Source organism: Marinobacter shunpengi (assembly GCF_045449695.1).
GTDB lineage: Bacteria > Pseudomonadota > Gammaproteobacteria > Pseudomonadales > Oleiphilaceae > Marinobacter.
The window spans coordinates 1-57671 of record NZ_JBJJKZ010000006.1 but is presented as its reverse complement, the minus strand read 5'-3'; the positions used below and the strand labels follow the sequence as shown (position 1 = coordinate 57671).

44 protein-coding genes and 1 tRNA gene (1 of these 45 running past the window's edge) are annotated in these 57671 nt (G+C 62.5%); 21 read left to right on the top strand and 24 right to left on the bottom strand.

Annotated elements, in window-relative coordinates:
- The 6 genes from ACJO2E_RS05105 to pgi form a co-directional block, all read left to right on the top strand.
- A protein-coding gene (locus ACJO2E_RS05105) for a sigma-54-dependent transcriptional regulator (protein WP_406962517.1) crosses the window boundary here: on the top strand, positions 1–1054 show its 3' portion. Its footprint begins 347 nt before the window's first position; 1054 of the gene's 1401 nt are visible here — the last part of the coding sequence; the start codon falls outside the window, past its left edge; its stop codon occupies positions 1052–1054.
- A gap of 884 nt (positions 1055–1938) precedes the next feature.
- Positions 1939–3246 carry a polynucleotide adenylyltransferase PcnB gene (pcnB, locus tag ACJO2E_RS05100; RefSeq protein ID WP_406962515.1) on the top strand — a complete coding sequence of 436 codons (1308 nt, stop codon included), beginning with the start codon at positions 1939–1941 and terminating at the stop codon, positions 3244–3246.
- Positions 3243–3773 carry a 2-amino-4-hydroxy-6-hydroxymethyldihydropteridine diphosphokinase gene (folK, locus tag ACJO2E_RS05095; RefSeq protein ID WP_406962465.1) on the top strand — a complete coding sequence of 177 codons (531 nt, stop codon included), beginning with the start codon at positions 3243–3245 and terminating at the stop codon, positions 3771–3773. The genes pcnB and folK (ACJO2E_RS05095) overlap by 4 nt, the downstream gene beginning before the upstream one ends.
- A gap of 98 nt (positions 3774–3871) precedes the next feature.
- Complete coding sequence (gene panB / locus ACJO2E_RS05090) at positions 3872–4663, top strand: 3-methyl-2-oxobutanoate hydroxymethyltransferase (RefSeq protein WP_406962463.1); 792 nt, start codon at positions 3872–3874, stop codon at positions 4661–4663.
- A complete protein-coding gene (gene panC, locus ACJO2E_RS05085) occupies positions 4663–5511 on the top strand; it encodes a pantoate--beta-alanine ligase (protein WP_406962461.1) in 849 nt (282 codons plus the stop codon). Before panB ends, panC begins: the two co-directional genes overlap by 1 nt.
- Positions 5512–5535: 24 nt before the next feature.
- Complete coding sequence (pgi, locus tag ACJO2E_RS05080) at positions 5536–7185, top strand: glucose-6-phosphate isomerase (protein WP_406962459.1); 1650 nt, start codon at positions 5536–5538, stop codon at positions 7183–7185.
- Between the two features lie 14 nt (positions 7186–7199).
- Here pgi and folK (ACJO2E_RS05075) read toward each other — a convergent pair whose 3' ends face one another.
- Entirely contained in the window at positions 7200–7697 is a 498-nt protein-coding gene (folK, locus tag ACJO2E_RS05075) for a 2-amino-4-hydroxy-6-hydroxymethyldihydropteridine diphosphokinase (protein WP_406962457.1), read from the bottom strand.
- Positions 7697–8053: a dihydroneopterin aldolase gene (folB, locus tag ACJO2E_RS05070; protein ID WP_406962455.1), complete on the bottom strand. Its 357-nt coding sequence runs from the start codon at positions 8051–8053 to the stop codon at positions 7697–7699. The genes folK (ACJO2E_RS05075) and folB overlap by 1 nt, the downstream gene beginning before the upstream one ends.
- Before the next feature lie 85 nt (positions 8054–8138).
- Between folB and plsY the strand changes: the two genes are divergently transcribed.
- Positions 8139–8732, top strand: a complete 594-nt coding sequence (gene plsY, locus ACJO2E_RS05065; protein WP_406962453.1) for a glycerol-3-phosphate 1-O-acyltransferase PlsY — start codon at positions 8139–8141, stop codon at positions 8730–8732.
- Between the two features lie 16 nt (positions 8733–8748).
- Here the strand turns inward: plsY and tsaD are convergent, their stop codons facing one another.
- Complete coding sequence (tsaD, locus tag ACJO2E_RS05060; RefSeq protein WP_406962451.1) at positions 8749–9801, bottom strand: tRNA (adenosine(37)-N6)-threonylcarbamoyltransferase complex transferase subunit TsaD; 1053 nt, start codon at positions 9799–9801, stop codon at positions 8749–8751.
- 260 nt (positions 9802–10061) lie between these two features.
- Here tsaD and rpsU point away from each other — a divergent pair, with 260 nt between their 5' ends.
- The 6 genes from rpsU (at position 10062) to ACJO2E_RS05030 (ending at position 16715) form a co-directional block, all read left to right on the top strand.
- Positions 10062–10277 (top strand): 30S ribosomal protein S21, encoded by a 216-nt coding sequence (gene rpsU, locus ACJO2E_RS05055; RefSeq protein WP_007153483.1) that lies wholly within the window; start codon positions 10062–10064, stop codon positions 10275–10277.
- Between the two features lie 195 nt (positions 10278–10472).
- A complete protein-coding gene (dnaG, locus tag ACJO2E_RS05050; RefSeq protein WP_406962449.1) occupies positions 10473–12230 on the top strand; it encodes a DNA primase in 1758 nt (585 codons plus the stop codon).
- Positions 12231–12414: 184 nt separating this feature from the next.
- Entirely contained in the window at positions 12415–14259 is a 1845-nt protein-coding gene (rpoD, locus tag ACJO2E_RS05045; protein ID WP_406962447.1) for an RNA polymerase sigma factor RpoD, read from the top strand.
- 265 nt (positions 14260–14524) lie between these two features.
- Positions 14525–14601 (top strand) — tRNA-Ile (locus tag ACJO2E_RS05040).
- A 245-nt stretch (positions 14602–14846) separates the two neighbouring features.
- The gene (locus ACJO2E_RS05035; protein ID WP_406962445.1) at positions 14847–15764 is read left to right on the top strand and encodes a siderophore-interacting protein; all 918 of its coding nucleotides are present in this window, start codon (positions 14847–14849) and stop codon (positions 15762–15764) included.
- A 144-nt stretch (positions 15765–15908) separates the two neighbouring features.
- A complete protein-coding gene (locus ACJO2E_RS05030) occupies positions 15909–16715 on the top strand; it encodes an outer membrane protein (protein ID WP_406962443.1) in 807 nt (268 codons plus the stop codon).
- Between the two features lie 211 nt (positions 16716–16926).
- Here ACJO2E_RS05030 and ACJO2E_RS05025 read toward each other — a convergent pair whose 3' ends face one another.
- The gene (locus ACJO2E_RS05025; protein WP_406962441.1) at positions 16927–17649 is read right to left on the bottom strand and encodes a glutamine amidotransferase; all 723 of its coding nucleotides are present in this window, start codon (positions 17647–17649) and stop codon (positions 16927–16929) included.
- Between the two features lie 260 nt (positions 17650–17909).
- Here ACJO2E_RS05025 and ACJO2E_RS05020 point away from each other — a divergent pair, with 260 nt between their 5' ends.
- Entirely contained in the window at positions 17910–18974 is a 1065-nt protein-coding gene (locus ACJO2E_RS05020) for a lipase secretion chaperone (protein ID WP_406962439.1), read from the top strand.
- Here ACJO2E_RS05020 and ACJO2E_RS05015 read toward each other — a convergent pair whose 3' ends face one another.
- From ACJO2E_RS05015 to ACJO2E_RS05000, 4 genes are all read right to left on the bottom strand, one after another.
- Entirely contained in the window at positions 18975–19757 is a 783-nt protein-coding gene (locus tag ACJO2E_RS05015; protein WP_406962437.1) for a formylglycine-generating enzyme family protein, read from the bottom strand.
- Between the two features lie 126 nt (positions 19758–19883).
- On the bottom strand, positions 19884–20552 hold the full coding sequence (locus ACJO2E_RS05010) for an SGNH/GDSL hydrolase family protein (RefSeq protein WP_406962435.1): 669 nt from the start codon (positions 20550–20552) through the stop codon (positions 19884–19886).
- 212 nt (positions 20553–20764) lie between these two features.
- Positions 20765–22357, bottom strand: coding sequence for an apolipoprotein N-acyltransferase (gene lnt, locus ACJO2E_RS05005; protein ID WP_406962433.1), 1593 nt, complete (start codon positions 22355–22357; stop codon positions 20765–20767).
- Positions 22354–23049 (bottom strand): hypothetical protein, encoded by a 696-nt coding sequence (locus ACJO2E_RS05000; RefSeq protein WP_406962431.1) that lies wholly within the window; start codon positions 23047–23049, stop codon positions 22354–22356. Before ACJO2E_RS05000 ends, lnt begins: the two co-directional genes overlap by 4 nt.
- A gap of 218 nt (positions 23050–23267) precedes the next feature.
- On the opposite strand from ACJO2E_RS05000, the gene ACJO2E_RS04995 reads away from it, so the two are divergent.
- Positions 23268–23726, top strand: a complete 459-nt coding sequence (locus tag ACJO2E_RS04995; protein ID WP_406962429.1) for a DUF2489 domain-containing protein — start codon at positions 23268–23270, stop codon at positions 23724–23726.
- A gap of 406 nt (positions 23727–24132) precedes the next feature.
- Here the strand turns inward: ACJO2E_RS04995 and ACJO2E_RS04990 are convergent, their stop codons facing one another.
- The 3 genes from ACJO2E_RS04990 to ACJO2E_RS04980 form a co-directional block, all read right to left on the bottom strand.
- Positions 24133–25500, bottom strand: coding sequence for an HDOD domain-containing protein (locus ACJO2E_RS04990; RefSeq protein WP_406962428.1), 1368 nt, complete (start codon positions 25498–25500; stop codon positions 24133–24135).
- Positions 25501–25613: 113 nt separating this feature from the next.
- Positions 25614–27689: an ATP-dependent DNA helicase RecG gene (gene recG, locus ACJO2E_RS04985; protein ID WP_406962513.1), complete on the bottom strand. Its 2076-nt coding sequence runs from the start codon at positions 27687–27689 to the stop codon at positions 25614–25616.
- Between the two features lie 9 nt (positions 27690–27698).
- Positions 27699–28661, bottom strand: coding sequence for a hydrogen peroxide-inducible genes activator (locus ACJO2E_RS04980; protein WP_406962426.1), 963 nt, complete (start codon positions 28659–28661; stop codon positions 27699–27701).
- Positions 28662–28713: 52 nt separating this feature from the next.
- On the opposite strand from ACJO2E_RS04980, the gene ACJO2E_RS04975 reads away from it, so the two are divergent.
- Complete coding sequence (locus ACJO2E_RS04975) at positions 28714–29589, top strand: NAD-dependent epimerase/dehydratase family protein (protein ID WP_406962424.1); 876 nt, start codon at positions 28714–28716, stop codon at positions 29587–29589.
- Positions 29590–29614: 25 nt separating this feature from the next.
- Here the strand turns inward: ACJO2E_RS04975 and ridA are convergent, their stop codons facing one another.
- The 9 genes from ridA to ACJO2E_RS04930 all read right to left on the bottom strand — a co-directional run bounded on the left by ridA (position 29615) and on the right by ACJO2E_RS04930 (position 49112).
- A complete protein-coding gene (ridA, locus tag ACJO2E_RS04970) occupies positions 29615–30001 on the bottom strand; it encodes a deaminase RidA (RefSeq protein ID WP_406962422.1) in 387 nt (128 codons plus the stop codon).
- 95 nt (positions 30002–30096) lie between these two features.
- Positions 30097–32265, bottom strand: coding sequence for a RelA/SpoT family protein (locus ACJO2E_RS04965; protein ID WP_406962420.1), 2169 nt, complete (start codon positions 32263–32265; stop codon positions 30097–30099).
- Between the two features lie 183 nt (positions 32266–32448).
- Positions 32449–32661 carry a DNA-directed RNA polymerase subunit omega gene (gene rpoZ / locus ACJO2E_RS04960; protein ID WP_328188780.1) on the bottom strand — a complete coding sequence of 71 codons (213 nt, stop codon included), beginning with the start codon at positions 32659–32661 and terminating at the stop codon, positions 32449–32451.
- Positions 32662–32768: 107 nt separating this feature from the next.
- Complete coding sequence (gene gmk / locus ACJO2E_RS04955; RefSeq protein WP_406962417.1) at positions 32769–33410, bottom strand: guanylate kinase; 642 nt, start codon at positions 33408–33410, stop codon at positions 32769–32771.
- A gap of 233 nt (positions 33411–33643) precedes the next feature.
- Positions 33644–35014 (bottom strand): TolC family protein, encoded by a 1371-nt coding sequence (locus ACJO2E_RS04950; RefSeq protein ID WP_406962415.1) that lies wholly within the window; start codon positions 35012–35014, stop codon positions 33644–33646.
- Entirely contained in the window at positions 35011–35442 is a 432-nt protein-coding gene (locus ACJO2E_RS04945; protein ID WP_406962413.1) for a hypothetical protein, read from the bottom strand. Before ACJO2E_RS04945 ends, ACJO2E_RS04950 begins: the two co-directional genes overlap by 4 nt.
- 71 nt (positions 35443–35513) lie before the next feature.
- The gene (locus ACJO2E_RS04940) at positions 35514–36689 is read right to left on the bottom strand and encodes a beta-barrel domain-containing protein (protein WP_406962411.1); all 1176 of its coding nucleotides are present in this window, start codon (positions 36687–36689) and stop codon (positions 35514–35516) included.
- On the bottom strand, positions 36686–38830 hold the full coding sequence (locus ACJO2E_RS04935; RefSeq protein ID WP_406962409.1) for a type I secretion system permease/ATPase: 2145 nt from the start codon (positions 38828–38830) through the stop codon (positions 36686–36688). Before ACJO2E_RS04935 ends, ACJO2E_RS04940 begins: the two co-directional genes overlap by 4 nt.
- On the bottom strand, positions 38823–49112 hold the full coding sequence (locus ACJO2E_RS04930; RefSeq protein WP_406962407.1) for a VCBS domain-containing protein: 10290 nt from the start codon (positions 49110–49112) through the stop codon (positions 38823–38825). The genes ACJO2E_RS04935 and ACJO2E_RS04930 overlap by 8 nt, the downstream gene beginning before the upstream one ends.
- 373 nt (positions 49113–49485) lie before the next feature.
- Here ACJO2E_RS04930 and ACJO2E_RS04925 point away from each other — a divergent pair, with 373 nt between their 5' ends.
- Positions 49486–51204: a tetratricopeptide repeat protein gene (locus ACJO2E_RS04925; RefSeq protein WP_406962405.1), complete on the top strand. Its 1719-nt coding sequence runs from the start codon at positions 49486–49488 to the stop codon at positions 51202–51204.
- A 10-nt stretch (positions 51205–51214) separates the two neighbouring features.
- Here ACJO2E_RS04925 and ACJO2E_RS04920 read toward each other — a convergent pair whose 3' ends face one another.
- Positions 51215–52081 (bottom strand): YicC/YloC family endoribonuclease, encoded by an 867-nt coding sequence (locus tag ACJO2E_RS04920; protein WP_406962403.1) that lies wholly within the window; start codon positions 52079–52081, stop codon positions 51215–51217.
- A 208-nt stretch (positions 52082–52289) separates the two neighbouring features.
- Here ACJO2E_RS04920 and rph point away from each other — a divergent pair, with 208 nt between their 5' ends.
- Positions 52290–53006 (top strand): ribonuclease PH, encoded by a 717-nt coding sequence (gene rph / locus ACJO2E_RS04915; RefSeq protein WP_406962401.1) that lies wholly within the window; start codon positions 52290–52292, stop codon positions 53004–53006.
- 76 nt (positions 53007–53082) lie between these two features.
- On the opposite strand, the gene ACJO2E_RS04910 is transcribed toward rph, so the two are convergent.
- Positions 53083–53892: an exodeoxyribonuclease III gene (locus ACJO2E_RS04910; protein ID WP_406962399.1), complete on the bottom strand. Its 810-nt coding sequence runs from the start codon at positions 53890–53892 to the stop codon at positions 53083–53085.
- Between the two features lie 82 nt (positions 53893–53974).
- Between ACJO2E_RS04910 and pyrE the strand changes: the two genes are divergently transcribed.
- Positions 53975–54613 (top strand): orotate phosphoribosyltransferase, encoded by a 639-nt coding sequence (gene pyrE, locus ACJO2E_RS04905; RefSeq protein ID WP_406962397.1) that lies wholly within the window; start codon positions 53975–53977, stop codon positions 54611–54613.
- 127 nt (positions 54614–54740) lie between these two features.
- Positions 54741–55391 carry a DUF4124 domain-containing protein gene (locus ACJO2E_RS04900; RefSeq protein WP_406962395.1) on the top strand — a complete coding sequence of 217 codons (651 nt, stop codon included), beginning with the start codon at positions 54741–54743 and terminating at the stop codon, positions 55389–55391.
- Between the two features lie 73 nt (positions 55392–55464).
- Here the strand turns inward: ACJO2E_RS04900 and ACJO2E_RS04895 are convergent, their stop codons facing one another.
- Complete coding sequence (locus ACJO2E_RS04895) at positions 55465–56010, bottom strand: hypothetical protein (RefSeq protein WP_406962393.1); 546 nt, start codon at positions 56008–56010, stop codon at positions 55465–55467.
- Between the two features lie 370 nt (positions 56011–56380).
- On the opposite strand from ACJO2E_RS04895, the gene ACJO2E_RS04890 reads away from it, so the two are divergent.
- Positions 56381–57079, top strand: a complete 699-nt coding sequence (locus ACJO2E_RS04890; RefSeq protein ID WP_406962392.1) for a fibronectin type III domain-containing protein — start codon at positions 56381–56383, stop codon at positions 57077–57079.
- 46 nt (positions 57080–57125) lie between these two features.
- Here the strand turns inward: ACJO2E_RS04890 and ACJO2E_RS04885 are convergent, their stop codons facing one another.
- Complete coding sequence (locus tag ACJO2E_RS04885) at positions 57126–57473, bottom strand: DUF2782 domain-containing protein (protein WP_406962390.1); 348 nt, start codon at positions 57471–57473, stop codon at positions 57126–57128.
- Positions 57474–57671 lie beyond the last annotated feature (198 nt).

Below are 57671 nucleotides of genomic sequence, written 5' to 3'. Positions count from 1 at the left end.
CGTCGGACAGCCGGACAGCGACACCGCCGATGCAGGCGCATCCGGCGGTAACAGCGGTGACCCGGCGGAGATCATGTACGGTGAGTGCTCCGCCATGGAGCGGGTATTCACACTGATCCGCAAGGTCGCTCCCACGGAAACCACGGTACTGATCCAGGGCGAGTCCGGCACCGGCAAGGAACTGGCCGCCCGCGCCCTGCACCTGTTGTCGCCGCGGGCCAACCATCCGCTGATCTCGGTGAACTGCGCCGCCATTCCCGAGAGCCTGATCGAATCGGAACTGTTCGGTCACGAAAAGGGTGCCTTCACCGGTGCCGTGTCCGGCCGCACCGGCCTGATCGAAGCCGCCGACGGCGGCAGCCTGTTCCTCGACGAGATTGGTGAACTGCCCCCGGAAGCCCAGGCCCGGCTGCTACGGGTGCTGCAGGAGGGGGAAATCCGCAAGGTGGGCTCCACCCAGAGCCGCCAGGTTGACGTGCGGATGATCGCCGCCACTCACCGTAACCTGAAGGCCATGACCCGCACCGGTGAGTTCCGGGAGGATCTCTATTACCGCCTGAACGTCATGCAGATCCGCATTCCCCCACTACGGGAACGCCAGGGGGATGTGCTGGGGCTGTCCAGGCGATTCCTGGCACGGCAGGCGGACAGGATGAACAAGCCCGGCCTCAGCCTGAGCCCGGAAGCCATGAAGGCCATGGAACGGCACCGATGGCCGGGTAACGTGCGGGAACTCGAGAATGCCATAGAGCGGGCTTCCATCCTCGCGGACGGCGATGTCATCACCCCGGACCAGCTCGACCTGGATATCGAAACCGGCGATGACTACGCCATCCCCAGCAGCCTGGTGGAGGGTAACAATGAGCAGACACCGCCTCCTTCTCGGGAATCCGATGGCGGCAGCGACCTGTCCCTGGAGGACTATTTCCAGCATTTCGTACTGGAGAACCAGGACCGCATGAGCGAGACCGAGCTGGCCCAGAAGCTGGGCATCAGCCGCAAGTCGCTGTGGGAACGCCGCCAGCGCCTGGGTATTCCCCGCAAGAAAAGCTGACCGCCCCCTCCCTAACTCCGCCCCTCCCTCGTTCCCAGGGCCCTACATGGCCACGCAGGTGTTACCTCTCAATTTCCCGAGTGTTACCTCGCCGGTAACACCCCGGGTGTTACCCGGTGTTACCGCACGAAACACGACATAATGGATAACCGAGACATGAGTAACACTAAGCGGTATTTTTTTATTCCTAAAACCCATTAAAAAATCACAACCTACTGTTTTTAAAGGATTTGCAAAAACTGGCACAAGCACTGCTTTAACTAGAGCGCACAACAACAAAAACAATGTGACAGGGCAGCGCCAACAACAAGAACAAAAAGCTGCAGAAAAAGCGCCCGGTAACAAAAACAAGCACAGGGCGTGAGTGAACTGAGTGTTTTGGGTGCTGAGCTTTTTAGTGGTGCCTTGGCTTTATGAGAACCGCAGTAGTAGAGAAGAAACGTCTTCCAGACGTCGCTGCCGCTGCCCAAGGTGATCATATAGTCACTACCGCTCTCTGTATTCAAAGCGTTCCGTTTACAGGATTCGGGCCTCACCTGAGGTCAAAGCAGGCAACTGGCCTGCCAATAAAAAAAACCGCAAACAACAAAAACAATGCAGATCGTCTACTCTTCCAAGGCGGGTTCGCGCAAGCGTTCCCGCCTTTTGATTATCTGGCCGGCGTACTCCCTCTGTCCGAAACCGAGACCAACATGGGCAAATCCTGCGCAAACCGTTAAACTCTCCCTCCTGCGAGGATGGTGCCCGCGACATTCCGGCGCCAGCCCAGGCAACGTCAAACCATGGCACGCCCCGGCTCCGGGCTGCCGATACGCCGTTCATGGATTTCAATGCTGAGAAACATACAGAAAAAAGTTCGCGCCCTGCTTGCTCCCAAAGCCCCGATGGAGCCGGCTTACGAGCGCCGCGAAATTCCCCGGGACCAGCACAACGTCTCGCGCTCAATGATCAGCGAGCCGGCCAAGAAGGTGCTCAACCGGCTCAACAAGGCCGGCTATGAGGCCTACCTCGTAGGCGGTGGCGTTCGCGACATCCTGCTGGGGGAACAGCCCAAGGATTTCGACATCGCCACCGATGCCACCCCCGAGGAAGTACACGAGCTGTTTCGCAACTCCCGCCTGATTGGCCGACGCTTCCGCATCGTTCATGTGCTGTTCGGGCGTGAAGTTATCGAAGTCACCACCTTCCGTGGCAATGCCAACACGGACGACGCCGACGATGACGACGATCGCCGGACCAACGAGCATGGTCTGCTGCTGCGCGACAACGTCTATGGCAACCAGGAGGAGGATGCCCTGCGGCGGGACTTTACCGTCAACGCCCTCTACTACTGCATCCGCGATTTCACCGTCATCGACTACGCCGGCGGCATGGACGACCTGAACAACCGCCAGCTCCGGCTGATCGGCGACCCGGAGACCCGCTACCGTGAGGACCCGGTGCGTATGCTGCGGGCGGTACGATTCGCCGCCAAGCTGGGCTTCACCATCGAACCGGTTACCGAAGCCCCCATCCGCGAACTGGCACCGCTGCTGACCCACATCCCCCCGGCCCGGCTGTTTGAGGAGGTCCTCAAGCTGTTCTCCGCCGGTTACGGCGAGGCCACCTGGTACCTGCTGCAACAGTATGGCCTGCTGGCACCGCTGTTCCCGGAAACCGTCCGGGCCATTGATGAGGGCCAGCCGGACACCCTGATACTCAAGGCCCTGCAGAACACCGACGACCGGCTCCGAAGGGGCAAGTCGGTCACTCCCTACTTCATGTATGCCGCCATGCTGTGGCCGGCATTACAGTCGGAATGGCAGCGCCGCCAGGACAATGGCGAGCCGGTACAGCCGGCCCTGCACCAGTCCATCAGCAAGGTGATTGGCCGGCAGGTGCAGGCTACCTCCATTCCCAAGCGGTTCTCCGGTCCCATGAAGGAAATCTGGGAACTGCAGATGCGCCTGCCCAGGCGCCAGGGCAAGCGTGCCTATGCCCTGATGGAGCACCCCCGGTTCCGGGCCGCCTATGACTTCCTTCTGGTCCGCGAGGCCGCTGGTGAGATCGAACCCGGCCTGGGCCAGTGGTGGACCGACTTCCAGGAGGCGGATGACCGCGAGCGGGAGCGGATGCTCAGCCAGTTGGGGCAACAGGGGCCTCGCAAGCGGCGCCGGCGCCGCAAGCCCGCCCCCCAGAGGCAGGACGGATGAGCAACGGGGTCAGGGCCTGGGTCGGTCTGGGTAGCAACCTGGAAGACCCGCTACAGCAACTGGCCCGGGCCGTGACAGGCCTGGCAACCCTGCCCCGGTCCACCCTGCTCGACCAGTCCCCCTTCTATCGCAGCCGACCCATGGGCCCACAGGACCAGCCGGATTTCGTCAACGGCGTGGCGCTCCTGGAAACCAGCCTGTCCCCCCACGACCTGCTGGACCACCTGCAACGGCTGGAGCAGGACCACGGCCGGGTACGGCTGCGCCACTGGGGCCCCCGGACCCTGGACCTGGACCTGCTGCTCTATGGCGAAGAGATAATCGCCACCGACCGCCTGACAGTGCCCCACCCCGGCGTCACTGAACGGGACTTTGTGCTGCGCCCGATGCTGGACATTGACCGCGATGTCGCCCTGCCCGACGGGCGCCGCTGCCAGCAACTGCTTGACGAATGCACCGATAACCATCTGCAGCGACTGGAGCCGGTGGCCGGCGCGCCTCTTGCCTCGCCCCCGCCCCGCCATTAACCTTAGGGAGCCTCTGAAAAACTCTGGACCACAGCAACTTGCCGTAAGGTCCCGGAACAGAACGCTCAACCCGCCACTTTCCAGCAAAGGCGTCTTTTATGGCTGTTACCATCAATACCCTGCGTGACTACAAGGACAAGGGCGAGGCTTTTGCGGTCCTCACCGCCTACGATGCGGCGTTCGCCCAGGTCGTCAGTGAAGCCGGCGTGGACGTTATCCTGATCGGCGATTCCCTGGGCATGGTGCTGCAGGGCAATGACAGCACCCTGCCGGTTGCCCTTGAGGAAATCTGCTACCACACCCGCTGCGTGGCCGCTGGTAACCGTGGCTCCCTGATCATGGCCGACATGCCGTTCATGACCTACGGCACCATCCCGGATGCCCTGGACAATGCTGCCGAGCTGATGCGGGCCGGCGCCCACATGGTGAAGCTCGAGGGCACCGACTGGATGAAGGACACCATCACCGCCCTCAGCGAGCGCGGTGTGCCGGTATGCGCCCACCTGGGACTGACCCCGCAGTTCGTCAACAAGTTCGGTGGCTACAAGGTGCAAGGCCGTGACGACAAGCAGGCGGAGCTGATGATCGAACACGCCAGCGATCTGGTGGCCGCCGGCGCCGACATCATCCTGCTGGAATGCGTGCCGGCGCCCCTGGCCGCCCGCATCACCCAGGCGGTGACCGCGCCCGTGATCGGTATTGGTGCAGGCAAGGACACCGACGCCCAGGTACTGGTCCTCCACGATATGCTGGGTATTCCCGAAGGCCGCAAGGCCAAGTTCGTCAAGAACTTCCTGGCCGAAGGTGGCAGCATTCCCGGCGCCATCGAGGCCTACGTCAAGGCCGTCCGCGAACGCACCTTCCCCGGCGAGGAGCATACGTTCAAGTAATGCGTACCGTACATACCATCAAGGAACTGCGTGCCGTTATCCGCAGCTACCGGGCCCAGGACAAGCGGGTGGGGCTGGTGCCCACCATGGGCAACCTCCACGAGGGGCACCTGGCCCTGGTGCGCCGGGCCCTGGAAGCGTCGGATGTGGTGGTCACCAGCATCTTCGTTAACCCGATGCAGTTCGGCGCCGGCGAGGACCTGGATGCCTACCCCCGCACCCTGGCGGAAGACCAGCGCCGGCTGGAGGCCGAGGGCAACACCCTGCTGTTTGCCCCCACGGTGGAGGAAGTCTACCCGGACGGCCTGGCCCGACAGACCCAGGTGGCGGTACCAGAGGTGAGCGAGGGCCACTGCGGTGCAAGCCGCCCCGGCCACTTCGATGGCGTGGCCACCGTGGTCTCCATGCTGTTCAACATGGTACAGCCGGACGTGGCCGTGTTCGGCGAGAAGGATTTCCAGCAGCTCGCGGTGATCCGCAAGATGGTCAGGGACCTGTTCATCCCGGTGGATGTCATTGGCCTGCCCACCATCCGGGAGAGCGATGGCCTGGCCATGAGTTCCCGCAATGGCTATCTGTCCACCTCGGAACGGAAGGTGGCACCGGCCTTGCATCGGGTCCTCTCGGAGACTGGCAGGGCCCTGGCCGGTGGCAACGACGACTTTGCCGGTCTGGAAGCGGCCGCCCGCGACACCCTGGCCGACGAAGGCTTCCGCCCGGACTACTTCAACATCGTCAACAGCCTGACCCTGAAACCGGCAGTACCCGGAGACCGTCAGCTTACCGTGCTGGCGGCAGCGTTCCTGGGAACCACGCGATTGATAGACAACCTGTCAGTTGAACGCTGACTCCCTGTAGCGAAAGGAAGCGACATGGCAAAGGAAAGTTCACCCCTGGTCCGCAAACCGGAGTGGCTGGCGCTGCGTGAGCACCAGGCCGAACTCGCGACAACCCATATGCGGACACTGTTCCGGGAGGACCCGGAGCGATTCCGGCGCTTTTCCATCGAGGCCGCCGGCCTCAGGCTGGACTACGCCAAGAACCGCATCCGTGGCGACACCCTGCCCCTGCTGACGGCCCTGGCCCGGGCCTGCGGTCTGCCGGAGGCCACCGAGGCCATGTTCTCCGGTGCCGCCATCAACAACACCGAAAACCGTCCCGCCCTGCACACCGCCCTGCGGGCTGACGCCGACAGCGACATCCGTGTCAACGGCGAGAATATCGTGCCCGAGGTGCAGGCCACCCTCGACCGCATGGAAACCTTCGTGGAGCAGGTTCACCAGGGCCAGTTGACGGGGTTCAGGGGCGATGCCCTGACGGACGTGGTGTCCATCGGTATCGGCGGCTCCTACCTGGGTCCCTGCATGGTGACCGAGGCCCTCCGGCCCCTGACCCGGAACGGCGTGCACTGCCATTACGTGGCCAATATCGATGGCACCGATATCAGTGAAGTGCTGCGGCAGGTCAATCCGGAGACCACCCTGGTCCTGGTGCAGTCCAAGTCCTTCGGCACCCAGGAGACCCTGGCCAACAGCCAGCTTGCCCGCCAGTGGCTGCTGGATGCCGGCGCCAGCGAGGCCGACCTGGGACACCACTTCGTGGCGGTGACCGCCAATGGCGCGGCGGCCAGGGCATTCGGCATACAGGATCACGCCATCTTCCCCATGTGGGACTGGGTCGGCGGTCGTTACTCCCTGTGGTCCGCCATTGGCCTGCCCATTGCCCTGACCCTGGGCATGGACGCCTTCCGCCGCCTGCTGGCCGGCGCCCGGGCCATGGACCAGCACTTCCGCCAGGCGCCGCTCGAAGAGAACATGCCGGTGGTTATGGCCCTGCTGGGGGTGTGGTACGTGAACTTCTGGGGTGCGGACTCCCACGCCATCCTCACCTACGACGAATACCTTAAGCAGTTACCCAACCATCTCCAGCAACTGGATATGGAGAGCAACGGCAAGCGCGTGGACCGCAACGGGCACCCCGTAGACTATGCCACCGGCCCGGTGATCTGGGGCGGCGTCGGCGCCAATGGTCAGCATGCCTACCACCAGTTACTACACCAGGGCACGGTGCTGTCACCGGCGGATTTCATTATCCCCCTGGAAAGCTACAACCCGGTAGCCAACCACCACGCCACCCTGTACGCCAACTGCCTGTCCCAGAGCCAGGCGCTGATGCAGGGCAAGACGGAAGCCGAGGCCCGGGCGGAACTGCAGGACCAGGGACTGCCACCGGAGGAGGTGGAGCGGCTGGTACCCCACAAGGTGATCCCCGGCAACAAGCCCTCCAATACCCTGGTATTCGACAAGGCCACGCCGGAAACCATCGGCGCCCTGGTGGCCCTCTACGAGCACCGCACCTTTGTGCAGGGAGTGATCTGGAACCTGAATTCCTTTGACCAGTGGGGGGTGGAACTGGGCAAGCAACTGGGCAAGCCCATCCTCCAGCAGCTTAACGAAGGTATCAGCGATAACGGCCTGGACAGCTCAACCGCCGGCCTGATGCGCCTGTTCCGGGGCGAGTGACAGGGCCGCCCGCGCTAGCGCCAGCGGAATTCCGCTGGCCACAGTTTCTGGCCACTGCGATAGGCGCTCCACAGCTCCCGGTAGCTGCGCCCATCCAGCGGATGGATGCGGTCCCCCGCCAGGTCCGCCAGGGGCCTGAGAACAAAGGCATTGTCGAGGATTTCCGCCCGGGGAATATCAACACCATCCCTGGGCCGGTCCAGATCACCGTAGGTGAGGATGTCCAGGTCCAGGGTGCGAGGGCTGAAGCGCTTGGCGTCGGGCCTGCGCCCGTGCTCCACCTCAATGGCCTTGAGACACTGGCTCAGCTCCGCCACCGTCTTGTCGGTAGTCAGCCCCACCACCAGGTTAAAGAAAGGCGAACCGTCGAACCCGACCGCCTCGCTCTCGTAGACCGGCGACACCCGCAACTCGCCGAAGATCCGGGCCAGGGCATCCAGGCCGGCACGGATATGGCGCTCCCGGTCCACGTTGCTACCCACACCGATAAACACTTCCACAGAGTCTCTCATCACCAGTCACCCCGCTGGACCCGCACACCCACCTGACGGGCCGCGGGCACCGCCCCCGGTTTCCATAGGGTCAGGCGGATTGCCGGGATGGCAAAGGTGGCCATCAGGTCGCCGGCCAGCTTCTCGGCCGCAGTCTCCAGCAACGCCGGCTGGCACTGTTCGAAGAAGCGCTGCACATGGTCACTCACGGCAGCATAGTCCAGCGCCTGCCCCACGTCATCGGAGGCCGCCGCCGGGCGGTTGTCCCAGGCCATTTCCAGGTCGAGGCGCAGCTCCTGTCGCACCTCCCGCTCCCAGTCGTAGACGCCAATCACCGTCTCCACGGCCAGGCCTTCGATCAATACACTGTCGGTCAAACCCTTGTCTCTCCAGAATCCGATTGAACCGCCGTCGCCAACGGGATAAGGTCGTGGGTTTCGGACTTCAGCAGCCCCACAGACCATGGACGTAGCCAACCAGCCACTCCTGCTTATTGCCATCTGCGCCCTCGCCTACCTGGCGGGGTCGGTACTGTTTGCCATTCCCATCTGCCGGCTGTCCGGGCTGACGGACCCGCGCGTGCTCGGCTCCCGCAACCCCGGCGCCACCAATGTCTACCGCAGCGGCGGCCCACTGCCGGCGGCCCTCACCCTGTTGCTGGACGCCCTCAAGGGCGCCCTGCCGGTATGGCTGGCCCAGCACTTCGGCTTCTCGGTGTTCGCCCAGGCCATGGTGGCCCTGTGTGCCGTCACCGGTCATATGGTACCCCTCTGGTACCGCTTCCAGGGCGGCAAGGGCGTGGCCACGGCCCTGGGCTGTGGCCTGGTGCTGGCACCAGTTACCACTATCCTGCTGGCCCTGATCTGGCTACTGGTGGTGTGGCGCTGGCGTATTTCCGCCCTGGCCTCCATCATTGCCCTGGGCTCCGGGCCGGTGATCAGCGCCCTGCTGGAACCGGAAACCCTGCCCATGTTCGGCCTGCTGGCCATCGTCATCGTGATACGTCACCGCAACAATCTGATCCGCCTGGCCCAGGGGCGGGAAAGCCGCTTCTAGTGTGCCGCCTGGTTAATTAACCCAAACCCTCCAAACGCTCTTCCGCAAGCCCGGGCAAGGTATCCATTGGCCAGCGGGGTTTCGCCACGATACGGTCGCCGTCCCGCTGGCCGGCCAGCAGTCGCTGGCAACCGGCATAGGCGATCATGGCACCGTTGTCGGTACAGAATTCCGGCCGGGCGTAGAAGACCGTTGCCTGCCGCTTGCGAGCCATGGCCTCCAGTGCCGCCCGTAGTCGCCGGTTGGCGCTGACGCCGCCAGCCATCACCAGGCGGTCGCAATCCGCCGCCTCCAGGGCCCGGCGGCACTTGATCACCAAGGTATCCACCACCGCACTCTCGAACGCCAGGGCGATATCGGCCCGGGTCTGGTCGTTCCAGTTACCGGCTTTCTTCTCGGCGGTAACGGTATTCAGGGTAAAGGTCTTCAGGCCACTGAAACTGAACTCCAGCCCCGGGCGATCGGTCATCGGGCGGGGGAACCGGTAAACGCCTTCCCGGCCCTGTTCCGCCAGGGAGGCGACGCGGGGGCCGCCGGGGTAGTCCAGATCCAGCATCTTGGCCGCCTTGTCGAAGGCCTCTCCGGCAGCGTCGTCCACGGACTCGCCCAGCAAGCGGTATTCGCCGATCCCCGCCACCTTCACCAACTGGGTATGACCGCCGGACACCAGCAATGCCACAAATGGGAACGCCGGCGGGTTGTCCTCCAGCATCGGCGCCAGCAGGTGGCCCTCCATGTGATGGACCCCCAGCACCGGCACATCCAGGGCGAGTCCAAGGGCATGGGCCACGGAACCGCCCACCATCAGCGCCCCCACCAGGCCCGGCCCGGCGGTGTAGGCAATTCCCGCAATGTCCTGTCGCTGGCAGCCGGCCTTATCCAGGACCTCATCGCACAGGGGCAACAGCTTGCGGACGTGGTCCCGGGAGGCCAGTTCCGGCACCACGCCGCCATAGTCGGCGTGCATATCGGTCTGGCTGAACAGCGCATCCGCCAACAGGCCGCGCTCGCTGTGATAGAGGGCCACGCCAGTCTCGTCGCAGGAAGTTTCGATGCCCAGAATCAGCATGGGGCCGGTACCTCGGGTAACTTGGTGGTGAAATTGGCGGCATTCTAGCAGGGAACCCCCGGAAAAGTCCTGAATGCCGGCCCGGATACATCAGTAGATCCGGACCTTTCCGGAGGCTCCCCTGTCCAATAAAAGCCTGCCGATAATTTCACCAGGTAATTGACGGTGGTGTAGTCCAGGCGCTATCATTGCCGGCCTTAAATAGGACTGGCCGATTTTTGTCCAATATTTCTAACCGAATTCAAGGTAGGTGATTGTTAATGCCAGCTGTTAAAGTGAAAGAGAATGAACCGTTTGACGTAGCGCTGCGTCGTTTCAAGCGTTCCTGCGAGAAAGCAGGTGTGCTCTCCGAAGTGCGTCGTCGCGAGCACTACGAGAAGCCGACCGCTGTTCGCAAGCGCAAGGCTGCCGCTGCCGTCAAGCGTCATCTCAAGAAGCTTCAGCGGGAACAGCGCAAGTTCGAGCGCCTGTACTGAGAACGGTCAGCCCCTGCACCGCAGGGTTTTGAACCCGTTCATGGCGCGACACATCTCTCGACTCCATACTGGGAAAACCGAGAGATGAGCGCACATTGAAATGCCGTCGGGGCATGGCTCCGACGGCATTTTGCGCTGTGCCCGATATAAGTAACTGGCACAGCAACAGCCTTTCAGATCCAAGACGGAGTAGGCATGAGCGGACTGATCCCCCAGCGTTTTATCGAAGACCTGCTGGACAGGACGGATCTTGCCGAACTCATTGGTTCCCGCATCACCCTCAAGAAGGCCGGCGCCAACTACAAGGCCCGCTGCCCTTTCCACGATGAGAAGACCCCTTCGTTCAATGTCCGGCCGGACAAGGGCTTCTATCACTGTTTCGGGTGCGGGGCCCATGGCGATGCCATCAGCTTCGTGCGGGAATTCGAGGGCCTGGACTTTACTGCCGCGGTGGAGGAACTGGCCCGCCGCGCTGGCCTGGAAGTACCCTATGACCGGGTCGCCAGCGAACAGATCAAACAGGCGAAGACCCTGACCGATGCACTGGACTTCGCCAACCAGTTCTACCGCAACCGCCTGGCCAGCCCGGAAGGCTCACTGGCGCGGGATTACCTGACCGAACGGGGCCTGGACCCGCAGGTCATCGAGATGTACCAGATCGGGTTCGCCCCCGGCGCCGGCACGGCCCTGTACAACGCCGCCAGCGACGAACTGCGCAAACCGCTGATCGAGACCGGCACGGTATCGGACAAGTACGGCCGTCCACGGGACCTGTTCCGCAACCGGGTGATGTTCCCGATCCGTAACACCCGGGGCCGGACCGTAGCCTTCGGTGGCCGCACCCTGGGGGACGACAAGGCCAAGTACATCAACTCCCCGGAGTCGGACGCGTTCCACAAGAGCCGGGAGATCTACGGCCTGTTCGAGGCCCGCCAGGCACTGCGTCGCATCGACAAACTGCTGGTGGTGGAAGGCTACATGGATGTCATCGCCCTGGCCCAGTTCGGCATCCACTACGCGGTGGCCGCCATGGGCACCGCCACCAACCAGGACAGCCTGGCGGCACTGCTGAAGCAGACCCGGCACCTGGTGTTCTGCTTTGATGGCGACACCGCCGGCTACCGGGCCGCTGACCGGGCCATGGAGAATGCCCTGGAGTTGCTGGCCGACGGCATCCACCTGCAGTTCCTGATGCTGCCGGACAAGGAAGACCCGGACACCCTGATCCGCAAGGAGGGGGCCGAGGCCTTCGAAAAACGCATCGGCCAGGCCAAGCCCCTGTCCCGGTACCTGTTCGACCGGATGCAGGAAGGTCTCGACCTGTCCCTGCCGGAGAACCAGGGGGAGCTGCGTTCCCGGGTGGAACCGCTGCTGAGCCGCATGCCCATGGGCAGTCTGCGCAATGCCATGTGGCAGGAGATGATGCGGCTTTGCCGGCCGCCGAACGCCTGGCAGAACAACGGCAAAGGCCGTGATGGCTACCGGCAGGGCCGGAACAGTGCGCCAGCCACGCCCCAGGAACGGGTACCGGTACGGCTGAGCAAGAACCACATGCTGTGCCTGGCCATGCTGGAAGCCCCGGAAATGGCCCCTGAGCTGGCGGAGTTGTGCCGCCAGGACCGGCAACTGGACAAGGCCGCCAACTTTGCCGACTGGCTCAGCCGCCACGGCCTGAAAACGCGCCGCCAGGTGTACCAGCACCTGGCCCGGTCACCGGAGGAACAGCAACGGTTCCAGTCGTTATTCGACGGCATCGAGCACCTGCCTACTCGCCACGACGCAATAGATAGTGCTCGCGCAATGCTCTCGCCTAACGACGAGAACCGCAAAAAGCGTCACTCAGGCGCATTGAGAGGAAAAAATCTCGTTAAGGCTTCTGAGCTAACAGAGGAGGAGCGCCAGCAGTTCAAGGCGCATTTTCAGCGCATCAGCAAAAACACTGACATTAATTGAAAAAGTGCCAGTGAAATCAGAGTGATTGAGCAAAGAAGGTTGGAAGCAAAGGATTTTTTTCAGCCACGACTTGAAACCGAAACCACTGGTCACCATCTAACCATCCGGTGGCAGTCGTTTCTCGCGACAGCTATAATGGTTGTTTAACTTTTTTCCTTTTTACCATCAAGTTCACAGGGTGTCTATGTCAGGCAATTCTCAGAAATCCCGTTTGAAAGACCTCATTGCCCGAGGAAAGGAGCAAGGTTACCTGACTTACGCCGAGGTCAATGACCACCTGCCTGAGGATATCGCGGATCCGGATCAGGTAGAAGACATTATCCGCATGATTAATGACATGGGCATCCAGGTCAGCGAGGAAACCCCTGACGCTGACACCCTGCTCATGACCGAGGGCGACTCCACCGCCGACGAAGCCGCTGCCGCCGAAGCCGCCGCAGCCCTCGCCGCCGTTGAATCCGATGCCGGTCGCACCACCGACCCGGTGCGCATGTACATGCGCGAAATGGGCACTGTGGAACTGCTGACCCGGGAAGGCGAGATCGTTATCGCCAAGCGCATCGAGGAAGGCATCCGCGACGTGATGGCCGCTATCGCCCACTTCCCCGGCACCGCTGGCACCGTGATCCAGGCCTATGATCGCATTATCGAGAATGAAGGCCGCATCAGCGACATCGTATCCGGCTTCCTTGATCCGGACGATGCCGAGCCGTTCATGGGGGAAGACACCACTGACACCTCTTCCGATGATGACACCTCGTCCAGCGACGACGATGACGACGATTCCGAAGAAGAGAAGGAAAGCGGCCCGGACCCCGAGGAAACCCGCCTGCGTTTCGAACTGCTCCGGGAAAAGCTGGCCGCTGCCGAAAAGAATCTTGAGAAGCACGGCCGCGCCCACAAGAAGACCCAGGAGGCCCTGAACGAACTCGGTCAGGTATTCGCCCCCTTCAAGCTGGGCAACAAGGCGTTTGAAGAACTGGTTAACGTCGTTCGCTCCACCAACGAGCTGGTGCGTGAGAATGAACGCGCCATCATGAAGATCTGCGTGCGCGAGTGCCGCATGGACCGGAAGGAGTTCATCAAGTCCTTCCCCGGCAATGAGACCAACCTGGACTGGGCCGAGAAGATCGCCCGCTCCCGCAAGCCTTATGCCGCCGCCATCAGCGAGCGCCTGGACGAGATCGTCCGTCTGCAGAAGCGCATTGCCAACGTGCAGAGCGAAGTGGACCTGGCCATCCCGGACATCAAGGAAATCAACCGCCGCGTGTCCATCGGTGAGGCCAAGGCCCGTCGCGCCAAGAAGGAAATGGTGGAGGCCAACCTGCGTCTGGTTATCTCCATTGCCAAGAAGTACACCAACCGTGGCCTGCAGTTCCTGGACCTGATCCAGGAGGGCAACATCGGTCTGATGAAGGCGGTGGACAAGTTCGAGTACCGTCGCGGCTACAAGTTCTCCACCTACGCCACCTGGTGGATCCGGCAGGCCATCACCCGCTCCATTGCGGACCAGGCCCGCACCATCCGGATTCCGGTGCACATGATCGAGACCATCAACAAGCTCAACCGTATCTCCCGCCAGATGCTGCAGGAGATGGGCCGCGAGCCCACACCGGAAGAGCTGGGCGAGCGCATGGAAATGCCCGAGGACAAGATCCGTAAGGTGCTGAAGATCGCCAAGGAACCGATCTCCATGGAAACCCCCATCGGCGACGACGAAGACAGCCACCTCGGGGATTTCATCGAGGACATCCAGGCCCTCTCCCCGGTGGATTCCGCCACCGCCGAAGGCCTGCGGGAAGCCACCCGCTCCGTCCTCGCCGGCCTCACCGCCCGGGAGTCCAAGGTACTGCGCATGCGCTTTGGTATCGAGATGAACACCGACCACACCCTGGAAGAAGTCGGCAAGCAGTTCGACGTCACCCGGGAGCGGATCCGTCAGATCGAAGCCAAGGCCCTGCGCAAACTGCGCCACCCGTCACGGTCTGACCACCTGCGCGGCTTTATCGACGACCAGGGCAACGGTTAAACCGGCCAACACAGTAGCGGGCGCCATGCCTCAACGGTATAATGGCGCCCGCTTTGTTTCCGGCAAGGCATAGTCACAGAAAGGGCCTATAGCTCAGTTGGTTAGAGCTGGGGGTGAGGCCCGACCGATGTGCCAGTGGCACATCGCAGCGGGGTGAACGGGCGCTTGCGCCCCGGACCTTCCGAAGGAAGGCATAATCCCGCTGTCTTGAGGGCGCAAGGCCCGAGAGACAGCCTGCCCGCAGGCAATCGCAAGATCAGAATTAGGGCCTATAGCTCAGTTGGTTAGAGCAGGGGACTCATAATCCCTTGGTCGCTGGTTCGAGTCCAGCTGGGCCCACCACTCCTTTCAGTTACGCATCATCACCCGCTCGCTGTAACCTCACCGCCCAAGCAGCCAATAGCATTGATTTTCATTTGCGTCACTTATTGCGTATCATCCCATGGCAATAAAGCGATCCCGCTGGACGCCAAACATCCTCCCGATATAGCGATGCGCCGATGAACCGTACTTCCACCTTTCTTGCCTTTCCTGCAGATCAGGCCATCCCCGCTTTTAAGCAGATGGCAACCGCCTGGGAACTTCCCGTGTCTGATGACGATGGCACACTTCTGGTCACCCTTGACCACGGCGAGATTCGCGTGGGCCCCGAGAAGTCGGGCACGAGCGTTCGGATCGCGGCGGCGGATGCGGGAGATCTGCAGATGCTTCGTGACCTGCTCACGGAACAGCTTGGCGCCCACGGCCTCTCTCCGTCATGGGAAGGCGCATCCGCTGGCCGGCAGCCGGCAAACCTGTCCATTGCGCGGGTGGTGGAAATCCTGGACCTGTCCCCTTCCTATCGGCGGGTTGTCCTGGATGGGCCGGATCTGGCCCGTTTCGCCCATGGCGGGCTTCATTTCCGGTTGCTGTTTGGCCCGGAAGGCGGGGGATGGCCCGAGGTCAATGAGCAGGGCGTGACCCAGTGGCCCGGCGGCCCTGGTAGCTGGCACAGACCCGTTTACACCACGCGGGATATCGACTGTCGGGGAGAGGCCGCAACGCTGAGCTTTGATGTCTTCCTTCATGAAGGTGGTCGTGTGACCGAATGGACGAATCAGGTGCAGCCGGGGGATGAGATTGCGCTTACCGGGCCGGGCGGAGAAAACGGGCATAGAGACGCCCAGTGGCGAGCGTTTGTTGGGGACGAAACCGCCCTGCCCGCCATCGCCCGGATGCTGGCTTCGGCACCGGATTCGTTGCAGGGAGAAGCGGTGATTTTCGTACCTGAACAAGCGGACATCCAGTCGCTCTCCCACCCAAAGGGCTTAGATGTCCGCTGGGTGCTGCGGAGCAGCGGTGAAACCCCGCTCGACGCACTCTCGGCAATGACGCTTCCGCAGACCAGTCGCCATGTGTTCTTTGCCGCGGAGAAAGCCGAAGCGCTATCCGCCCGCTCAATCCTGATGGATCGTGGTCTCGCCAAGGGCGAATTTGTGGCCGCAACCTACTGGACTCAGAGCTGACATCCGTGAACCTTCTCTGAATGGCAAGCTGCCAGATTCCTTCTACTCTGAGATAGATACTGCACGACCCGGTATCAACGTCCGTAGTGACCGATGTCTGGGCGGGAACTGACACAGGACCTATCAATAGGGAAGGAGACAGGTATGAGGACGTGTCCGGCAACGACTCTCCCGGCTCGACTCGCATCCGCCGCTGTCCTGGCCATGGGCGTTCCACTCAGCACTACGTTTGCGTCTGAGTCTTCAGACGACTACCACTACGAGTTCACACCCTATTTCTGGGCCGCTGGCCTGGAAGGCGACATGCGGATCCAGGACCGGCCCACCGAGGGCGCCGAGGTGGAACAGAGTTTCTCCGATATCTGGAGAAACCTGGAAGCCGCGTTTATGGGCTCCTTCGAGGTGCGGAGGGGAAATTGGGGCCTGATGCTCGATGCGATCTACTTCCAGGTTGAGGAAAGTGGCAACATCCTGGAAGTGAAAGGCGTTGCCAGAGTGGGCGGCAAGGCCGAAGTGACCCAGGAGCAGTACGCCGCAGCGGTCACCTACCGATTCACGGAATCACCACAGACCCTCGATGTGGTCGGCGGCCTGCGCTACAACGCCGTGTCCTGGGATGTGTCTATCGATGGTGATGCCAGCCTGCCGATTGGGGGGCAGATCGACCGGGATTTCGACCACGGGGAAGACTGGTTCCTGCCCTACCTGGGCGCTCGCATTATTGCGCCTGTTCACCCCCGCTGGACCCTGACGGGCTACGCCGACATGGGCGGGTTTGACCCGGGCTCCAATATGAGCTGGCAGTTGCTGATAGGCGCCAACTACGCCATCAATGATCGCTTCATCGCCAAGCTGGGCTACCGGCACATCGACAACGACTACAAAGACAGCGATTTCGAATACGACATGACCAACGCCGGCCCCTACCTGGGCATCGGCATACATTGGTAGACCGACCTTTCGACACTAGTGTGCCGTTCGGTTACAGCGATTCCCGCCCATAAAAAAGGCCGGCAAGGTGCCGGCCAGAAACTATCGTCCAACAATCACATGCAGATCGCCGCAATGACTGTATGAGTACAATAATCGCGGATGATCAATTCCTGATCAATAAGTACCTACAACGATGTGGACAACCGCAACGGGGCCGGACAGGGCCGCTTCAGGCGCTGTCCCGGGAACGGGCGTAGTCCGCAAACCGCTGCAACAGGCTGGTAGCCTGCGGGGTCTGCCTGACGTTGGCCAGCAGCGCAACAGGATCCTGCCCTTCCCCTTCCAGGTCACTGGCCTGGGTTTCCAGGTAACCCTTCATGATGCGCTCATCAAACTCCGGATGGAACTGCACACCCCAGGCGTGCTGGCCAATACGGAAAGCCTGGTGGGGCTCTCCGTCGGACCGGGCCAGCAGTGTGGCCTCTGCGGGTAATTCCAGCACCGACTGGGCATGGGTCAGGTGGGCGGAAAACCCGGCTGGAAGCTGGCCCAGCAATGGGTCCCGTTCGCCATCGGTATTCAGCCCTATCTGGAAGGTACCGGACTCCCTGCCCTGCTCCCGGAAACCCACCCGACCACCAAAGGCATGGGCCAGGAGCTGGTGACCGTAGCACACGCCAAGCACGGGCACGCCCTGTCCGACGGCCTCCCTCAGCCAGGCAGCGGTCTGTTCACTCCACGCCGCTCGCTCGGTCACCATGGCGGGAGAGCCGGTAACGACCACTCCCAACCAGTCGGTTACGGAATCCGGGGGCCCCTCCCGGGTGACATCCCGGACCACCAGATTCGCCGCGCCCTCCAGATGCCGCAGGAACCAGTCCTCAAAATCGCCAAACGTCTGACGGATGGTCGGGTAGGTGGATCCGGTCTTGAGAATCAGAAGGCTGGCCATGGACTGACTGGGCTCCTCGCTAACAGTGGCAGGGTGTGGAAAAGCCTCAATATAACATGGTCCTCCGGTCCCATCCCTTCCCTATCTGTCGCAATGGCCACCAGTTGGTTGCTCCCATTTAATGACTTAACTGCCACTCATGTCATAGCCACCCGGAAAGGGACCTCCTACCATCGGGAATCTGGAGGTAAAATGGGTCGAGCAGACCGGACATGGCACCACAATGGCAGTGGACAAAACAAAAGTAACGGGAGAGGGATGTGGCACGAAATCGTGATGGATGGTGGCTGGCAGCCGTGATTTCACCATTGCTCCTGCTGGGGACGTGGATGCTCTGGCCTGACCCTCCCAGATCCACACCTGCCTGGACCTCGCCGGAGGACGCCGCCCGCCCCGACCGGACCATTGCCAGCCAGTGGCAGGCACCGGAAGCCTCTGCCGGCACACCCGCGGATAGTACGGCACCGGCCCCGGAACAGGCCGACCCCGCCGAACCCGAAATCAGCCTGGACCGGCTCCAGGACGCCCTCGCCAACATAGCCATTGACGAAAACGGCAACCTGGTACTGGACGAGATAGCCCTGGCTTCCCTGCGACAGGCCTTCCGGGGCCTGGAGGACGCTGGCCCGGAGACTCTTGAGGAACTGACGCTCTATGTGGAGGCGGGCCTGGCGGGCGACACCGGGGCCCAGGCCGCGAGAATCCTGGGCGACTATATCAGCTACCGCAAGGCCCTGGGGGCGGCGGAGACCGAGTGGGCTGAGCTGGAGGACCTTGGCCCCCGGGAGAAACTGGAACGCAGCATTGAACTCCGCCGGGAGCACATGGGGCCACTCACCGCCAGCCAACTGTTTGCCGGCGAAGACGCCCACCAGCGCTACCTGATTGCCATGGAGGAAGTCCGTGCCGACCCTAACCTCAGCACGGAACAGCGCCAGGAGGCACTCACCCGCTTACGGGACGACCTGCGTTCCGGCGCCCTGCTGGTCAACAGTGAGGGCACTGACGCGGTCGAGAATCTGCGGTCGGAGCGCCAGGACTGGCAATCCATGGGACTGAGCGAGGACACCCGCAACTACCTGGAGCAGCAGACCCTGGGGCTGGTCGCCGCACGGGACCTGGCTGACAGTGACCGGCAGGACTGGCAGAACCGCTATGACCAGTTTGCCCGACAGCGGAATGCCATCCTCAGCGCCGGGCTGACCGAGGATGAGAAGGCCCGGCAGGTTGAGGGATTGATGGCGACCTACTTCACGGATGAGGAGCTGGAAGCCGCCCATAACTGGTTGCCCCAGTACCTGAAGGCCGAAATCAACCGCGAGTGATTACTCGGGAACCGCCACCAGTCGAAACCCCGCGATGTCACTGATGGCCCGGAAGCGGTTGGCGGCCCGGGCATGGACGGCCTGGAAGTGCCAACTCCCGCCACGGATTACCCGGTGCTGGCCCTCCTCCGGCCCCCTGGGGTCCGTCACTGGCCCCTTCTCGTAGGGCCCGTACCAGTCTGCGCACAGCTCCCAGGCATTACCCAGCATGTCATGGAACCCCCAGGGGTTGGGGGCATACTGCCCCACGGGTCCGGGTCCATCGGAGCCAGGGAAGCTCTCGCATCCCGCCAGTACGGACTTGCCGGAAATGTTGGCCTGCCGGTTGGTGAGACACCCCCCGGTGTAGTAGGGCCCGTCGGTGCCAGCCCTGGCGGCATACTCCCACTCCGCTTCGGTGGGCAGGCGGTAATCCCACTTCGGATCCTGCTCGCTCAGGGCATTGATGTACCAGTCCACCCATTCAGGTCTGAGACCGTCCACCGGACACTCCTCACCACACTCGGGAAAGGCGGAGGGCACACCATCGACAAGCGCCAGCCACTGGCCACGGGTGACCGGGGTGGTCTGGAGGTAGAAGGGCTCGGTGAGAGTGACCTGACGGCGCACCTCGTCCGGCTCATGTCCCGGGGCATCCGGTGCACTGCCCATCATGAAGATACCCGCCGGCACCTTGTTGAACGTCATACCCAGATAATTGGTCACCTGTTCCAGCTCGGAACAGGCGCCCTGGCCCGACCATAACAGGACTGCCAGTACGAACGGCGCGAAGAACTTTGGCATGGATCGATCCCGGGCTGGATTCACTCTGGAAAGGTCGACATGTTTACAGGGGACAGTAGCACAAACGCCGGTGGTCGTTACCGACCCCGGCGTTTGTGTGTTTTCCTGTGTTAATACCCTGGCGGATCAGTCGAGTTCCTGCAGGATCAAGTCAGCCAATACGCGGGAGCCGGCGGCAGTCGGGTGAATGCCGTCGGAACTGATGTACTGACCCTCATTGCCGGCAAAGGCCGGACGGGTGTCGATGAAATCAATCCCCATCTGGGGATAGTTCTCAGCCTTATAGGCCATGGACATGGTATTGATAGCGACATTCGCCTCATCATCCGTATCGTAATAGCCCAGGAAGACAATCTCCTGGATACCATCGTTCTGCATGTCGTTGAACAGGCCAGCCAGGGTCTGCTCGATGCCGGCCAGCACTTCCTCGATACAGGCCTGGGTTTCGCAGTCAGCACCGTCACCGAGCAGGAAGTCGTTACCACCGCCGTTCATGATCACGGTTTCGATACCATCCTTGTCGGCATCGTCGTACTGGTTGGGAATGGTATAGCGGCTGCTGCAGATCAGGCTGCCACCGTTCACCTGGCATCCACTACGAGCATGGGTGTCAATGTTCTCGTCCAGGTCCTCTTCCAGGTAACTGTGGATATCCCCGGACAACGCGAAAATGGAGTCACCAATAATCATCTTGTCGGCGCTGGAACCGCCACCACCGCCGATCGCCCAGGCATTGAATGCCACGCATGAGGCAACGGCCACAAGGCCGAACTGCTTTAGGCTGTTCTTGAACATAACGACGAATCTCCTGCTTGTATTTTTTGTCTCAGTGTCGCTTCACCGTCGGGTGGGGAAGCTGGTTGCTTACTGCTTCAGGCAGGAAAAGTGTATGGGTGCGCACGCTGGAGTGGCTATAACGTGACCGGCAATATACCCAGCCCCGACGGGCCCGGGGCTTGCTGGCCATCGGGTAACGGGACCTGTTTCACAGCACAGGCAATCCGGGCTCAGCCCCGGGACCGCCGGCGCAGGCGAAGGACCGTGCTCCCCGTCACAAGCAAGCCCAGGGACGCCACCACAAACCACTCAGGCCAGCGGGTAAACCAGGAGCTGAAACGCTCTGCCGGCGGGGTATAGGGCACATCACTGACCAGACCGGACCGTTGCCGGAAGGGCGTGGCCGCCAGGATCCGGCCGGAGGGGGACACGACGGTGGAGGGGCCATTGTTGATGGCATGGACCAGGGACACCCTGTTTTCCACGGCCCGCAGGACCGTAGCACCGGCATGCTGGTAGGGCTGGCGCGAGTCACCGAACCAGCCGTTGTTGGACAGCACCACCAGCAGCGGACTGGCCGGGGCCGCTGCCACCGAGCGGGCGATATGACCGGGAAAGGCACTCTCATAACAGATGGCCGGCACCAGGTGGGCGCCATTAACCGGGAAGGTCACCCGCTCCGTTCCCGGGGTCAGGTTGGCAAAGAAGTCCCCCAGGTAGTCCTCAGCCCAGTTCACCAGCCAGGGAAACTCCCGGGACAGCGGCAGGGTTTCCCCGAAGGCCACCAGACGGTGCTTCCGGTATCGTGCCGCCAACTCACCGTTACCGCCAAGGAACAACGCAGTGTTGTACTCCCGGAAATCCCCCTCCTGGTGCTGCTGCTCCGCATCATGGAAGATCAGGGGCACTCCAAGCGCGGATACATTGCGCTGGTAGGCGTCAGGCAGGTGGTCCACTTCGAAATAGCCCTTGTAGCGGGTTTCCGGCCAGAGCACCACCTCCGCCCCGGCAGCCACCAGTTGCTCGCTCACCTCCATTTCCGGGGGCCAGGCCCGGGCATAGCCAGCCTCCGGATCCGGCACCGAGGCACTGGGCGTTTCGTTGGGCTGTACCAGGCCCACCGGCAGCCTCGGCCACTGGGCGACACGGCCATCCCAGTGCGCCAGGGACCACCAGCCAAAGCCCAGCCACACCATAAGTGCCAGTACCCCGGCAGTGGCCGCCAGGACGCTACCGCGACTTCCCAGCGCGGGCTCTCTTCCCAGACGCAGTAGTATCGCGGCGGTCACCAGGGCGTTGCTTACACCAATCATGAAATCAAGGCCGTAGACACCGGTAAGGGACGCCCCCTGGATCGCGGGCAGGAAGGCACTCTGGCTTTCCCCCAACTGCAGGGGAAACAGTACCGGGAACCAGCCGTAGAACAGCATCAGCAGTATGGGGAAGGCCCATAACGCATGGTGGTCCAGCCGGCGTTGCAGCCAGAGGTAACTGACCATCAGCAGCGCCGGAAGTTGCGAGGTCAGCAGCCAGAACAGGGTGGCGCCGGCCAGGGCGGGTGCCAGGGGATAGTCCTTCAGGCGCTGCAGGAATTCCGCCATCCAGGGCGTGGCCACCAGGTACATGCCCAGGCCGGTGGCCAGCCCCAGCAGGTAATGGGCCCGGTAGCCACGACCATGGGCCGCCAGCAGCAACGGCACGAACGCCACCCAGGTCAGGAAGTAGAACCCCGCGTAATTGTAGGGCACGGCCAACATGATACCAGTGGCCAACGCTCCCAGCAGTGGCGCCAGCCACCCCACTTTGGATGCGCGGCGGATCATCCCGCATCCCCCGGGTTCCGCCCGACGCTGAGCGCCTCCATTTGCTCCCGGATCAGACGCTGCTTCTCACTCTCCTCCAGATCCGTTCGCTCCATCAGTATCTGCCGGACCAGGTGCGTATCGATCATGTGATAACTGGTGCTGTAGAGCCGGGTCGTCAGGTCATCCCCCAAGAAAATCCGGCGCAGGGCATCCTGGAGTTGCAGGTGGAGGTAGGCACCTTCGACGGTCCGTGGTGCGCCAGGGGTAAGGCCCAACAGGCTTTCCTCGGCCCGCAGGTAGGCCAGGAAGGACGGCAGCACATCAGCCACATCCCGAGCGGCCGGTGCCGGCAGACTCCTGTCAAGCAGCTCACTGACCCGCGTCAGGGCGGCCTCACCCGGGCTGACCGGCAGACTTTCCGCCACGGCCAGCAGCAGACTTTCATAGGCTTCAAACTGCTCCGGGCGCTCCATGTCTGTCAGGTGCAGGCGCTCGATGGCCTGGTCCACCCCGGCAAAGACGACCTGTTCCTCCGCTGCCAGGGCAGGCAGCGCCACATAGTGACCGCCCCCGGAATGCGAACCCGACATGACGCCGACAGGGCCAACGCCATTGAGCAGGGCCGCCACCCCCAGGAGGGCGACGGTCAGCATGGCAATAGCCGGCATCCAGCTGTCCCTGGGCCGGAACTCCCTGTCCACGGTTGTCATGGCATTGTCCTTGACCGGAGTATCATAGGGTCCACATCATAACCATTGCCTACCCGTGGCCGTGATGATGGAGTTCACACACCGGCATGGCTTCCTTTGCCGCCCACTCGGGAAAATCCATCGGATACATCCAGGCTGGTGTTCCGCCCGGGTGATTGGTTACCCTAGCGTGCCGTTTGGCGAATTCGCGCACTCTTTCCCGTTTACCGGAGCCTGTTATGCCACAGTGGTTGCAATGGAGTCTGATTGTGCTTGGCCTGACCGCCATTGTCCTACTGCTGGTCTTTATTGTCAGGCATGGACGACTGCTCCGGTCGCACCACCGCAAGCAGGCACGTCAGCAGGCATTCCAGGCGGAACGGCGGGAGAGCATGATCGAGAGTATCCGCATACTCGCCATGGCGGTGGAAGAGGATCAGGTGGAGTATTCCGAGGCCTGCCTGAGGATCAAGGGCCTGTTGGATCATGTGGCGCCGGAACTGCTGGAACAGTCACCCTACCGGATCTTCCTCGAGATCCACGATCAGATCCAGCACATGCCTACCCACCGGGCAAGGCAACAGACCGACACGCGTTTTGTGCGGAAGATGGACGAGGAACGCTTCGCCCTGGAGAAAAACCATTCGGATGCCATCCGCCGGGCCGCTACGGCCATTCGCCACCACAGCTTTGACTGAACCTTCCGGCCAGCGCCTTTACGATTTAGCGAGACTCGGTATCACTTTTTTGTAATTTTTTGTAACTGGCCATCGTCGCAGATTACTTGAAAATAAAGCACTTTTATACGCTTTGTAACGGATAGCAAGCTGAAAGGTGGTCTCCGGGCCGCATCCACCGAGCAGATACTGGCCAATTGTCTACAGTTATTATCAAACCCTGTTCGTGCCTGGCCGCAGAACCAAGCGTCCAGAGTGTAGTCGGCACGTCTGACTCGAGCGTGTCGTGATCTGCAACAAGCGGGTGAGCTTGCCGGCCTTCGGGCCGGCTTTTTTCGGTGCGCCGAAAACAGGAAAACCTCTGAACACCCCTTGCGGCAAGGCGTCATTCAGAGGCTCCCAAGGCGTGCAGGAGGGTGTAATACCGTCAGCCGTTGCTCATCATGCCGGCCATGGCCACCACCGAGTCCCTGGACGCCACCAGGGCATCAAACTTCTCCGCCACGTCACCCTGGTCCAGGCCCAGGTGGGCGTAGAGTCCGTCCGGAATGACCTCCCTGGGCCCGATACCCAACCCTCGCTCGTTGAGGAGCTGGCGCCCCAGCCACAACAGCTGCGCGTAGGTCTCGTGCTGCCCCCGGTAATCCAGGTGTTTCTGGTACCGGAGGGCCACGATCACCTCTTCCGGCATGCCCCAGTTGGCCATGAGTTCGGCGGCCAGTTGTTCCCGGGTAACCCCCAGCAGGTGGTGCTCCACCAGTGACGTGTCCAGATGGCGGTTCACCTCCCAGTGACGACAGGCCAGGCGGAAATGGGGCGGGAACACCTGGGCCAGCACCAGGTAACCGAAATTGTGTAACAGCCCACCCAGATAGGCGAGGCCGAAGGCCGGCCGACGGTCCCGGGGCATCAGCGAAGCCAGCACCCCCGCCGCCTGGGCCTGCCAGATGGCCTGCTGCCAGTAACCCACGAAGCCCCGGGGATGGTCCGTCGGCGGGTTCAGTGTACGACCCAGGGACAGGCCCATGGCCAGGTTCATCACCAGGTCGAAGCCCAGGATGCGGGAGACGGCATCATGCACCGAACGCACCTGCCCGGCGGCGGCGTAGAACGAGGACGAGGCCCAGCTCACCACCTGGGCCGCCAGGCTCGGGTCGCTCTCCACGATTTCCACCAGGTCGCCCATCTTGGCATTGGGGTTGACCCTCAGGTGGATGATCCGCTGGGCGGATTCCGGTAACGGTGGCAATTCCAGGGTATCTTCCAGGCGCTGACGGATACGCAGGCCAGTGAAACGCTGGATGGCTGAAAACAGTTGCTCCCGGTCCCGCTCGGGCGACTCCAGGTTGACCCGGATATCCGACACCGGCACACAGAAGGCTCGCTCCTCCGCCTGCCCCGCCAGTTCGCGGAACTCCGCCTGGGTCAGCGTCAGGCGCGTATTGTCACCCGCCGGTTCAATAGTCACGCGGTCGGTTTCCCGCACCCGCCTGTCCACGATCGTGGGCCACCCGGTCAAAGCGGGCAGCGCCGGTATCTCGTGCAGACCGGTTTGCTTACGCACCCGGGCATAGTCATTCTGCGACACCAGGTGCAGGTCCCGGCCCAGTTGCTGATTCAGGTCCGCCAGGTCCAACAGGTCGTCACTGCGACTGATTACCTGCACCTGCCCCTGGTTGTCACCCAACAGCACCATTCGCAGAATGGGGGCCACTGCTGGCACCGCCATGGTTTCAGGCTTTGTGGTAATGGTGGATTCTTCAAGCAGTTTCCGGATTGCACCGGGCATTTCCATGCTGTTCTCCCGCCGCCTGTATTGGGTTACCTGTTCTTGTATTGTGGCTCATAGGATGCCGGATGGCAGGCCCGGATGGTCGGTTTCCTGGCCTGCTGACAGGTATTCACCGGTCAGACATCACCATAGCGTACACGTTCACCGAGCCAGCGTCTTACCAGCGCATCCACCGACCGGGGGTGCTCCATGATGGCCGGGGCGATCTCCCTGACAGTGTCAATCCAACCCCGGTCCCGCTCGAAATCCGCCAGCCGGAACTGCATCATTCCAGTCTGCCGGGTGCCCAGCACCTCGCCCGGGCCACGGATTTCCAGATCCTTCTCGGCGATCACGAAACCGTCCTGGCTGTCCCGCAGGGCCTGCAACCGCGCCCGGCCATTCTGGGACAGGGGGGCCTGGTACATGAGCACACAAAAACTCGCCTGGTGCCCCCGGCCCACGCGCCCCCGCAATTGATGGAGCTGAGCCAGCCCCAGCCGCTCGGGGTTCTCGATAATAATCAGCGAGGCATTGGGCACATCCACCCCCACCTCAATCACCGTGGTGGCCACCAGCAGGTCCAGGTCCCCGTTCTTGAACCGCTCCATGACCCCAGCCTTGTCAGCGGCCTTGAGGCGACCGTGGACCAGTCCGATTTCCAGCCCCGGCAAGCGCTCCCTCAGGTTCTCCTCCGTGACTTCCGCCGCCTGGCACTGTAGGGCTTCGGACTCCTCTATCAGGGTACACACCCAGTAAGCCTGCCGACCATCCTCGCAGGCCTTTCGGACGCGCTCAATAACTTCGTCCCGACGGGTCTCCTGGATCACAATGGTCTCGATGGGTTTACGGCCCGGGGGCAGTTCATCGATCACCGAGGTGTCCAGATCGGCGTAGGCACTCATGGCCAGGGTCCGGGGTATGGGGGTTGCCGTCATGATCAACTGGTGGGGGGCCCGTTGCCCCTCGGCGCCCTTGTCCCGCAGGGCCAGCCGCTGGTGCACGCCAAACCGGTGCTGTTCATCCACGATCACCAGCCCCAGCCGGTCGAACGCCACATCCCCCTGGAACAGGGCATGGGTACCGATAACCAGGCTCACTTCGCCTGTCGCCAACCGTTCCAGGGCCTGTGCACGCGACCTGCCCTTGACCTTGCCTGACAGCCACACTACTTCAAGGCCCAGCGGCTCCAGCCACTGAACGAAGTTATGGTAGTGCTGCTCGGCCAGGATCTCGGTGGGGGCCATCAGGGCCACCTGGGCCCCAGCCGCCACCGCCTGCAGGGCCGCCAGGGCCGCCACCACGGTCTTGCCCGACCCGACATCCCCCTGCACCAGTCGCAACATGGGCACTGGCTGGCTCAGGTCCTGGCGGACATCGGACACCACCCGCGCCTGGGCCGGTGTCAGGCTGAACGGCAACTGCTCCAGGAACCGGTCCACCAGGTCGCCGGTGGGCAACAGGGCCAGGGCCTGGCGCTGCTGGATCTGCTGACGCACCAGCAGCAGGCTCAACTGGTGGGCCAGCAACTCCTCCATTACCAGCCGCTGCTGGGCCGGGTGGCGCCCCTCCATCAGCAGATGGACCGGCGCATCCGCTGGCGGAGCGTGGACCAGGGTGACCGCCGAGGTGATATCCGGAAGCTGGTAGTCCGCCAACAGGGCTTCCGGCAGCCAGTCCCGGATCGGATAACGCTTCAGGTAGCCCAGCGCCTGGCGGCAAAGGCTGCGCACCCGGGGCTGCTGGATGCCTTCGGTCAGCGGATACACCGGCGTCAATGTGGCTTCCCCTGGGGGCGGCATGGGCGGTGGATTGACCTGGTACTCCGGGTGATAGAACTCGAATCCCGCCCTGCCCGGCCGCACTTCACCATAACAACGCACCCGGGCGCCTTCGGCAAGCTGCGTCTTCTGGGCGGCGGAGAAGTGGAAGAAACGCATCACCAGGAAGCCGGTATCGTCCTTCAGGGTCACCTGCAGGCTGCGGCGGCGCCCCATCACCATGTCCGCCCGCATCACCGTGCCTTCCACCACCCCGGTGTCCCCCAGACGGAGGCTGCCCATGGGAATGATCCGGGTACGATCCTCGTAACGATGGGGCAGATGGAAAAGCAGGTCCTGCAACGAACGGATACCCAGTTTGGCGAGGGTACCCGCCAGGGCATCCCCCACGCCCTTGAGGGTGGTGACGGGCAGGTCTTCCAGTGACGCCATGGGCATGGATCAGGCGCCGGCTACCAGGGCCGGTCGCTGCTTCTCCGCTTTTTCGATCACCCGGCACTGGCTGGCCGCCAGCGACAGTACATCAATCGCCTTGGGTCGCGGGAAGGTCACGCGCCAGGCCAGTGCCACAGTACGGAAGGGTACCGGTGGCGCAAACGGTCGCACGGCGAGGATATCCTCGTCATAGGCCATGGACGTGGCGGCGGACAACGGCAGTATGGTGACCCCCAGGCCGGACGCCACCATGTGACGGATGGTTTCCAGTGAACTGCCCTCGGTCACCAGGGCCGGCCCACGGGCGCCGGTATTGCGTTCAGTCACCGCCTCCACCAGCGGCGGGCAGGATTCCAGCACCTGGTCGCGGAAACAATGCCCGGGGCCCAGCAGCAGGAGCTGCTCGTTGGAAAGCTGCTCGGCGGTGAGGGATTCTTCCCTGGCCAGAGGGTGGCCGCCAGGCAGCAGGATCACGAAAGGCTCGTCGTACAGCGGCAGGGTGACCACCTCCGGCTCCTCGAACGGCAGCGCGATAATGATCGCGTCCAGTTCCGATTGCCGCAGCTTCTGGCGAAGATTCCCGGTATAGTTTTCCTCGATATACAGCGGCATGTCGGGAGCGGCCCGGCGCAACTCTGGCAACAGATGGGGAAACAGGTAGGGACCGATGGTATAGATGGCTCCCACCCGCAAGGGCGAGTTCAACTGGTTCTTGCCGTCCTGGGCCATGTCCCGGATCACGCCGACCTGGTCCAGTACCCGCTGGGCCTGCTCGATGATCCGCTGGCCGGTCTCGGTGACCCGGATACTGCTCTTGCTGCGCTCAAACAGGGGAATGCCCAGTTCCTCTTCGAGCTTCTTGACCGCGACACTGAGTGTGGGCTGGCTGACATGACAGCGTTCGGCGGCCCGCCCGAAATGCTTTTCCCTGGCAAGCGTGACAATGTAGCGTAATTCGGTCAGGGTCATGACAGGCTCCAATTGCTCTTTATGGATTCAAGCATAAGGATTGAAATTGACTATGGCAATCTCTTCAGACCAGACTCCGCCCCATATCCTGGTGGCCGGCTGCGGCTCCCTTGGTGGCACCGTGGCCAGCGACCTTACTGACATCGGCGAGGTATGGGGCATCCGCCGCACCGCCAGCGCCATTCCCCGGGGAGTGCATCCGGCGCCGGCAAACCTGCTGGACCCGTCCGCCCTGGCCCGGGTGGTGCCGGAAGCCCCGGACATCATCCTCTACTGCCTGACCCCCTCCACCTACGACGATGCCGGTTATCGCGGCGCCTATGTGGACGGACTGGCGAACCTGCTGGAGGTGACGGACACCAGTAACCTGAAACGACTGTTCTTTATCAGCAGCACCAGCGTGTATGGCCAGGATGACGATTCCGAGGTGGACGAACTCAGTCCGGTGGCGCCGCGCCGATTCAGTGGTGAGCGGGTGCTGGAGGGCGAGCGACTGGCCCTGGACAGTGGCGTGCCGGCCACGATTATCCGCTTCAGCGGCATTTACGGCCCACGCCGGGGGCGGTTCCTGGATGCCGTGAGGGCCGGTGAGCTCAATCCGGTGTCACCGGGCCCCTACACCAACCGCATTCACGAAGATGACGCTGCCGCAGTGTGTGTCCACCTGATCAGGAAAACACTGGCGGGCGTGGAACTGGCTACCTGCTACCTGGCCAGTGACTGCGAGCCGGCACGGCTGGATGAAGTGGTCGCCTGGATCCGCGAGCAGGTACCCTGCCGGTCACCGAGCCCTGACGGGCGCCGTAGCGGACGTGGGGGAAGCAAGCGGTGCCGGAACCAGCGCCTGCTGGATACCGGCTTCGAGTTCGCCTACCCGGACTACCGGGCCGGATACCAGCCCATGATCCGGGCTCTCAAGACCGGATAGGGGACTGCGGTGAACGTCATGGTGATCAGCTGATCACCATGACGGCGTCCATTTCAACCGGCACACCCTTGGGCAGGGCCGCCACGCCAATAGCGGCCCTGGCCGGATACGGCTCCTGGAAATAGGTGGCCATGACCTCGTTGACCGTAGCGAAATTCGCCAGATCGGTCATATAAATGTTGAGTTTGACGATGTCCTTGAGCTCACCGCCAGCAGCCTCACAGATCGCCCTCAGATTATCGAACACCCGACGGGTCTTGTCGGCGAAATCACCGGCAACCACTTCCATGGTTTCCGGATCCAGCGGAATCTGTCCGGACAGGTAAACGGTATCGCCCGCCTTGACGGCCTGGGAATAGGTACCAATGGCCTCCGGAGCGGAATCGGTCTGGATGATGGATTTATTGCTCATGTCAGGTGAATCCTGCGTTGCTGTTAAAAGAACATGCTGCCGCCGGGGTGATGACACTGTCAATAACACCGGGGCTGCGAAAAAGTATCAGGGAGTTAGTGACGGATCCGGGTAATGTGGGTCACCGCCCGGATATTGCGGATGCGGCGCATGACACGGGCCAGGTGGCGACGCCCGTTGACGTGCAGCACCAGGCTGACAATGCTGAGGCGGGCGTTCTGCTCTTCCACATTGATGCGTTCGATATTGCCATCCGCCATGGCCACGGCGCTGGCCATCTCGGCGATCACGCCCCGCTGGCGCTCCAGCTCCACCCTCAGCTCGACGGAGAATTCATCGGTGATATCCTTGGCCCACTTGAGGTGGGTCAGATGGGCCCGGTCCTCGGAGCTTTCCGGCAGTCGCCGACAGGTGTCGCTGTGGATCACCAGCCCGTGGCCTGAGTCCATCACGCCCACCACCGGGTCACCGGGGATGGGCTTGCAGCAGCTGGCAAAGCGCACCAGCAGCCCTTCGGTACCACGGATGGTGACGGCGCCACGCCTGTTGCGGTCGCCGCTGTCCGATACCGTCCCCACATCCAGGGAGCTGGTCTCCGCCCCCACGTCGCCGGCCACCAGCTGGCGGGCAATCAGGTAGGCCATGCGGTTGCCCAGGCCGATATCGCTGAGCAGATCGTCGAAATCCTCCACCTGGTTGTGCCGGACCACTGCATCGACCTGTTCCTGGCCAAGCTCCGACAGCTTCTGGCCGAAGCCGTGAAGGGATTTCTTCAGCAGGGTCTTGCCCAGTTCCACGGATTCGGTGCGACGCTGCACCTTGAGAGCATGGCGGATGCTGCTGCGGGCCTTGCCGGTCACCACGAAGCTCAGCCACGCCGGATTCGGCCGGGCGTTGGGGGCGGTGATGATTTCCACCGTCTGGCCACTCTGCAACGGCTGGCTCAGGGAACCCAGGTTGCGGTTGATGCGGCAGGCCACGCAGGCGTTGCCGATATCGGTGTGGATGGAGTAGGCGAAGTCCACCGGGGTGGCGCCGGAGGGCAGTTCCAGGATCTTGCCCTTGGGCGTGAACACGTATATCTCATCCGGGAACAGGTCGGTCTTGACGTGCTCGATGAATTCCAGGGAATCGTCGGCCCGCTCCCGCATTTCCATCAGACCCTGCACCCAGCGGTCCACCCGCTTCTGGTTCACCGAGGTAACCGGTGACTGCTCGTGCTTGTACATCCAGTGGGCGGCGATGCCGTCGTTGGCGATCTGCTCCATCTCCTCGGTGCGGATCTGGATCTCGATGTTCACATGCATGCCGAACAGGGTGGTGTGCAACGACTGGTAGCCGTTGGCCTTGGGCATGGCGATGTAGTCCTTGAAGCGGCCCGGCAGTGGTTTGTACAGGCTGTGTACGGCCCCCAGGATGCGGTAACAGTCGTCCTCGGTGTCGGTGATGATCCGGAACGCGTACACATCCATGATCTCGTGGAACGACTTGTGGCGGAACTTCATCTTGTTATAGATGGAGTTCAGGTGCTTCTCCCGCCCCAGGATGCGCCCCGGCAGCCCCCGCTCCTGGAGCTTGTCCTCCAGCTTGCCACGGATATCGTCGATAATCTCCCGGTGACTGCCCCGCAGGTTGGACACCGCCTTGGAGATGTACTTGGCCCGCATGGGGTAGAGGGACGCAAACCCCAGGTCCTCCAGCTCGGTGCACATCCGGTGCATACCGAGCCGGTTGGCAATGGGGGCATAGATGTCCAGTGTTTCCGTGGCGATCCGCTGGCGCTTCTCGTAGGGCATGGGCCCCAGGGTACGCATGTTGTGGAGCCGGTCCGCCAGCTTGACGATAATCACACGGATGTCCCGGGCCATGGCCAGGGTCATTTTCTGGAAGTTCTCGGCCTGGGCCTCGGCGCGGGAGCGGAATTCGATCTGGGTGAGCTTGGAGACCCCATCCACCAGTTCCGCCACCGGGTCGCCGAACTGTTCGATCAGGGCATCCTTGGGAATACCGGTGTCTTCGATGACGTCGTGGAGCATGGCGGCCATGAGGCTCTGGTGATCCAGCTTCATGTCCGCCAGGATGGTGGCTACCGCCAGGGGATGGGTGATATAGCGCTCACCACTGCGGCGCATCTGGCCCTCGTGAGCCTGCTCCGCATAATAGTAGGCGCGTCGCACCTGGTTGATGCGACTGCTGTCCAGATAATCGCTGAGCCTGACCGTCAGGTCTTCGACCGTCGGTTCACGCTCTGCTACTGCAGCCACTTGCGACACCGCGCCTCCGTAGGATGCTCTGGAGGCGGAGGACAAAAAAACCCGAATGCGAACATTCGGGTTCTTCCTGTACCCCGCCGGGAAAACTGTACTCTTTTCCCACTATAAATCCATCGGGGCGAATTTCAATGGTCTTTTTCGCGGCCAACCGCAGGCCCCGTCACCTGACCGGGCTCAGTCCTCTTCTTCCTCGCGCAGGAGGTCACGGGACACCTTGCCTTCAGCGATCTCGCGCAGGGCGATCACGGTCGGCTTGTCGTTCTCTTCCGGCAACAGCGGCTCATAGCCCTTGGTGGCAATCTGGCGGGCGCGCTTGGTTGCCAGCATAACGAGCTGGAAACGGTTGTCCACGTTCTCCAGGCAATCTTCAACGGTAACTCGTGCCATATCTTCCCCGACTGAGATAAACGATTACGATGTGGCCCGGATCACCGGGCTTTTCCAGCAGACCGCACAGTTTACTGCCTGGCGGTCAGAATGTACACAGCAGGCTCCTAGCGGCCATGATCGCTGGCCATCAACTCCGAGAGCAGTGCCTCGTGACGCACCTCCTGGCGCTCCATGCGCAGCCGCTGGCTGGTGACAATGGACAGCAACTGGTCCAGGGCCCGGGCAAAGTCGTCGTTCACCACCAGATAGTCAAACTCCAGGGCGTGGCGACACTCCTCGGCGGCCTCCGCCAGACGACGCTCCACCACGTCCCCGGCATCGGTGCCCCGTCCGGTCAGGCGCTGACGCAGCTCGGCGGCCGACGGTGGCACGATGAAGATGCTGACGCAGTCCGGCATCAACCGGCGGACCTGGGCCGCGCCCTGCCAGTCAATCTCGAGGATTACGTCCTGGCCCCGGGCCAGGGTCTGCTCCACCCACACCTGGGAGGTACCGTAGTAATTGCCGAAAACATCCGCGTGTTCCAGGAACTCATTCCGCAGGATCATGGCCTCGAACTGTTCGCGGCTGACGAAATGGTAGTTGACGCCATCTTTCTCCCCCTGCCGCATGGGGCGGGTGGTGTGGGAGATGGAGACGCCCAGGCGATCGTCCGCCTTGATCATTTCCCCCACCAGGCTGGTCTTGCCGGCACCGGAGGGCGCGGAGATGACGTACAGTGTGCCTTTCTCGACGGGCTGACTCATAGGGCTGCGCTGCTGTTTAACGGGCTTGGGGGCCGCCCACGGGCGCCCCGGTTAGAGAGTTCGCAATTATACGGATTCGGGGGCGCCTCGCCCACCCTGCCGGAAGACCACGTCTGTGGCCGGGCCACCAGCCCCTTCAGGGTGCCTGGTTGTCTCCTCTCGACAATGGCCCCGGCAGGTTGAGTCAATCGTTCTGGCAACACCTGAAATCCGAAAGACTACGCCACTCCAGGCTAGTTCAAGGTTGAAAATAATGTGTCCGTCAGGGGCGCCAGGGGAAACCCGTAAATTTTGGCTTGCTCCAACGCCAGTTCGTGCCGCAGCACCCGATGCCGCACCGCACATTCGAGCCGGTCCGCGGCAAGCTCGGAGTGCAGTTCCACGAGTTCGGCCTGGCGGCCATAATATTCCTCTTCGTTATCGAGCAACTCCGAAAGCTGTCGGGTTCCCAGATCAAAATACTGGCTGCGATAGAGTTTGCGCGTTTTTGACAGCAGGGCGATCTGCCGTCGCAACATGTCAGCCTTTCGGTCCCCGGAGGCCAGTGAACGGAGCAAGCCACGTTCCTCAAGACTGTCCTCAAGGCTGACGTTTTCCAACTCGGCCTCTGCGGCAGCATGCCGGTTGCGCTCCGCATTGGCCCGAGCACTGAGAGCGCCGCCCTGCAGGAAATCGGACTGGATGCCGAGGTTGAGCCCGACCGGCAGCTCGCCGGTTCCCAGCTCGCCCCGCACCACCGGATTAAGCACCACCCGTGGGATACGCGCGTTCTCAGCCTGTTCCAGTACAAGCTTGGCACGCCCCATCTCCAGTCGCGCCATAAGCAGTTCATCGGTTTCGCCGCGCACCTTGCAGCTTGGAGGGGATATCCGGACGTGGCCGCCCCGCGACTGGCCACTCAGCAGGATCAAACGGTCCCGGGCCTCGGCCAGCGCCAACTCCGTGTCATTGACCAGGAACGCTGCGGACTGCAGGCGTTTTTGGGCTTCCAGGGCGTCGGTGGTCGATACCGCCCCCCTCTCGACACGAGCCGCCACAAGGGCCTCCAGCTCGCTCAGGGCATTGAGCTGTCGCCTGTAAATATCAAGCAGTTCACTTTGCCTCTGCACGTCATCATAGGCTTCCAGAAGCTCAAGCAGGGCATCGTCCACTGCTTTCTGGAAAGCGATGTAACGGATCTGCAGGTCGAAATCCGCCACCTTGATCGCGCGTTGGCTGTTACCGCCATCGAACAGCAGCTGCGAACCTGTCAGCTCAACGGCCGGGTCGCCGCTTCCAGCGTCACCCGTACCGGCCCCCAGGAAAAGGCTCAACTCAGGAAACAGCGCCGCGCGCTGTACCCGGACCTCATCGGCGCTGGCCGATATCTGGCTTGCCGCTTCGCGCACGGTGGGGCTTCGCAGCAGGCCGTTTCGGGCCACACTCTCCACATCACCCTCACCGGACGGGGTTAACGTAGTGAGTTCTTCGGCACTCTCGATAACCGCTGCCTCGAACCCATCCGGTTCGGGCAACCCGGCGCAACCCGCAAGCAGGATACAGGTGACCAGCGCGACGCTTCCGGGCCAACGACGTCTTTCCAGGGGTAATTGGCCGCGGATCATTGCGGCGGTTCAAGGACCAGGTCAGCGCATTGGGGGCGACGCCAGACCGCACTCGCCACCTTATCCTGGTCGTCGAAGAACACGCGATACTGGCAGATCAGCCGGTCCTGCCGGGTCAGTGGCAGGGACAGGTGGTACTCGAAAGAGCCGTCATCATGCTCCACCGCAGCGGGGCCCAGCGCCCCCTGAAGCGCGTCCTGGGACTGGCCAATGGCGATACGGCGCACCTGGGCGATATCACGCTGGACGCCCTCCCGGGCATAGCGTGCATCCATATCGGCATAGTCCCGCTCAACGGACGAGAGCCCCACCTCAGGATCCACCCGGTTGAGTCTGTCATCATTCTGCGCCTCGGCGGTGGCAAACGGCACAAGGACCAGAAGGAGCATTACCAGGGGGACACAGCGCCCGCCAAACCATCGTGTCATATCAGGAACCTCTTTTCGGCATGAAAAATCGCATGGGGAAGTGCCGGACAGACGCACCATGCGCTATGGGATCATCGCTCACGCAGTGCCTCCTGCGCCCGGTTGAACGGCTTGACCAGGTATTGCCAGACGGTTTTTTCGCCGGTCCGGATGTCGACCGTCGAGATCATGCCGGGAACAATCGGAAACCGGGTTCCGGCCTTATTGACCAGGTACTCCTCGCGAGTCCGGATATACACCCGGTAATAAACCTGCTCGGGGTTCACCTCATCGCGCACCGTGTTGGGCGAAATCGTCACCACCTCGCCGGACAGGCCGCCGAAAATCGCGTAGTCATAGGCCGACACCTTGACCTGCGCTTCCTGCCCCGGGTGGATGTAGGCGATATCCCGGGGCGAAATGCGTGCTTCAATCAGCAACTGGTCGTCCATCGGCACAATGGTCATGAGTTGTCCGCCGGGCGGCACCACACCACCGATGGTCGTCACGGCAATGTCCTTGACGATGCCCCGCATCGGCGCATGGAACACCAGGCGTTCAAGCTGTTCCGAGCGACCGCGCATGACCGAGGCCTGCACCTCGGCCTCGGCGTTAACCTTCTGCAACTCCTCCCTGGCCTGAACCTGTGAATCCGCACGCAGGCGGGCGATTTCCAGCCTTGTCTGGGCCGCTTCCCGTCGCAGGCGGATGACCTCAACCCGACTGGCCGCGCCGCTGCTTTGCAGACTCTCGGCAATGTCCAGTTCCTGCCGGGCGAGCTCAAGGCCTTCGGTCAATCCCGCCAGCGCCTCGCGCTGACTGGTGCGACGCGACTGGAACAGCGCCTGTTCATTGGCCCGCAACTGGGCGAACTCAGCACCGGACAGCTCATCGGGGAAGGTCACCGTCTCACGATCCGCCAGCTCGGCCCGCAGCCGTGCCGCCGCGGCGATGGCGGCATGATATTTCGCCGCCGCCTCTCCAACGCTGGAGGCGGTGCGTGTGGGATCCAGCCGCGCGATGACCTCGCCCTGCTCCACCAGATCGCCTTCCCTGACGGAAATCGAAGCAACGATGCCGCCTTCCAGTGACTGGATCACCTGTTCCCGGGAGCTGGGCACCACTGTGCCCTGCCCGCTGGACACCTCCATCAGGGGGAAAAACCACGCCCAACCGAGAAACAGCGCCAGCATCGTAACCACCAGCCAGACCAGGCGGCGCTCGGGCTTTGCGGTCGCGCGCACCTCCATCGCCAGCGAAGTACTCATGCCACCGCCTTTGCAGAGCGCAGTTGTGCCAACACCTGGTCTTTCGGCCCATCCATGGCAATTGCGCCATTGCTGACCACAATCAGTCGGTCCACGAGCTTCAGCACTTCCGGGCGATGGGTCGCAACGATGACGGACACATTGCGTCCGAGGCGCCCGAGCACGTCAATCACCGCAGCTTCGGACACCTCGTCCAGGGAAGCGGTGGGTTCGTCAAGCAGCAATACATTCGGGTTGCGCAGCAGCAACCGGGCCAGAAGCAGCCCCTGTTTCTGGCCACCCGACAGCCCCAGCCCGCCTTCCAGCACCATGTGGTCCAGCCCCTCGGGCAGCCGGTGGACAAAGTCCACCAGCCCCATCTGGCCAAGCGTTTCCAGGATGGCCTCGTCCGTCGCCCTGGGTGCGCCGAGGGTCAGGTTCTCTCGCAGGGTACCGTGGAACAGCCGCGCATCCTGCCCCATCAGGCCGATATCGCGCCGGAGGTCGGTCGGGTCGATCAGCCCCATCACCACTTCGTCAACGCGAACCTCTCCTGCCAACGGTTCCAGCAGACCGGCCAAACCGGCCAACAACGTGGACTTGCCCGCCCCGTTGCGCCCGATAATGGCGATACGCTCGCCCCGGTTGATAGCCATCTGCCCGACTTTCAGCACCGGGGCCTGGGAATCATGACCGAACACGGCACCTTTAAGCCGAACGTCGCCGTGGATTACTGGCTTGTGAATACGCTGTTCCTGCGGCGCCGTATCCACCGGCAGGGCCATCAGGCCATCCAGCGCCTCCCGTGCGACCCGGGCCTGCTGCCAGCGGTTCAGGATCTGGGTGACCGAGGCCAGCGGCGCCAGCATCCGCGAGGACAATATCGACGCGGCGACGAGCACGCCCGTGCTCATGTCCCCCGCCATCACCATGGGCGCCCCGAAGAAGACCACCAGGGCAAAGACCCCGCCCTGCACCGTCTGGGCCCAGGAGGAGAGCCGGTTCATCAGGTCGCGCAGTTCCATCGATGATCCGGCGGTGGTTTCGTTGTAATGGTTCCACAGGTTCTGGAACCGCGTCTCGGCCTGCAGGGATTTGATATCGTCCAGGCCCTGGATCGCCTCAACCAGCATCGCGCTGCGCAACGCGCTTTCACGGGTGTTCGCCTCGGCCAGTTGGCGCAGGCGCTTCTGCGCCAGCAGGCCGGGCACAATCAGCAGGCCCACTGCCGCCAGCGGAATCCAGACCAGCGAGCCGGCGATGTAGAAGAACAGCACGCAGAACAACAGGAAGAACGGCAGATCGGCAATCGCCGCCACCGTGCTGGAGGTCAACATCTCGCGCACATGTTCCAGCTCGCGTATCTGTGAGATGAAGGTGCCGGTTGAGCGCGGGCGGACGGTGTTGCGGACCCGGAGGGCGTGACCGAACACCCGGTCGGAAATACGCAGGTCCGCCGCCTTTCCCGCCATATCGGCAATCCGGCCACGGGCGACTCGCATCATCAAGCCAAAGAAGGTGGCGACCATGACGCCGATAAACAGTACCCAGAGCGTGTTCATCGACTGCGCTGGGATCACCCGGTCATAGACCTGCATGGAAAAGATCACGCCCGCCAGTGCCAACACGTTGGTCACCAGCGATGCCACGGTAACGGCGCGATAGGGCGCCATGTCGGCCAGGGCGATGCTGCGCAGCCAGTCCGGTCGCCAGGGTGCAATATAGTCATCCACCCGGCGGTCGGCCCGGTTGGCAAGTGGGCGCAGCACAAACAGGCGGCGAGTCCGCCCGCTCAGTTCCTCCCGCGCGAAGGGGGTTTCCAGCCCCTCATCACCCGCCAGGACGACACCGAAGCCATCGGCGGTTTCGCGCTCGACAATCCCGATCTCACCACTATCGAACTCGGCCACGAGCGGCAGGCGAAGGCCCGTCACATCATTCGGCATTACACCGGTTTCGCGGATGGAAAGCCCGGCGGAACGCGCCAACGTGGCGAGCTGATCCCCCTCGGCGGACCAGGCCAGGTCGAGCCGGACCCGTTCGGGGGAAACGGCGATGCGGTAATAGGAAGCCACCCGCAATACCACATCCTGCCAGTCCCGGTGGTCGGTCGCGGCGCCCGTGCCGAACGCGCCTGTCTCTGTTTCCACCGCTCTAGACATCGTAGAGTACGCCGGACTGGAGCTCGTCTTCCAGCGTCGACCCAGGCATCGGCCTGCCCGGATCGGAGGTGCTGGCATCATCGGTCGGAGCCGCACCACCGGCATCCTCTTCCGGCAGCCCCGCCGTCAGATCCTCACCGCCCGACTCGGAGGACAACACCTCGTCCATTGTAATCACCGTCTCGGCTTCGGGTTCGTCCGCCTCCGGCGCCTCTTGAGTATCGAGTGAGGCCAGACCGAAACTTTCCATACCGCCGGAGGACATCACCATGGACGATGCGGCGAACCCACCAGCCGACGGTGTAACCGCCACGTCCTCGACCGTCAGCGTGACGTCGCCCCCGCCGGAGGTGGTGCCGGTGTAGGTACCGTCGCCGTTGTCACTCCAGTCCCCGGAAAGCGACACGTCGTCCTCTCCCGATCCGCGGATCGTCAGGAGGCTGTCGTCATCGGTCATGGCCTCGACCTGCTCCGGGGTCAGGTCAGTGATCGAGTTGCCTCCGTCGATTCCCAGGTCAAGGGTTTCAATATTGCTCAGTTGCGTGGCCAGCTCGTCGCCAGTCAGGCTTTCACCCTCGCGGAATTCAACGGTATCCGAACCGTCGAGCCCGTCGATGGTTTCTCCGGTCCAGATCAGGTTGTCGTCACCAGTGGTGGGCAGTTGTTCACCGAGGTTGATCGTCGCGGCGCCCGTCACATCGCCTGACACGTCGCTTCCATCCACCGTTCGCGCCGTTACGTTGACCTGCAGACCCGAGGTACCGCCGTCCATGTCGGTCAGGGCGCCGGCCGCCTGACGAAAGCCCAGGCCGTCCAGATCGGACTGGCTCAGTCCGGTCAGGGTGTAGGTGTCGGTTCCCGCCTCGTAGCTAACCCCAGAGGTCAGGATCTCCGTGCCGACATAGAACGAGGCGTGCTCGCCCAGCCCCTGGAGCTCCAGCGTCGTCGTTTCGACACTGCCATCCGGCGCCGCCGTTACCGAGGCGTCCTCAGAATCGGCCATGGACGCATTCAGGTTCAGCGATACGATGTCACCTTCCGTACCGAAGGAGTTGGTGGGTGACAGTTCGATATCGTTGGCGACCGGGTTCACCGCTACATTGCCAACCTCGAAACTCTCGACGAGCGATTCCGACAGAGCGGTTTCCCCCGAGGTCACGGTCAGGGACAGATCCTCCAGCGTTCCGCTCCAGTTTTTCGGCGGCAGGATACCGATGTAGTTCGGCAGGCTCCCTTCGGACAGCACCCAGGTGTTGGTGCCGTCGAGACCACCGGCGTTGGTCGTCATCTCGGCCAGGGTGGCATCGCTTTCACTGGGCCCGGTATAGAGCAGGAAGCCCTCCGGCAGATTCGAGAGCAATACTGTAGCAATTTCCTCGGAGCCGTCAGCGTCGTTCAGGGTCAGGTCCAGATCCAGCTCGGTCAGGGACTCCTTGTCCGAGTTCGCCGCTTCGCTCCCGCTGGTGGGATCGGACGACAGGGAGACGCCCTCGTTGACAATGGCAATCGGCAGGGTGGCCGTGCCCTCCGATGTTGTCGCGCCGGCACCGGTTTCCCGGTTGCGCACCCAGGCATCCACCGTAATCTCGCCCTCGGACATGGTATCCGGGGTGAAAACCAGTCCCTCCAGCGGCTCGCCCATGGTGACACCGTCAATGACGTAGTAGTCCCCATCGGCGATACCATCAACGCCGGTGACCGACTCGGCCGTGTAGGTCACACCATTGAGTGTCAGCGTGCCCTCACCCAGCCCGTTGGTGCCGTCGATCTGCAGATAGAGCTCGCCGCCCTCAACGGTTCCGTGTTCGCCGTCCTCCGGATTGGTTACCGTCACCGTGAGCGGGATATCACTGTCCGCTTCCGTTCGTTCACCGTCGGTGGTGATTGAGATTCCCGCCTCGTCGGTCACCGGGTCCACCGGAATCGTCGGCGCGATTGTCTGTTCCTCCGAACGCCCACCGGCAACCGCCGAAGTCAGCGTGGCGTTGAACGAGAGCTCGTCCGCAGCGTTGTTGTCGTTCGCGTTATCCGCAGGCTCAATAACGATGCTGTCCATCAGGCCGTCAAGCCTGGCCTGCACGGTGGCGGGATCATCGCCCGGCTCGGTCGTCACCGAGGCCGTCCAGACCTCCTGCCCATCCACCGTGGTGCGCACCATTCCGGTTACCTCGGTGCCGGCGGGCAGATCGGTGAGCGAGACCGTCAGGATGTTGGATTCCGTCCCCTGTGCCGTGACCTGTGCATCGAGCATGTCCGACAACAGGAAGCTTGTGTCCTCCGTGGCGGTGGCCTCGTTGTACTCCCAGGTATCAATGGTGGGCGGGGCAGTGGAGTCGCCGGAACCTTCGAAATCCGCCGTCAGGTTCCAACCAAGACTGTCGGCCAGGACCTCGGTCCCGGCCCCCGGCTCATTGCCGCGGTCCTGGGTCTGCACGGTCACAGTGATCGGCGCATCGGCAATGCCCGCCGCCTCATCGCCCACGGTGAAGGTCACGGGCACCACCAGACCGCCCGCGTCATTCACTGGCAATGCGTCGGTCTCGTCGTAGATCAGGAGCCAGCTTCCGCCAGCGGTCATCTCGCCGCCCTCGACGGTCACGCCATCAGGCACGCCGTCGATGAGCACGCGAATCAGGTGCTCGCTGCCGTCGCTGTCAGGCGTGGAGACATTCAGGTCGAGGGTTACCGACTCTCCGGCACTGGTCACGGTAACATCGTTGCCGGACACGGATCCCGAGCCGCTGCCAAGCGTGATATCGTCAATCGCCAGTTCCGGCTGATCGGTCACCGCTGTCGCGTCCAGATCGAAATGCCCGTTCTGCCAATCGCTGGTCACGTCCGCAAGACCGTCATTCCCCGGATCGGTGATCCGGTAGATCAGATCAAAGCCACCCAGGTCCCCGTCGAGATGCTCGCTGCCCTGGGCCGTCAGGTTACCCGCCTGCGCAGCGGTCAGCTCGTAATAGTCAACGCCGCCCACATTGATGATATCCAGGCCGGCATCCGCCAGGGCATCGCTCCCGAGATAGAGCGTGAAATCCGCACCCACGGTATCGGACACCCTGATGCCGACAGCCTCGAGCGCCTCATCGGTGTCGCCGTCCTGATGAACGATACCCAGATTGATGGGTTGCTGCACATCCTCATCCAGTCCAGCCCCGGTGGTGATATCCGCTTCGGGCGAGGGTGTCACCGTGAAGCTGACCGTCTGCTCGGTGCCAGTCAGCGAGTCACCGTCACTCTCCGTGGTCACCGGAACCGCACGGAACGACACTTCGCCATTGAAGTTGTCCGGCACCGTGATCTCGGCCGTGGCAAGCTGCGCTTCGTTCAGGACCCAGACCCGGTCCTCGCCAACCGCGGTGCCCAGCGAGGTGCCCTGTGTCAGGTCAAACCCTTCCGGCAGATCCGATATCCGAACCGTCAGGGTTTCGGAGCCATCGTTGTCCTGCCGGTCCACGGAAAACAGGTCGGCCAGCAGAACGCTGTCCGAGCCGCTGTCCAGGTCGTTCTCCACATAGTCCTGCGGCGTCACGGAAACATCCGCCTCATCGGCAATGCCCCGGATCTCCACATCCATGTCCAGGCTGATCGGGTCCGAGGTGTCCGTGTAGGTTGTCCCGTCGGCATCCAGCTCATCGACGGACTGGGCCGTGACATTCAGCGTGAGGTCGTCATTACTGTGCTCCGGCGGTCGCAACGTGAGCGGGGCCGAGGAATCGAACTCCTCGATGGTGACACTGCCCCCCGTCACGGTCAGCGGATTGCCATCATAGGTCAGCACCGACCCATCCGGGATATTGGCAATGGTGACGGTGAAAACCTCGGACGGGTCAGAGCTGGTCGGCCGGATATTCAGCGGAATGTCCTCGTCCTCGTCGCCCTGCGTCCGCGCGGCGAGTGACAGGGTCACCTCGTCGGCCACGGGGGTAATGACAACGTTGGTCAGGGTCGCCTCGCCGCTGACTGCCTCGGCCGTGTTCGCCCCGCCCTCATCGTCTTCATCAACGGTATAAGCCTGCACCTTGATGTCGAACTGACCCGAGAAATTGTCGGCGGCACGGAATTCCAGCGTATCCAACGCGCTCACGGGCACATCAACCGGCGTACCGTTGTAGACGGCCTCCATCTGCACGCCGTCCTCCATCCAGCGGAACGTCGACCCGGTGGCATCGGACAGGCCACCATCACCGGCGATCAGCTCGGGCGTGAGTCGTGCGAAGGTTTCTTCGCCATTATCCTGGTTGAGCCAGCCGGCGCTCAGGTCAAAGCCGTCACTGTTCAGGTTGAACCACTGGTCTTCCTGTGCCGAGCTGGAGTAGGAAAAATCCGGCGCCATGGTCAGGTCGTCGTCGGAGTCGCCGTCGGTATCGGTCCCGACTTCCTCGGCCACCGGGTTCACCGTTATGGTCAGGTCGTGTTCCCTTTCCAGGGCGGTATCCGTCTCGGTCGAGCCGTTGACAGAACTTTCATCCTCGCTCGACACCCGGAGCGTGATGGTCGCGTCGCTGCTGTCATGGGCGGGCGGGGTGATGGTGAAGCCGTCCAAGTATTCTTCACGCTCCGCTTCGGTCCCGCCCGTAAAGGTGATCGTATAGGTGCCCCCCGAAAGCCCGGCGGACGCACCCGCCGAGGCGCCGTTTGATACCGTTGAGTCCGTCACTTCCCAGCCTGCGGGGACCTCGAAGGACACCTCGGTGATCACTTCACTGCCACCGGCGCCGGCATCGGTACTGCCATCGGTCAGACGGACGCCCGAGAGGAAGGCGATGGCGCTGTCCTCGTCCCCTTCGGCATCATCAACCTGCACGTCATCGGCCACTGGCGTGACGTGCAGGTTCAGCGTGACGCTGTTGTCACTCTCATCCGCCTCGGCGACGCCGTCGGCTGGCCCCGGCACTTCCGCGCCGTCCCAGTAGCCGTCCGCATCCCGATCCTGGGCATTGAGCGTTACCGTGATGCCTTCAAGGTCACCGCTGAAATCGTCCGCGCCGCCGATGTTGATGGCCGGCAGGCCTGCGGCATTGCCACTCAGACCAGGCGCAGCCACGGTCACGTCCTCGCCGCTCGCAATCGTAGCCCCGTTGACGACGATATCGGCCCCGGTGGAGTTGGTGATGGTGATCGAGCGCAGCTCACTGCCGTCCAGGTCGGCGAAACCGGCCGAGAGGATTTCGGACAGGTCGACCGTGGTGTCTTCCTTGAGGGTCACATCGGCTTCGGTGTTACCGCCATCGCCGCCATAGCTGATGTCATCGGCGTTATCCACGGTGCTGTCATCGACCGAGCTGTCGAAAACCAGCGCCGCCGGATCGGTCACCGCCTGGACATGGACCGTGACACTGTCGCTGCTGGTGGCCCCACCCACCCCGGGCAGGACCGCGCCGCTACCGTCGACCTCATAGCTGGTGACCGTGTAATTCACCTCGAAATTCTCCGAGGCGTGCTCCGGTGGCAGCACCTCAAGCGCCTCGAACTCGGCGCTGGTCATGGTCAGGTCCGCGCCGGTACCCGTCACCGTCAGCCCCGGATCGCTCAGCTCAATGGTCACGCTGCCGCTGGCGTCGACGGTTGTGGTGCCAAACGCCCCTTGAAGTACCGCCCCTTCGGGAAGACCCGAGAGGGTGATCTCGCCAATCCGTTCGGGGGTGGCGTTGTTGCCGGCCCCCCCGCCGTCATCGGTGATGGTCGGCGCCTTCAACCCCAGGGCCACCGCCGTGTCTTCAAGCGTGTTGATATCGCTGGCATCGACGGACACCCCCGGGGCATCCGACACCGGGGCAACATTCGCCGTGACGGTCGTGGTGGCATTCGTGCCGTCATCGCTCGTGGTGACCTCGAACGTCTCCGTACCGCTGTAGTCCGTGTCAGGCACGTAGGTCAGCTCGCCATCCGCGCTGATGGTCACGGTGCCATGTCCGGTCTTGTATTCCATGCCGCTGCCAGGCGTCGACGTGCCGGTCAGGGGGGTGCCGTCCTGCGTCAGACTGGTGTTGTCCGACGTCGCGTCCGCCGAAATGTTGAAGGAGAAGCCGCTGCTGTCCTCGTCGATGTCCCGCTCGATTTCCGACACAGGCGCGTTGTCCACCACTTCGACAGTGAAACCGGCCGTATCGGTGTCGCCATCGCTGTCGGTGACCTCGACACCGAAGGCCAGATCCTGACTCTCCGCACCGTTGTGGTCGATCGCCTGCAGCAACTCGAAGGTATACCCGGCCGAGGCCGATGTCGGATCGGTCAGTGTGACAACGAAGACGGCCTCAGTCCCCGCGCCCTTGTAGGCGGTCAGGCTGTGCCCGTCGGCGGACAGTTCATAGCGCAGATCCTCGCCGCCGGACTGGAGCCCGGCGGGCGCGCTGTCGGTGGTCAGCGTCACATCGACACTGTCCTGCCCAGACGTCAGATCGAGCGATCCGCTTACCTCACGCTGGGCAGGGTCGGGATTACTCCCGGTCGGCAGATGTTCTTCGTCGATGATGGCATCGTCCGGCGCGCCGAGTTCGGGGACCGAATCGGTCACGGTGACGGGTTGCGTTGCCGATTCCGCGGACACATCACCGTCGCCGTCGATGGTGGTGTAGCTGAAGTCGTCGCTCAGTTCGGTATCGTTGTCCGGCCTGGCGTGATCCGCGCTTGCCAGCGGCGTGTAGGACCAGGTGCCGTCGCTGCCAACGGTCAGCTCACCATACTGTGTCTCGACCGTCTCGGAACCACCATCGGGGATAACCGCCGAAGCGCTCGTACCAGACCTGTCGGTATAGGTGATCTCATGGACCCGACCACCATCGGCCCCGAGTGTGTCGTTGGCCAGCAGGTTCGCCCCGCCAACGGCCGAACCTCCCTCGGTAACCGACATCGGCGCGTCATCCACCGGCGCTGCCACATCATCAACAACGGCGGCAGTGAGTTCGCCTACCCGGATATCGCCATCGGCTTCAACAGCGGCCACCTGGATCGTCTCGCGGACGATGTCATCGAGCACGCTGTCGCTGTGGTCTTCCGTGTTACCGCCCAGCGTGTAGGTGTAGCTGACGGTGCCAGTTGCGTCATCAAAGCCGGTGATGGAGAGCGTGCCGTACTGGGTGGACACGTCCACCGGTATGGTGGAGGCATTCTGGAGCTGGGCGAGTGTTATTGTGTCCCCGCCGCTCAGTGCGTCGCCGGTAACCGTACCGCCAATCACGAGCTCGGAAAGATCTGACGCATTTTCCAGCACAAAGGTCGAGTTGGCCGTATCCATCCCGCTTCCCGCGTCCGAGCCATCCGCCAGGGCGGATTCGAAAACCTCGATGTCCTGGGACTCGCCCGCCACCCCGTCAGTGACGGTAAGCCCCGTCACGGTGCGGTCGGCACTGTTGGGGTTGCCGTATTCATCCACCGCCTGGGCCGAAATTTCGGTATCTTCCGTCGCCAATGGGTCAGGCAGTGTCACGCTCCAGGTGCCGTCGGACTGGACCGTTGTGGAATAGGTCTCACCATCGACATCGAGCGTGATGGCCGCGTCGGGTTCGCCGGTGCCGGTCACCGTCGGTGCTTCGCCCTCAACGACCAGCACCGGGTCGATGGTCACCGGGGTGACGGTATCCTTGAGGATTGTATCGGTGGTCGTGGCCGGATTGCCCTCCGCATCCTCCACGTCGGCGGTCACGGTCAGTGTGCCGTCATCCAGCCCGCTGAGATCAGCCATCACCGAATAGGAGCCGTCGGGCTGCACGGTGATACCCGCCGCCGGGACGTTCACACTGTTGGTGCCGTCGGAGACCGTCAGTGACGTCACGGTTCCGCCCACCGCCGCCTGGCCGGTGATGGACACCTGGCCCAGGTCATCCACCGAGGAGAGCACGTTGTCCGGCACATCGGCGCCAGCGGGGCTGGCGTCGTCACTGATGGTCACGCCGGCGATGTCGATAACCCAGCCTGCTGTCGCGGTGGCGTTGCCCGCGCCACTGCCGTCGTCGACCGTATAGGGCAGCACAAGCTGATCCGGCGCATTGGGCCCGGGCACAAAGGTCAGTTCCCCATTGCCATTGAGCGAGACTGTTCCGCGGTCGCCACTCAGGGTGATGCTGCCGCCCGGGGCGATGGCCTGACCATCCACCTGGGTCACCTTCAACGTGGCGGCTTCCCCTGCGTCGGCGTCCGTGTCGTTGGCCAGAACGTCCAGCACCGCGCTATCGCCCGGAGCTATCAGCGAGACGTCGTCTTCCGGTTCGGGCCGGTCGTTGGTTCCATTGATCGTGACCTCTACGGTTACGGTGTCGCTCTCGCCCTGCGAATCCTCGACCGTCACCTGGTACTGCTGGGTCAGCACCTCACCTTCGCCCAGCGCGTCCAGATCGGCATCATTGGCGGTAAAGCTCCACTCGAGCTCCCCGGTTTCGGGGTCGATGGTGCCGGGAGTGAAGGTGCCGATATAGCCTGTGCCCTGCGGGGTCGCGGCCACTGTGTGGGTGTCGGCAGCGTCCAGGCCGGTCACCTGCATCGTCCCGGTCTGACTATGTTCAAGCGTGTTCTCGTCGGCATCGCCATCGGTCAGTTCCGTGACCGTGGCCGTGGTGTCCGAACCGGCCGAGATATCCGGGGTGTCGTTGCTGCCGGTGATGGTGACACTCACCACCTGCTCGTCGTAGCCGCCATCGTTGTCGGTGACCCGTACGGTGATCTCGTCGGTCAGGGTCTCGCCCTCGGCCAGGGCCTGGACACGGGCATCGTCGTTGTCGAGGATGTAGGTCCACTCGCCGGTGCTGCTATCGACCGTCAGCTCGCCATACTCCCCCGTATTGCCTTCGACGCTCCAGCCGTGGGTGTTGCTGGTGTCGATATCGTCCACCGCCAACTGGCCGCTGGTGGTCAGGGTACCGTCTTCCTCTACATCCCCCGTGGCCTCGCCGGAGATTTCGGGCAGGTCGTTGGTGCCGGTGATGGTCACCGTGATCGTGCTGGTGTCAGTGCCGTCGGCAGACATCACGGTCCAGCTTTCGGTGATGGTCTCGCCCAGGGCAAGCGACTGCACCTCGGCCAGGGAATTGTCGACACGGTAGGTCCAGTTGCCATCGCTCTCGATGCTCAGATTGCCCAGAGCCGGGCCTCCATGGCTGCCGCTGTCAAAGGCGAGGCTGCCGGTATCAACCCGGTTTTCCCCGGCATCGACATCGTCAACCGCAACCTGACCGCCCGTGCCCAGCAGGCCAGCCTCCACATCGGTGTCCTCGGTCACCTGGCCACTGTCGTCCGGGACCACCGCCGCATCGTTGGTGCCCGTGACGGTCACAACGATGGTTTCATTGGCCGTGCCGTCAACGCTGGACACCGCCAGTTCGTCGGTCACGGTCTCGCCGTCGGTCAGGGCCTGGGTCGCCGCGCGTCCGTCGTCCAGTGTGTAGGTCCACGCCCCGGTCACCGAGTCAAAGGTGAACGTGCCGTAGGTGCCCTCAAGATTCGACGGGGTCTCGAAGACGGCCTCGCCCTCGTCCTCGTCCGACACCGCGAGCGTGCCGCTGGCGCTCGGGCTTCCCGGCGTACCGTTATCAACACCGCCGGCCTCGAGTGCGGCACCCTCCGCTTCTCCGGTGATCGTCGCCGGTTCGTTTCCCGGGGTAACCATGATGGGGACCGTCACGATATCGGTGCCGCCGTTGCCATCGTCCACCGTCACCTCGAAGCTGTCGGGGCCGTGGTAATCCTCATTCGGGGTGTATTCGTAGCTGCCGTCCGGATTGACCGTCACTGTGCCGTGCTCGGGATCGCCGGTCAGTTCAAAGGTCAGTTGATCGCCATCGGGATCCGATCCCCTCACCGTGCCCTCGATCGGTGTATCGCCCGGCGTTGTCACCGGGTCGGCGGAGCCCGCGGGCGCAACGTTGGACGGCGCATCGGATGAAGAGCCGGAACCGCCCCCTGCCAGGGCCGCACCACCAGCCAACAGCCCCAGACCCGCCAGTGGTTCCCAGTAAAACGGGGCGGCGGCATCATCGTCGTTAATTTCGGCAATATCGAATCCGTTCCAGACGTCACCGTACTGTGCCCACCAGGTAACGCCATTCCCATCCTCGAACACGAGGTCATTGCGACCGTCTGCGGTCTCCACGAAAAAGTTCTCAATGACAAAGACCGTGCCGTCCTTGAGGACCAGCACCAGGTCACTCCCGTCACGCTCGAATCGGGTAACCTGTTCCGGCCCGATCTGTAACTGAACCACACCCGGTGCCTCCAGGGTGACGCGATTCCCGTCAAAACTCTGGGAAGACCCATTCCCGGCCTTGGGAAACACCGCTGACTTCATGTTTGACTCCTGTTTAGTTCCCTGGCCCTGTCACTCCAGGCTCCAACCAACGCGGTTTCTCGTCAGTCCAAGCATAAAGCTCTTCACCCGCGATAGAAGTCACAGCAAACCCCGTAACCGTCACACCCCCGGAAATACTGGGCCGGAAACCACCGATACACCTTGATGTGACAGCTGTCGCCGCCATAGAATTGAGCGGTTTTCCCGCGTGAAGGACCCGCGTCAAGCGCATGGTCACTGTAAGGGAGTGTTTGGCGGTGATTGATTTCGGGCGCACAGGCCTCCCTCCAACGGTTGTCCCACTCATCAGGAGGCCATGGCGACTGCCACACGGAATCGGTGTGGCTGACACTCAATCGGATGTATCACGACTATGGACAGTAACGTTTCTGGCAAAGACCACGCCCTGATCAGGGATGAACTGGACAAGATCCTCCATTCCAAACCCTTTGCCCAGGCTCCTGCCGTTCGGGCCTTTCTTGAATTTGTTGTCACCGAAACGATGGCCGGGCGCGGTGACCAGATCAATGCCTACACCATCGCATCGGAAGTTTTTGACCGGGGCGCCCAGTTTGATCCGTCCAGCGATACCATCGTGCGGACAACCGCGGGTCGGATCAGAAAAGGGCTTCAGGCCTACTACAGCGACTGCGGGCAGGACGCCCGGGTTGTCATCAGCTTGCCGAAGGGAAGGTACGTGCCCTCATTCGAGTTCCGGGACCTGCCTGCGCCACCGCAACCGGACTCATCCAGCGAAGTATCCGTTAGTCGATCACCACGTTCGCGCCCAGTCCTGCTAGCGGTCGCCTGTCTGTTGGCAGTGGTCGCTACTGGCCTGTCGGCGCTTTTCTGGTGGCAGAGCGAACCGGAATCCCTGCCTACCGACATCGTTATCGACGTGCACCCGGTTCAGCTCCTCAACCAGGAAGACCAAGCACTGGCCCGGGCCATTGATAGCCGTCTTGCCCCCTCTCTGTCGCACATCGGGCTGGCGCGGATCACCCCTCCTGCGGCACTGCCGGGCAAAACAGCGGGAGAACCCACCGAAAAGACGGACAATTTCAACAACATCGCGTTTACCTTGCAGCCAACGCTCACAACTGGCCCGAACCCCGAGCTGCTCTGGCAGTTGATCGATAATGAAACCGGCTATTTGTTGTGGGCCGCCAAAGAACGACTATCAGGAACCGACTCCGCCTCAATCAGCAGAGCTGTTAACAAGGTTTCGTTCCAGGTTCTTGGCGAAGGCGGCGCAGTACCCTTGACGCTGGACCGATACCACAGTGATACCTTCTCGAAACAGACCTGCCTGTCACGGGCACAACTGATGCGAGCGGTGGAGAGGGCCAGCGTATACCCTGACATGCGCGAATGCCTCGAACGTATTGTCACCCAGTTCCCAACCGATGCCTCGGCCTGGGCCGTCCTGAGTACCTTCTACACGGTGAGGACACGCTACTACGCCTTCGGCGGACCTGAAGAGCGGGCAGAGCTCATCAGACTCGCCGACCATGCCGCTGCAAACGCCGAGGAGTTCGCCCCCCACGCCTACCTCACCAAGGTCGCGCTGATGCACCTGGCGCTTCGCCAACGGAAGATCGAGGAGTTCGACCAGCTTCAAAGGCAGATCAGGACCCGCTATCCGGGGGACATCTATCTCAAACTGCGTATTGCCAGCCGTATCGCCAGATTGGGCCGCGGTTGGGAGGCACTGGAAATATACGATGAGGCGCGGGAAGACTGGGGCATTAACCTCCGGTCAAGAGCGGCCGAACTCGCCCTGGCCTACTTTGTCGAAGGCGAATACGAGCGTGCCTATCAGGAAATCGTACGAACAGGCTCCCGGCAACGCTACGTGTTGACGCTCAAAGTTGCCATCTTTGGAAAGATGGGCATGGTGGAAGAGGCCCAGCCGGTCATTGATGAACTTGTGGAGAATAACCCCGACATCAGGGAAACCTATTACCCGTGGCTTGCCGAACTCAGTTGGGAGCATCCTCTGCTGCTCGATATTGCCGACGGTCTTGCCAGGGCGGGCCTTATTGTAAACATCGAGGAAACCAGCGAGTCTCCCAACATCGTAGACACCTGATAGCGGGACATCACTCCAGGTTCTGCACCTGCTCCCGCATCTGCTCTATGTAGACCTTCATATCCACCGCAATCCGGGTGACGTCCGCATCGATGGACTTGCTGCTGAGGGTATTGGCCTCGCGGTTGAGTTCCTGCATCAGGAAATCCAGCCGTCGGCCAATGGCGTCGTTGCGCTGAAGGGTATCCGAGACTTCGGTGAGATGGGCGTCCAGGCGGTCCAGTTCCTCGGCCACATCGGATTTCTGGGCCAGCATGACCATCTCCTGGCTGATCCGGTCGGCGTCCAGTTCAATCAAGGCGGCACGGAAACGCTCCCGCAGGGATTCCTCCTGGGCCTTCAACAGTTCCGGCATCCGCTCCCTCACCTGGCTGACCAGTGCGCTCATGGCGGACAGGCGTTCGTCGAATAATGGGCGCAGGCGCTCGCCTTCCCGTTCACGCACCTGCACCAGGTCTTCCACGGCGCGACGGAACAGTTCATCCGCCGCAGTCTTGACCGGGCTCAGGTCAGGCTCCTCCCGCTCCAGCACCCCCGGCCAGCGAAGCACGTCGATGGCGCTGATGTGGGCAGGGTTGTCCAGCATTCGATTGACATGATTAATGGCCTCATTGAGTGACCCTGCCAGCCGCTCATTGACCACCAGACCGGTATCGGCGGTATCCGATGCCTGCAGGCGCATGCCGACATCCACCTTGCCGCGCCCCAGGGTCTTGCGGAGATGTTCCCTGAACCCGTTCTCCAGCTCCCGCAAGGCTTCCGGCAACCGGAAGGACGGCTCCAGATAACGGTGGTTCACGGTACGGATCTCGCAGGTCAGCACGCCCCATTCTGCCTGGGCTTCCTGGCGGGCGAAGGCCGTCATGCTTCTGATCATGGTTGCTCCGGGTCGGTCGGTTACATTGGGTAACAGTCTATCAGTTCGGACACCGGAAAATCCTGCTCTTTCCCAGCAGGATTCGATCGCCGCCAGGCAGGTCCCGAAGAGCCGCCCGTGTTATACTCCCTGTCCTTTTCCCCACTACCGGCAGCACATGCCGCTGACCGGCCTCAATCAATTCTCCAGTTTTACAGAAGGACTAGCTATGCGACCGAGCGGACGACAGCCCGACCAGCCCAGAGACGTCAGGCTCACACGCCACTTCACCCGTCACGCGGAGGGTTCCGTGCTGGTGGAATTCGGCGACACGCGGGTCATCTGTACCGCCTCCGTGGAAAACAAGGTCCCCCCTTTCCTGCGCGGCGCCGGCCAGGGCTGGATCACCGCCGAATACGGCATGCTGCCCCGCTCCACCGGCAGCCGCATGGGCCGGGAGGCCGCCCGGGGCAAACAGGGCGGACGCACCGTGGAGATCCAGCGCCTCATTGGTCGCTCCCTGCGGGCCGCAGTGGATCTGGATGCCCTGGGCGAACACACCATTACCATCGACTGCGATGTGATCCAGGCGGATGGCGGCACCCGCACCGCCGCCATCACCGGTGGCTGCGTGGCCCTGGTGGATGCCCTGAACCACCTGGTGAAGGAAGGACGACTGTCGAAGTCCCCCCTCAAGCAGATGGTCGCGGCCCTGTCCGTCGGCGTATACCAGGGCACCCCGGTGGTGGACCTGGATTACCCGGAAGACTCCGAGGCGGAAACCGACATGAACGTGATCATGACCGACCAGGGTGGTTTCATCGAAATCCAGGGTACCGCCGAAGGTGCGCCCTTCGACCAGGAAGAGCTGGACAGCATGCTGACGCTGGCCAAACAGGGCATCAATCAGTTGTTCGACATCCAGAAGTCAGCGCTGGCGGAATAATCCCCCTCTCGCCGGCCGATCATAAAAAAAGCGCGGCGGATAACTCCGGCGCGCTTTTTTTATACCCGACAACTGGTCAGAAACCGATATCGATGTCGTAGTCCATGATCAGTGGGGCATGGTCCGAGAAACGGGCGGACTCGTCGATCCAGCCGTCGCGGATGGTCCTGCGGATGCCCGGTGTCAGCATCTGGTAGTCAGCGCGCAGTCCCACATTCTTGCGCTCGCCACCGTCCCATTCCGGCCACCAGGTGAACTGGTTACTCTGCTTGTTGATCTCGCGGAAGGCGTCAATGGCGCCCAGCTCGTCAAACAGGCGATCAAGGAACGCGCGCTCATGGGGCAGGAAGCCGGACACATCGAGCTGGTGATAGACAGGGCTGGCATCGGTGACATGCTGGGCGGTTTGCAGGTTGGCGCAGAAGATGAACTGGCGCCGCTTTCGGAGCGTCTTCTGCATGTGCATGCCAAACGCATCCATGAACTCGTCCTTGTGATCGAGGACGGTCAGGTCGTTCTCGTCGCCCAGCAGTTCCTCTTCGCGGCCCAGGGCGCAGGGGGCAAGCACGCTGGCCACGCTGACGCGGTCGAAGTCCGCCTGGACAAACCGGCCTTCCCGGTCCGCCTGTTCGCTGGCAAAGCCATACATGATGGCCTTTGGGAAATGGCGCGTATAGATGCCCACGCCACCGTGCTCGTCCAGCTCGCCGTCGATAAAGTAGGCTTCGTACCCCTCGGGAATAAGGTTCCGGTCCTCTATCTCATAGACCCGCATGCGATGGTCCTGAACACAGATTACGTCGGCGTCCTGGTCGGCAATCCAGTCAAAGAAGCCCTTGTCAATCGCCTGTTCCAGGCCACTGACGCTGATTGATACTACACGCATACGTATTCCCTGATTCAGTTTGTGTGTATGATACCGGTTTTATACGTATTTGAAAGAACCAGACCCCGCCAGAAGCCTTGTCATGCACGACTACCAGCGCGATTTCATCGAGTTTGCCATTCACCGGGAAGTGCTCCGTTTCGGTGAGTTCACCCTGAAGTCAGGTCGCACCAGCCCCTACTTCTTCAATGCCGGACTGTTCAACAGCGGCAACGACCTGTTACGGCTGAGCGAGGCCTACGCCGCCGCCCTCACCCGGAGCGGGTTGGATTATGACATTATTTTCGGCCCTGCCTATAAGGGCATTCCCTTGGCCACCACCACCGCCATGGCGTTGGCACGGCAGGGAGATAACCGGCCCTGGGCCTTCAACCGCAAGGAAGCCAAGGACCATGGCGAGGGCGGCAACATTGTCGGCGCGCCGTTGCAGGGCAAGGTGCTGATTATCGACGATGTCATCACCGCCGGCACGGCCATCCGGGAATCCATGGCCATTATCGAGGCGGCGGGCGCCACCCCCGCCGGCGTGCTGATCGCCCTTGACCGCCAGGAACGGGGCCAGGGTAACCTGTCCGCGATTCAGGAGGTGGAACAGAATTACGGCATACCGGTCATAAGCATCATCCGGCTGGATCAGGTCCTGGAGTACATTAAAGGACATCCGGATTTTGCCGGCCATACGGACCGTATTGCCGCCTATCGGGCGGAATACGGCGTGTGAGCCTGCCAGGGCAGTCGGACGTTTTTTCAGGCCTGTGACATAGCCCGGAAATACGCTCCCCATGTCTGGTATGCTCTTGCTGCATACAGATATTGATGTACGCCATTAACCAACAACGGTGTCACCGGTGAGACCGACGAAACTGACAACCTGCCTTCTCGCTGCCACCTGCCTGCTGGTAACCAGCCTGGCCGATGCCAGGATGTACCGCTACAAGGACGACAACGGGCAGATGGTGATCAGCAATACCGTTCCCCAGGAAGCCTCCACCCGCGGCTATGAGATCCTCAACAGCCAGGGCCGGGTGGTCGATCGCGTCGACCCCGCCCCCACGGAAGAGGAGCTGCAACAGCGGGCCGAGGAAGAACGCCGGCAGCAGGAGGCCGCGGAACAGCGGGAGCGGGACAAGGCCCTGCTACGCCGCTACCGGCACCCGGACGACGCGGTTCGCGCCCTCCACCGCAAGATTGATGAGCTGGAAGGTCTGAACCAGCTCAAGCAGGGCAATATTTCGGTGATTGAATCGCAACTGGACTCCGAACAGTCCAAGGCCGCCGACCTGGAACGGTCCGGCCGGGACATCCCTGAATCCACCCTGGACAAGATTGACCGCCTGGAGCAGCAGATCCGGGAGCTGGAAGCAGAGATTAATGCCCAGAACCGGGAAATGGAGAAGATCCGCGAAAGCTACGTGGACGATATTGAGCGGCTGGAAGTGATCACCGAGCAGGACAGGACGCTGCCCCTGGATCCGGACGCTGCCAGGGAAAGCCGATAACCACTCCCACCCGCAAAAACGAAAGGCCACCGTCACGGTGGCCTTTTTGCATTACACGGTCAGTCGACCGCAATCAGGCACTGGTGGTACTCTTCGTGCCTGCGGAACGGCTCCGGGTACTGCGGCTGCCGGAAGTCGTCTTGCGGGTGCTCCGTGTGGCCCTGGACACTTCCTTGCTGGCCGAATCCGCCGCCCCGGATACGTCCCTGGCCGTGGACTGGGCACCGCGGGACACGCGGTTAGCAGTCTTCTGCGCCTTGTTGGAGACATCACTGGCGGTGGACTTGGCCGTGGATGACACCTCATCCGCCACATCGTCGGCGGCCTGGCTCACGGACCGCGCGGTATCGGCGGTCTCCTTCTCCAGGCGGGCCACCACATCCGCGGCGAAGCTGCCGACCCGATTGTTAAAGTCCCTCAACTGGTCAAAGACCTTGCCACTGGCGCCGTTGTAGCGCTTGCGAAGATTCTTGACACGATACTGGCGAACTTCGGTTTCGATCCGTTCCGCCAGATCGAAGGGCTTGGCCGAAATCTGCTTCTGTGTGTTCTCGGCGGCATTGATGCCCTTGTCCACCATGCCCTGAAGTTGTTCCTGCCAGGTATGTAGCCTGCTCATATCGAACTCCCCTTGATCTGTGTCTGATAACCCGAACCGGAGGAATCAGACTCTCCGGCGATGTCAGTTACAGCATAGGGAGAGAAGTTAGAGTATTCATACTAATCCAGTCATCCGCCCCCGAACGGTAATTCGGTGAACCAGCCAGCAATTTTCAGAATGGTCACTTGAGACAACATTCCGGTTGCTCATACTTCTGAATCGTTTTCGTGCGCAGTGGCATCCGGGAGGCCCACGTCCCGACCATAACCGGTGCAGCAGGGCATTCTCCTGCTCATAGCGAAGCACCGGCAACCTGACCCGACCGGCCCCAACACCCATTCACTGGCCGGTGACTATCGGGTGCAGGCACAACGTGCGAGGAAACATCATGGCGTTTCAGGAAGAACGCAGGATACTGTCATGGAGTCTGGCGGCGCTGTTCAGTCTGGCCCTGACCGGCTGTGGCGGTGATTCAGGAACATCCAGTGCAGCGGAACCGGCAGATACCGGGACACAGACCGCCAGCGAGCCGGACCATACACCGGACGCCGGAACGACCGGGAACCAACAGGACCAGACCAACGCCGGTTCCGACCAGCCGGACAAGGCCGTTTCCGATGAAGGCAGCGCTCCCCCCCAGATCGCCCAGCCGGGCGTTGTGGTTGAGAACCCCATTTTTGCCGACCCGATCCAGGCGCCAGTGCCGGACGATGCGGAAACGGACCATGCCGACAGCGACAGCAGTCCGCAACCGGAGGACCCCGCCACCGGCGACGACCCGGTGGTCACCGAACCCGAACCGGAGAACCCCGACCCGGTGGTCCGGCGCCCCACCCTGCAATGGGAAGGCCCCCTTACCCGGGAGGACGGCAGCAAGCTGTATCCCGGAGAGGTCAGGGGCTACCGGGTCTACTACCGGCTGCGACACCAGGAGCAGTTCGATTCCCTGGTGGTCGAAGGCCCGGACACGGACAGCCTGCTGCTGGACGACTTCAAACCGGGCGCCTACGAGTTCGCCGTCAGCACCCTGGACAGCAACGGCCTGGAAAGTCAGCGCTCCGAGCCAGTCCCCGTGGATCTGATCTGAGGGCCCGACGCCACAGGCCTCAACCCGGGGCCGGGCCCGAGCGAATCTACCAGCGGAACAGGACCCAGCTTGGCACCAGCAGGGAGGACTCCCCCTCCCTGATCCAGCCGCCGCCTTCAGCGGGTACCAGATAGTAGGAGGGCCCCACCCTGGGCACAACCTTGATCTCCCGTATTTCGCCCCTGATCCGGTACTCGTAGTACACCACATCCTCCCCCGGCCGGATCACGATCTGTGACTCCGAGGTGTCCGGCTGGTACTCCGGCATGACCACCGGTTCGTCCGGAGCATCGGGTTTTTCATCCAGGGGCGAGTCGGCGGCATCCTGGGCCCGGGCGGACTGGAAAACCACCAACAGGGACAGCGCCAACAGGGAGACGGAGAGCCTTTTCATGATAACCTCTGTGTTCGACAGGCCGCTGTTGCGATACCTTATCTGAAGCGTTGCACAAGCCTCCCGAACCTTCAAACAGATTCCGGATTCCCCTGGTGTCCCTTAACATAAGTTCGCAGCGTTTCAGAGGCTGTGTCAGGCATTACTACAAGGCGCGTTCCGCCGGGAATGGTGTGTCCCTTGCCAAGGGACGCAACA

What these genes read in the sequence shown, in the direction of transcription:
- pcnB (WP_406962515.1), top strand. Translation starts at nt 1,939, where the DNA reads ATGGAGCCGGCTTACGAGCGCCGCGAAATTCCCCGGGACCAGCACAAC.
- folK (WP_406962465.1), top strand. Translation starts at nt 3,243, where the DNA reads ATGAGCAACGGGGTCAGGGCCTGGGTCGGTCTGGGTAGCAACCTGGAA.
- panB (WP_406962463.1), top strand. Translation starts at nt 3,872, where the DNA reads ATGGCTGTTACCATCAATACCCTGCGTGACTACAAGGACAAGGGCGAG.
- panC (WP_406962461.1), top strand. Translation starts at nt 4,663, where the DNA reads ATGCGTACCGTACATACCATCAAGGAACTGCGTGCCGTTATCCGCAGC.
- pgi (WP_406962459.1), top strand. Translation starts at nt 5,536, where the DNA reads ATGGCAAAGGAAAGTTCACCCCTGGTCCGCAAACCGGAGTGGCTGGCG.
- folK (WP_406962457.1), bottom strand. Translation starts at nt 7,697, where the DNA reads ATGAGAGACTCTGTGGAAGTGTTTATCGGTGTGGGTAGCAACGTGGAC.
- plsY (WP_406962453.1), top strand. Translation starts at nt 8,139, where the DNA reads ATGGACGTAGCCAACCAGCCACTCCTGCTTATTGCCATCTGCGCCCTC.
- tsaD (WP_406962451.1), bottom strand. Translation starts at nt 9,801, where the DNA reads ATGCTGATTCTGGGCATCGAAACTTCCTGCGACGAGACTGGCGTGGCC.
- rpsU (WP_007153483.1), top strand. Translation starts at nt 10,062, where the DNA reads ATGCCAGCTGTTAAAGTGAAAGAGAATGAACCGTTTGACGTAGCGCTG.
- dnaG (WP_406962449.1), top strand. Translation starts at nt 10,473, where the DNA reads ATGAGCGGACTGATCCCCCAGCGTTTTATCGAAGACCTGCTGGACAGG.
- rpoD (WP_406962447.1), top strand. Translation starts at nt 12,415, where the DNA reads ATGTCAGGCAATTCTCAGAAATCCCGTTTGAAAGACCTCATTGCCCGA.
- ACJO2E_RS05030 (WP_406962443.1), top strand. Translation starts at nt 15,909, where the DNA reads ATGAGGACGTGTCCGGCAACGACTCTCCCGGCTCGACTCGCATCCGCC.
- ACJO2E_RS05025 (WP_406962441.1), bottom strand. Translation starts at nt 17,649, where the DNA reads ATGGCCAGCCTTCTGATTCTCAAGACCGGATCCACCTACCCGACCATC.
- ACJO2E_RS05015 (WP_406962437.1), bottom strand. Translation starts at nt 19,757, where the DNA reads ATGCCAAAGTTCTTCGCGCCGTTCGTACTGGCAGTCCTGTTATGGTCG.
- ACJO2E_RS05010 (WP_406962435.1), bottom strand. Translation starts at nt 20,552, where the DNA reads ATGTTCAAGAACAGCCTAAAGCAGTTCGGCCTTGTGGCCGTTGCCTCA.
- lnt (WP_406962433.1), bottom strand. Translation starts at nt 22,357, where the DNA reads ATGATCCGCCGCGCATCCAAAGTGGGGTGGCTGGCGCCACTGCTGGGA.
- ACJO2E_RS05000 (WP_406962431.1), bottom strand. Translation starts at nt 23,049, where the DNA reads ATGACAACCGTGGACAGGGAGTTCCGGCCCAGGGACAGCTGGATGCCG.
- ACJO2E_RS04995 (WP_406962429.1), top strand. Translation starts at nt 23,268, where the DNA reads ATGCCACAGTGGTTGCAATGGAGTCTGATTGTGCTTGGCCTGACCGCC.
- ACJO2E_RS04990 (WP_406962428.1), bottom strand. Translation starts at nt 25,500, where the DNA reads ATGGAAATGCCCGGTGCAATCCGGAAACTGCTTGAAGAATCCACCATT.
- recG (WP_406962513.1), bottom strand. Translation starts at nt 27,689, where the DNA reads ATGGCGTCACTGGAAGACCTGCCCGTCACCACCCTCAAGGGCGTGGGG.
- ACJO2E_RS04980 (WP_406962426.1), bottom strand. Translation starts at nt 28,661, where the DNA reads ATGACCCTGACCGAATTACGCTACATTGTCACGCTTGCCAGGGAAAAG.
- ACJO2E_RS04975 (WP_406962424.1), top strand. Translation starts at nt 28,714, where the DNA reads ATGGCAATCTCTTCAGACCAGACTCCGCCCCATATCCTGGTGGCCGGC.
- ridA (WP_406962422.1), bottom strand. Translation starts at nt 30,001, where the DNA reads ATGAGCAATAAATCCATCATCCAGACCGATTCCGCTCCGGAGGCCATT.
- rpoZ (WP_328188780.1), bottom strand. Translation starts at nt 32,661, where the DNA reads ATGGCACGAGTTACCGTTGAAGATTGCCTGGAGAACGTGGACAACCGT.
- gmk (WP_406962417.1), bottom strand. Translation starts at nt 33,410, where the DNA reads ATGAGTCAGCCCGTCGAGAAAGGCACACTGTACGTCATCTCCGCGCCC.
- ACJO2E_RS04950 (WP_406962415.1), bottom strand. Translation starts at nt 35,014, where the DNA reads ATGATCCGCGGCCAATTACCCCTGGAAAGACGTCGTTGGCCCGGAAGC.
- ACJO2E_RS04945 (WP_406962413.1), bottom strand. Translation starts at nt 35,442, where the DNA reads ATGACACGATGGTTTGGCGGGCGCTGTGTCCCCCTGGTAATGCTCCTT.
- ACJO2E_RS04940 (WP_406962411.1), bottom strand. Translation starts at nt 36,689, where the DNA reads ATGAGTACTTCGCTGGCGATGGAGGTGCGCGCGACCGCAAAGCCCGAG.
- ACJO2E_RS04935 (WP_406962409.1), bottom strand. Translation starts at nt 38,830, where the DNA reads ATGTCTAGAGCGGTGGAAACAGAGACAGGCGCGTTCGGCACGGGCGCC.
- ACJO2E_RS04930 (WP_406962407.1), bottom strand. Translation starts at nt 49,112, where the DNA reads ATGAAGTCAGCGGTGTTTCCCAAGGCCGGGAATGGGTCTTCCCAGAGT.
- ACJO2E_RS04925 (WP_406962405.1), top strand. Translation starts at nt 49,486, where the DNA reads ATGGACAGTAACGTTTCTGGCAAAGACCACGCCCTGATCAGGGATGAA.
- ACJO2E_RS04920 (WP_406962403.1), bottom strand. Translation starts at nt 52,081, where the DNA reads ATGATCAGAAGCATGACGGCCTTCGCCCGCCAGGAAGCCCAGGCAGAA.
- rph (WP_406962401.1), top strand. Translation starts at nt 52,290, where the DNA reads ATGCGACCGAGCGGACGACAGCCCGACCAGCCCAGAGACGTCAGGCTC.
- ACJO2E_RS04910 (WP_406962399.1), bottom strand. Translation starts at nt 53,892, where the DNA reads ATGCGTGTAGTATCAATCAGCGTCAGTGGCCTGGAACAGGCGATTGAC.
- pyrE (WP_406962397.1), top strand. Translation starts at nt 53,975, where the DNA reads ATGCACGACTACCAGCGCGATTTCATCGAGTTTGCCATTCACCGGGAA.
- ACJO2E_RS04895 (WP_406962393.1), bottom strand. Translation starts at nt 56,010, where the DNA reads ATGAGCAGGCTACATACCTGGCAGGAACAACTTCAGGGCATGGTGGAC.
- ACJO2E_RS04890 (WP_406962392.1), top strand. Translation starts at nt 56,381, where the DNA reads ATGGCGTTTCAGGAAGAACGCAGGATACTGTCATGGAGTCTGGCGGCG.
- ACJO2E_RS04885 (WP_406962390.1), bottom strand. Translation starts at nt 57,473, where the DNA reads ATGAAAAGGCTCTCCGTCTCCCTGTTGGCGCTGTCCCTGTTGGTGGTT.